This window comes from Halochromatium salexigens (assembly GCF_016653295.1).
In the GTDB taxonomy this organism is placed as follows: domain Bacteria; phylum Pseudomonadota; class Gammaproteobacteria; order Chromatiales; family Chromatiaceae; genus Lamprobacter; species Lamprobacter salexigens.
The window spans coordinates 7,096-64,766 of the sequence record NZ_NHSF01000045.1 but is presented as its reverse complement, the minus strand read 5'-3'; the positions used below and the strand labels follow the sequence as shown (position 1 = coordinate 64,766).

Annotated in this window: 45 protein-coding genes, 1 tRNA gene, 4 pseudogenes and 1 riboswitch (1 of these 51 running past the window's edge); of the genes and pseudogenes, 20 read left to right on the top strand and 30 right to left on the bottom strand. The window is 63.9% G+C overall.

The annotated features are described in order from the left end of the window. Positions 1-59, bottom strand: the 5' end (the start) of a protein-coding gene (moaA, locus tag CCR82_RS06745; protein ID WP_201244633.1) for a GTP 3',8-cyclase MoaA. The gene continues 943 nt to the left of window position 1, outside the view; the window shows 59 of its 1,002 coding nt (coding positions 1-59); it begins with the start codon at positions 57-59; its stop codon lies beyond the left edge, outside the window. Positions 60-146: 87 nt separating this feature from the next. Here moaA and CCR82_RS06740 point away from each other — a divergent pair, with 87 nt between their 5' ends. Further along, positions 147-1,712 (top strand): mechanosensitive ion channel family protein, encoded by a 1,566-nt coding sequence (locus tag CCR82_RS06740; RefSeq protein ID WP_338073117.1) that lies wholly within the window; start codon positions 147-149, stop codon positions 1,710-1,712. A 48-nt stretch (positions 1,713-1,760) separates the two neighbouring features. Here the strand turns inward: CCR82_RS06740 and CCR82_RS06735 are convergent, their stop codons facing one another. Continuing rightward, entirely contained in the window at positions 1,761-2,231 is a 471-nt protein-coding gene (locus CCR82_RS06735) for a hypothetical protein (protein ID WP_201244632.1), read from the bottom strand. Between the two features lie 476 nt (positions 2,232-2,707). Continuing rightward, a riboswitch (TPP riboswitch) is annotated at positions 2,708-2,805 on the top strand. A 64-nt stretch (positions 2,806-2,869) separates the two neighbouring features. On the opposite strand from CCR82_RS06735, the gene thiC reads away from it, so the two are divergent. Further along, positions 2,870-4,762 carry a phosphomethylpyrimidine synthase ThiC gene (gene thiC, locus CCR82_RS06730; RefSeq protein WP_201244631.1) on the top strand — a complete coding sequence of 631 codons (1,893 nt, stop codon included), beginning with the start codon at positions 2,870-2,872 and terminating at the stop codon, positions 4,760-4,762. Positions 4,763-4,785: 23 nt separating this feature from the next. Here thiC and relB read toward each other — a convergent pair whose 3' ends face one another. Then, on the bottom strand, positions 4,786-5,058 hold the full coding sequence (gene relB, locus CCR82_RS18565) for a type II toxin-antitoxin system RelB family anti-toxin transcriptional regulator (protein ID WP_242513309.1): 273 nt from the start codon (positions 5,056-5,058) through the stop codon (positions 4,786-4,788). A gap of 105 nt (positions 5,059-5,163) precedes the next feature. Next, positions 5,164-5,256 carry a type II toxin-antitoxin system RelE/ParE family toxin gene (locus tag CCR82_RS06720; RefSeq protein ID WP_201244630.1) on the bottom strand — a complete coding sequence of 31 codons (93 nt, stop codon included), beginning with the start codon at positions 5,254-5,256 and terminating at the stop codon, positions 5,164-5,166. Between the two features lie 430 nt (positions 5,257-5,686). On the opposite strand from CCR82_RS06720, the gene CCR82_RS06715 reads away from it, so the two are divergent. The 4 genes from CCR82_RS06715 to CCR82_RS06700 all read left to right on the top strand — a co-directional run bounded on the left by CCR82_RS06715 (position 5,687) and on the right by CCR82_RS06700 (position 11,195). Continuing rightward, positions 5,687-5,965, top strand: coding sequence for a UPF0175 family protein (locus CCR82_RS06715; RefSeq protein ID WP_201244629.1), 279 nt, complete (start codon positions 5,687-5,689; stop codon positions 5,963-5,965). After that, positions 5,904-6,443: a PIN domain-containing protein gene (locus CCR82_RS19480; RefSeq protein WP_476702788.1), complete on the top strand. Its 540-nt coding sequence runs from the start codon at positions 5,904-5,906 to the stop codon at positions 6,441-6,443. The genes CCR82_RS06715 and CCR82_RS19480 overlap by 62 nt, the downstream gene beginning before the upstream one ends. Before the next feature lie 151 nt (positions 6,444-6,594). Continuing rightward, positions 6,595-8,091 carry an efflux RND transporter periplasmic adaptor subunit gene (locus CCR82_RS06705; protein WP_201244627.1) on the top strand — a complete coding sequence of 499 codons (1,497 nt, stop codon included), beginning with the start codon at positions 6,595-6,597 and terminating at the stop codon, positions 8,089-8,091. Further along, positions 8,088-11,195 carry an efflux RND transporter permease subunit gene (locus CCR82_RS06700; RefSeq protein WP_201244626.1) on the top strand — a complete coding sequence of 1,036 codons (3,108 nt, stop codon included), beginning with the start codon at positions 8,088-8,090 and terminating at the stop codon, positions 11,193-11,195. Before CCR82_RS06705 ends, CCR82_RS06700 begins: the two co-directional genes overlap by 4 nt. Positions 11,196-11,339: 144 nt before the next feature. Here CCR82_RS06700 and CCR82_RS06695 read toward each other — a convergent pair whose 3' ends face one another. Beyond that, positions 11,340-11,729 (bottom strand): hypothetical protein, encoded by a 390-nt coding sequence (locus tag CCR82_RS06695; protein WP_207190934.1) that lies wholly within the window; start codon positions 11,727-11,729, stop codon positions 11,340-11,342. Positions 11,730-11,858: 129 nt separating this feature from the next. On the opposite strand from CCR82_RS06695, the gene CCR82_RS06690 reads away from it, so the two are divergent. After that, on the top strand, positions 11,859-13,142 hold the full coding sequence (locus tag CCR82_RS06690; RefSeq protein WP_201244624.1) for an MgtC/SapB family protein: 1,284 nt from the start codon (positions 11,859-11,861) through the stop codon (positions 13,140-13,142). Positions 13,143-13,144: 2 nt separating this feature from the next. Here the strand turns inward: CCR82_RS06690 and CCR82_RS06685 are convergent, their stop codons facing one another. Beyond that, positions 13,145-13,621, bottom strand: coding sequence for a bacteriohemerythrin (locus CCR82_RS06685; protein ID WP_201244623.1), 477 nt, complete (start codon positions 13,619-13,621; stop codon positions 13,145-13,147). A gap of 603 nt (positions 13,622-14,224) precedes the next feature. On the opposite strand from CCR82_RS06685, the gene CCR82_RS06680 reads away from it, so the two are divergent. Next, entirely contained in the window at positions 14,225-16,150 is a 1,926-nt protein-coding gene (locus tag CCR82_RS06680) for a putative bifunctional diguanylate cyclase/phosphodiesterase (protein ID WP_201244622.1), read from the top strand. Here CCR82_RS06680 and CCR82_RS06675 read toward each other — a convergent pair. The 3 genes from CCR82_RS06675 to kaiC form a co-directional block, all read right to left on the bottom strand. Further along, on the bottom strand, positions 16,081-18,336 hold the full coding sequence (locus CCR82_RS06675; RefSeq protein WP_201244621.1) for a putative bifunctional diguanylate cyclase/phosphodiesterase: 2,256 nt from the start codon (positions 18,334-18,336) through the stop codon (positions 16,081-16,083). The two genes, CCR82_RS06680 and CCR82_RS06675, sit on opposite strands and share 70 nt — an antisense overlap. A 74-nt stretch (positions 18,337-18,410) precedes the next feature. Continuing rightward, entirely contained in the window at positions 18,411-18,725 is a 315-nt protein-coding gene (locus CCR82_RS06670) for a circadian clock KaiB family protein (RefSeq protein WP_201244620.1), read from the bottom strand. After that, positions 18,725-20,437: a circadian clock protein KaiC gene (gene kaiC, locus CCR82_RS06665; RefSeq protein WP_201244619.1), complete on the bottom strand. Its 1,713-nt coding sequence runs from the start codon at positions 20,435-20,437 to the stop codon at positions 18,725-18,727. The genes CCR82_RS06670 and kaiC overlap by 1 nt, the downstream gene beginning before the upstream one ends. A gap of 301 nt (positions 20,438-20,738) precedes the next feature. Between kaiC and CCR82_RS06660 the strand changes: the two genes are divergently transcribed. From CCR82_RS06660 to pstB, 7 genes and pseudogenes are all read left to right on the top strand, one after another. Further along, complete coding sequence (locus CCR82_RS06660) at positions 20,739-22,118, top strand: hypothetical protein (protein ID WP_201244618.1); 1,380 nt, start codon at positions 20,739-20,741, stop codon at positions 22,116-22,118. Beyond that, positions 22,108-23,337, top strand: a complete 1,230-nt coding sequence (locus tag CCR82_RS06655) for a geranylgeranyl reductase family protein (RefSeq protein ID WP_201244617.1) — start codon at positions 22,108-22,110, stop codon at positions 23,335-23,337. Before CCR82_RS06660 ends, CCR82_RS06655 begins: the two co-directional genes overlap by 11 nt. Positions 23,338-23,552: 215 nt before the next feature. Further along, positions 23,553-24,596: a substrate-binding domain-containing protein gene (locus CCR82_RS06650; RefSeq protein WP_201244616.1), complete on the top strand. Its 1,044-nt coding sequence runs from the start codon at positions 23,553-23,555 to the stop codon at positions 24,594-24,596. Between the two features lie 127 nt (positions 24,597-24,723). After that, complete coding sequence (gene pstC / locus CCR82_RS06645; RefSeq protein WP_201244615.1) at positions 24,724-26,115, top strand: phosphate ABC transporter permease subunit PstC; 1,392 nt, start codon at positions 24,724-24,726, stop codon at positions 26,113-26,115. Next, positions 26,066-26,614: pseudogene (locus tag CCR82_RS18560) on the top strand (DUF3333 domain-containing protein); the annotation flags it as partial. The gene pstC and the pseudogene CCR82_RS18560, both read left to right, overlap by 50 nt. 513 nt (positions 26,615-27,127) lie before the next feature. Beyond that, positions 27,128-27,934, top strand: a pseudogene (pstA, locus tag CCR82_RS18555) (phosphate ABC transporter permease PstA); the annotation flags it as partial. Positions 27,935-28,070: 136 nt separating this feature from the next. Then, the gene (gene pstB, locus CCR82_RS06635) at positions 28,071-28,934 is read left to right on the top strand and encodes a phosphate ABC transporter ATP-binding protein PstB (protein WP_201244613.1); all 864 of its coding nucleotides are present in this window, start codon (positions 28,071-28,073) and stop codon (positions 28,932-28,934) included. A 72-nt stretch (positions 28,935-29,006) separates the two neighbouring features. On the opposite strand, the gene phoU is transcribed toward pstB, so the two are convergent. The 11 genes and pseudogenes from phoU to rapA form a co-directional block, all read right to left on the bottom strand. Beyond that, positions 29,007-29,738, bottom strand: coding sequence for a phosphate signaling complex protein PhoU (gene phoU, locus CCR82_RS06630; RefSeq protein ID WP_201244612.1), 732 nt, complete (start codon positions 29,736-29,738; stop codon positions 29,007-29,009). A 130-nt stretch (positions 29,739-29,868) separates the two neighbouring features. Further along, positions 29,869-32,586 (bottom strand): UPF0182 family protein, encoded by a 2,718-nt coding sequence (locus CCR82_RS06625; RefSeq protein WP_201244611.1) that lies wholly within the window; start codon positions 32,584-32,586, stop codon positions 29,869-29,871. Between the two features lie 163 nt (positions 32,587-32,749). After that, on the bottom strand, positions 32,750-32,995 hold the full coding sequence (locus CCR82_RS06620; protein ID WP_201244610.1) for a thioredoxin family protein: 246 nt from the start codon (positions 32,993-32,995) through the stop codon (positions 32,750-32,752). 160 nt (positions 32,996-33,155) lie between these two features. Continuing rightward, positions 33,156-33,383 carry a hypothetical protein gene (locus CCR82_RS06615; RefSeq protein WP_201244609.1) on the bottom strand — a complete coding sequence of 76 codons (228 nt, stop codon included), beginning with the start codon at positions 33,381-33,383 and terminating at the stop codon, positions 33,156-33,158. A gap of 55 nt (positions 33,384-33,438) precedes the next feature. Then, a complete protein-coding gene (locus tag CCR82_RS06610; RefSeq protein WP_201244608.1) occupies positions 33,439-34,401 on the bottom strand; it encodes a permease in 963 nt (320 codons plus the stop codon). A 719-nt stretch (positions 34,402-35,120) separates the two neighbouring features. Further along, positions 35,121-36,413 (bottom strand): annotated as a pseudogene (gene arsJ, locus CCR82_RS06605) (organoarsenical effux MFS transporter ArsJ); the annotation flags it as partial. Between the two features lie 13 nt (positions 36,414-36,426). Further along, on the bottom strand, positions 36,427-37,470 hold the full coding sequence (locus CCR82_RS06600) for an ArsJ-associated glyceraldehyde-3-phosphate dehydrogenase (RefSeq protein WP_201244606.1): 1,044 nt from the start codon (positions 37,468-37,470) through the stop codon (positions 36,427-36,429). Between the two features lie 124 nt (positions 37,471-37,594). Next, a complete protein-coding gene (locus CCR82_RS06595; RefSeq protein ID WP_201244605.1) occupies positions 37,595-37,948 on the bottom strand; it encodes an ArsR/SmtB family transcription factor in 354 nt (117 codons plus the stop codon). 39 nt (positions 37,949-37,987) lie between these two features. After that, positions 37,988-39,154 carry a LysM peptidoglycan-binding domain-containing protein gene (locus tag CCR82_RS06590; protein ID WP_201244604.1) on the bottom strand — a complete coding sequence of 389 codons (1,167 nt, stop codon included), beginning with the start codon at positions 39,152-39,154 and terminating at the stop codon, positions 37,988-37,990. 58 nt (positions 39,155-39,212) lie between these two features. Next, on the bottom strand, positions 39,213-40,574 hold the full coding sequence (locus tag CCR82_RS06585; protein WP_201244603.1) for a TrpB-like pyridoxal phosphate-dependent enzyme: 1,362 nt from the start codon (positions 40,572-40,574) through the stop codon (positions 39,213-39,215). Between the two features lie 271 nt (positions 40,575-40,845). Continuing rightward, a complete protein-coding gene (gene rapA, locus CCR82_RS06580) occupies positions 40,846-43,785 on the bottom strand; it encodes an RNA polymerase-associated protein RapA (protein WP_201244602.1) in 2,940 nt (979 codons plus the stop codon). 90 nt (positions 43,786-43,875) lie between these two features. Between rapA and CCR82_RS06575 the strand changes: the two genes are divergently transcribed. Continuing rightward, on the top strand, positions 43,876-45,030 hold the full coding sequence (locus tag CCR82_RS06575; RefSeq protein WP_201244601.1) for a glycerate kinase: 1,155 nt from the start codon (positions 43,876-43,878) through the stop codon (positions 45,028-45,030). On the opposite strand, the gene mutM is transcribed toward CCR82_RS06575, so the two are convergent. Beyond that, positions 45,027-45,842 carry a bifunctional DNA-formamidopyrimidine glycosylase/DNA-(apurinic or apyrimidinic site) lyase gene (gene mutM / locus CCR82_RS06570; protein ID WP_201244600.1) on the bottom strand — a complete coding sequence of 272 codons (816 nt, stop codon included), beginning with the start codon at positions 45,840-45,842 and terminating at the stop codon, positions 45,027-45,029. The genes CCR82_RS06575 and mutM overlap by 4 nt on opposite strands. A gap of 31 nt (positions 45,843-45,873) precedes the next feature. Continuing rightward, positions 45,874-46,797, bottom strand: a complete 924-nt coding sequence (locus CCR82_RS06565; RefSeq protein ID WP_242513307.1) for a class I SAM-dependent methyltransferase — start codon at positions 46,795-46,797, stop codon at positions 45,874-45,876. A 183-nt stretch (positions 46,798-46,980) separates the two neighbouring features. Here CCR82_RS06565 and CCR82_RS06560 point away from each other — a divergent pair. Next, a tRNA-Ser gene (locus CCR82_RS06560) sits at positions 46,981-47,071 on the top strand. A 118-nt stretch (positions 47,072-47,189) separates the two neighbouring features. Here the strand turns inward: CCR82_RS06560 and CCR82_RS06555 are convergent. Next, entirely contained in the window at positions 47,190-49,487 is a 2,298-nt protein-coding gene (locus CCR82_RS06555; RefSeq protein WP_201244599.1) for an EAL domain-containing protein, read from the bottom strand. 26 nt (positions 49,488-49,513) lie between these two features. Next, positions 49,514-51,454 carry a GGDEF domain-containing protein gene (locus CCR82_RS06550; RefSeq protein WP_201244598.1) on the bottom strand — a complete coding sequence of 647 codons (1,941 nt, stop codon included), beginning with the start codon at positions 51,452-51,454 and terminating at the stop codon, positions 49,514-49,516. Positions 51,455-51,581: 127 nt separating this feature from the next. Here CCR82_RS06550 and CCR82_RS06545 point away from each other — a divergent pair, with 127 nt between their 5' ends. Continuing rightward, the gene (locus CCR82_RS06545) at positions 51,582-52,820 is read left to right on the top strand and encodes an FIST signal transduction protein (protein WP_201244597.1); all 1,239 of its coding nucleotides are present in this window, start codon (positions 51,582-51,584) and stop codon (positions 52,818-52,820) included. A gap of 195 nt (positions 52,821-53,015) precedes the next feature. Continuing rightward, positions 53,016-53,930 (top strand): GGDEF domain-containing protein, encoded by a 915-nt coding sequence (locus CCR82_RS06540; protein WP_201244596.1) that lies wholly within the window; start codon positions 53,016-53,018, stop codon positions 53,928-53,930. Positions 53,931-53,948: 18 nt separating this feature from the next. Here the strand turns inward: CCR82_RS06540 and CCR82_RS06535 are convergent, their stop codons facing one another. The 5 genes and pseudogenes from CCR82_RS06535 to CCR82_RS06515 form a co-directional block, all read right to left on the bottom strand. Further along, positions 53,949-54,209 carry a universal stress protein gene (locus CCR82_RS06535; RefSeq protein WP_242513311.1) on the bottom strand — a complete coding sequence of 87 codons (261 nt, stop codon included), beginning with the start codon at positions 54,207-54,209 and terminating at the stop codon, positions 53,949-53,951. 114 nt (positions 54,210-54,323) lie between these two features. Next, a pseudogene (locus CCR82_RS06530) lies at positions 54,324-54,656 on the bottom strand (SulP family inorganic anion transporter); the annotation flags it as partial. A gap of 67 nt (positions 54,657-54,723) precedes the next feature. Then, a complete protein-coding gene (locus CCR82_RS06525) occupies positions 54,724-55,905 on the bottom strand; it encodes a PAS domain-containing protein (protein WP_201244595.1) in 1,182 nt (393 codons plus the stop codon). A 484-nt stretch (positions 55,906-56,389) separates the two neighbouring features. After that, positions 56,390-56,770, bottom strand: a complete 381-nt coding sequence (locus CCR82_RS06520) for a DUF5615 family PIN-like protein (protein ID WP_201244594.1) — start codon at positions 56,768-56,770, stop codon at positions 56,390-56,392. Beyond that, complete coding sequence (locus CCR82_RS06515; RefSeq protein WP_201244593.1) at positions 56,767-57,015, bottom strand: DUF433 domain-containing protein; 249 nt, start codon at positions 57,013-57,015, stop codon at positions 56,767-56,769. Before CCR82_RS06515 ends, CCR82_RS06520 begins: the two co-directional genes overlap by 4 nt. A 100-nt stretch (positions 57,016-57,115) precedes the next feature. Between CCR82_RS06515 and CCR82_RS06510 the strand changes: the two genes are divergently transcribed. Beyond that, positions 57,116-57,397 (top strand): hypothetical protein, encoded by a 282-nt coding sequence (locus tag CCR82_RS06510; RefSeq protein WP_201244592.1) that lies wholly within the window; start codon positions 57,116-57,118, stop codon positions 57,395-57,397. A 20-nt stretch (positions 57,398-57,417) separates the two neighbouring features. Here the strand turns inward: CCR82_RS06510 and CCR82_RS06505 are convergent. Beyond that, positions 57,418-57,671 (bottom strand): universal stress protein (locus tag CCR82_RS06505; protein ID WP_201244591.1); only part of this gene is annotated, 254 nt, incomplete at its 5' end.

Below are 57,671 nucleotides of genomic sequence, written 5' to 3'. Positions count from 1 at the left end.
CGCACATAGGTCACATGGCGACCGAAGCGGTCGATCAGGGCAGGGCGTTCGGTGGACATGGCAAAGGGGCCTCAAGGCAAGCAGGCGCAAGGGTCTGTGGCGGATAATGGGGTCGTGAAGCGAGCTTTGAAAAGGGGCGTGCGCTCGTGAATGGACTGCAAGACTTTATCGATCAATTGACCGCAAGCTACTGGGAGTTGCTGCTCGGGCTGCTGTTGCTGGTCGTGCTCTGGCGGATCGGCTGTCAGGTCGTCGGCAAGCGGCCACTGACGAAGCACTTCCCGCTGGTCACCGCGTTGCTGGACGTGGTCGTTTTACCGATGTGGGTGATCATTATCGCCGGCCTGTTGCGCCATGGGTTACGGATGCTGGAGCTGCCGAGCTTGCTCGGTCCGGTGGCGTGGTGGACGGACCTCTTCGTGAATCTGTCAGTAGCCTGGGCCATCGGACGCGTGGTTACTGTCATCGCCAAGCAGCGCCGCCGCCGCAGGAACCGCGGTGAGCATATCCCGAAGCTGATCGAGGCACTGCTGTCGGTGTCGGTGCTGATGATTGCGCTCGGATCGTTCATGTGGCAACAGGGCTATTCGTTTACTGGCGTCTGGGTCTCGACCGGCGTGGCCGCGGGCGTGATTGGTCTCGCCTTGCAGCGGACCCTAAGCGACCTGCTCGCCGGTGTGTCGCTCGGCATCGAGCGACCGTTTCGCATCGGCGATTGGCTCGAGCTACCCGAGGAGCAACTGATCGGCCAGGTGGTGGATCTGAACTGGCGCGCGACCCGGCTGCGTGGCTGGGACAATGCAACGGTGGTGATTCCGAACGCGCGCATGGCCAACGCCGCGCTCAAAAACTACTACAGCGATCACCACCTCTATGCGCCCTGGTACTTCGTCAGGATTCCGGGCGAGGTTTCGCCGCGCTTCGCGTCCGCGCTGCTGTTGGATGCGGCGATGCGCTGCGACAGCGTGCTCCACTTCCCGAACCCGGTGGTGCGCCTCGCGGACGCCTCCAAGGTGCCTTACAGCTATATGGTCTGGGTCCACCTGAGGAACTATCCTTCCATGTTTCGCGCGCGCGAGGAACTCTATCGCGAGATTCACCTGGGCCTGCAGGAAGCGGGCATTGAGGTGGCGCCCGAGATCACCGAAATGCGCACGCGCCGCGCGCATGTGAATCGCGCCGAGCCGCCGACGGTGGCGTTGGCATTGCGCAGCCTGGATGTCGCCGGTGTGCTCAGCGATGACGAGCTGAACCAGCTCGCGGCGCGCAGTGAGTATCGCTATTTCGATCTCGGTGATCAGATCCTGGCCGAGGGTGGGATCAGCGATGCCTTCTATGTGATCATCGGCGGCCTGGTCGATAGCAGCATCCGCTTGCCGGATGGGTCCTCGAAGGTGATTGAGACGCTGGGGCCGGGCAAGCATTTCGGCATCTCCGAGATGCTGACCACGCAGGTCAACTTTCTTGAGTTTACCGCCAATACCGATGTGACCCTGATTCGAATCGATCTCGAGGCAGTGCGGGCGCTGATCACGCAGCGTCCGGAATTGGGCGAATACCTCGCCGAGATCGTCAAGACGCGGCTCGATGCCGCCGATGCGGCCCGTGTCGCGAGCCGGCGCCCTGTGCGCCGGCTCTCATTGCGCGATGTGCGCGAGGGGATCGAGCGCCGACTGCGCTCGCGCGGGTCGCGCGGCGGCCCTAGAGGCTGATGCATGCCGCCGTCAGAGGCCGCTGATCAGCGCGCGCGCCAGCGGGACTCAGTTGTCTTCCTGTTCGCGCAGGGTGTCGACCTGCTCCTCGAGCTGATCGATCTCGGTGCGCAGGGTGTCCGAGGCCGAGTCCTTGAGCGCATTGAGTTGCTCCATGACGCCTTCCGCCGAATCGAGATTATTCTCCTCGAGGTAGGTTTGGGCGCGCTCGATCAGCGTCTGTGCCTCGGCCTTGGCGCTGTCGGTCAAGGTTGCGCCTTGATCTTGCGCGATGCCGGCCGCCTCGGAGATCGCGTCCATTGCTTGGCTGCCGGCTTCGGAGGCGCTGTCCATGGCCGCTTGGGTCTTTTCCTTCACCGAGTCCAACGCCGCGCTGCCGCCGGCCTCGCCCTCGGCTTGGCTCGGGGCTTGGTCCTCGGTGTCGCTCGGGCTAGGGCCCAAGCTCTGCTCGCCATCGCCACAGCCGGCGAGAGACAGAAGGGCTGCCGCAGAGAGGGATAGCATGACGCGAGTGTGCATCGGATGACTCCTAATGGTTGCGTAGAGAGGGTTGAGTCGATCAGAAGGGGCGGGCGCCTCGGTGGCCGCTGGGTCGAGCGACGCGGCGTCGGCACAACAGTAACGCAGTCGCCGCCGCGATGCACCAGCCTGCGACGTTAGATCGATCAAGATCGGCCATCTTCAAGCAGCTTCAGCTCTATACGCCGGCGCTCAAATACCCGCCACTGCTGATCGTCTCGGACGTGCACACGATCGCCTACCGCTGGAGCCGCCCGATGTCGCCCTGCTGCTCGAACTCGCCCGGCTCGACTGGTCGGCGATCGACTAAAAAAATTAACCCTGTGACTGATCAGGCATCTCATCGTAGAGTCATGATGTTTGAAGTGGTCAGCGACTCCGGTAGATAGATCGTCGATCTGCTTGGCGATGCTTGGACCGGTTTCAGGACAAGCCGTGTGCTTGAAATCCCGAGTCGCTTTCGATAGCGTTCAGCGCTGTCCTGCTGGGGGTGCCCACGCGCGCGTGGGCTGAGAGAGTCCCCTAACGACCTGATCCGGTTCGTACCGGCGGAGGGAAGCCAGGACGAGCCGTGCTGTCGTTGCCTGCTCGTTTCGGTTCCTTGCACGCTGGTTCGCCATCGTTCCCAAGGAGCCGCTATGAGTGCCATCCCTGAAGCTTTCCTCGCAACCACCGCCCGGTTGTCCGATGAGGTGACCCGTCCATTTCCCGCCTCGCGCAAGTGCTATGTGACCGGCTCCCGGCCCGACCTACGCGTGCCCATGCGCGAGGTCGCGCAGACGCCGACGCTGACCAGCGCGGGCCGCGAGGAGAATCCGCCGATCTATGTCTACGACACCTCCGGCCCGTACTCCGACCCGGAGGCGCGCATCGATCTGATGGCCGGGCTGCCGGAGGTGCGCGGCGCCTGGATCGAGGAGCGCGGCGATACCGAGCTGCTCGACGGTCCCACCTCGGGCTTCGGTCGGCGCCGCCAGCGCGACCCGGGCTTGGCGCATCTGCGCTTTGAGCATCTGCGCACCCCGCGCCGTGCCAAGCCCGGCCACAACGTCACCCAGATGCACTACGCGCGCCGGGGCGAGATCACCCCGGAGATGGAATACGTCGCCATCCGCGAGAACCTGCGCCTCGACGAGCTGCACGCCGATCCGCGCTACGCGAAGCTGCTGCGCCAGCATCCCGGCCAGGCGTTTGGCGCCCACCTGCCGGAGCGGATCACGCCCGAGTTCGTGCGCGATGAGATCGCCGCCGGGCGTGCCATCATCCCGGCCAACATCAACCATCCCGAACTCGAGCCGATGATCATCGGCCGCAACTTCCGGGTGAAGATCAACACCAACATCGGCAACTCCGAGACCACCTCGAGCATCGAGGACGAGGTCGAGAAGATGGTCTGGTCGGCGCGCTGGGGCGGCGACACGCTGATGGACCTCTCGACCGGCCAGCACATCCACGAGACGCGCGAGTGGCTCTTGCGCAACGCGCCGATGCCGATCGGCACCGTGCCCATCTATCAGGCGCTGGAGAAGGTCGAGGGCAAGCCCGAGGAGCTGACCTGGGAACTGTTCCGCGACACCCTGATCGAGCAGGCCGAGCAGGGCGTTGATTACTTCACCATCCACGCCGGAGTGTTGCTGCGCTACATCCCGCTGACCGCCGATCGGCTCACCGGCATCGTCTCGCGCGGCGGCTCGATCCTGGCCAAGTGGTGCCTGGCCCATCACCAGGAGAATTTCCTCTACACCCACTTCGCCGAGATCTGCGAGATCATGCAGGCCTATGATGTCGCCTTCAGCCTTGGCGACGGGCTGCGTCCGGGCAGCCTGGCCGATGCCAACGACCGCGCCCAGTTCGCCGAACTCGAGACCCTCGGCGAGCTGACCCAGTTCGCCTGGGAGCAGGATGTGCAGGTGATGATCGAAGGGCCGGGCCATGTGCCGCTGCAGATGATCGAGGAGAACGTCACCAAGGAGCTGAAGGACTGCTTCGAGGCGCCGTTCTACACCCTGGGGCCCCTGATCACCGACATCGCGCCGGCCTATGACCACATCACCTCCGGTATCGGCGCGGCCAATATCGGCTGGTATGGCACCGCGATGCTCTGCTATGTGACGCCCAAGGAGCATCTGGGTCTGCCGAACAAGCAGGATGTGCGCGACGGCATCATCACCTACAAGATCGCCGCCCATGGCGCCGATCTGGCCAAGGGGCTACCGGGGGCTCAGATCCAGGACAATGCGCTGAGCAAGGCGCGCTTCGAGTTCCGCTGGGAGGATCAGTTCAACCTGTCGCTGGACCCGGATCGGGCACGCGACTTCCACGATCAGACCCTGCCGCATCAGTCGCACAAGGTCGCGCACTTCTGCTCGATGTGCGGCCCGCACTTCTGCTCGATGAAGATCACCCAGGATGTGCGCGACTATGCCAAGGCGCATCAGCTCGACGACGTCGAGCAGGCCATCGAGGTCGGCATGCAGGAGAAGGCCGAGGAGTTTCTGACGCAGGGGGCTTCGATCTATCGGGAGGTGTGACCGGCGGGCTGCGTTCCTGCCTATCATTCGTCCTTCTGCCTGATCAGAGAGGGATCACCGCCTCGGGCTTCCTTTCGACTGGGGCGGACGTTCAGGTGATTGACTGAATCCCCTTCTTCTCGATGACGGTCAGCAGCCGAAGCTGCTGGCCCGCCGGGACGCTTGACGCCTCGTTCCCAGTCGGAGACCAAGTTCTTGCTGACATTGAGGTAACGCGCAAAAACGGGCTGAGAAAGATGCTCGCGCTCACGCAGGGCACGGATGGCTTCGGGAGAGAGGGGCTCAACCGGCGTCAACAAGCCTCATCGAACGCGCGCATGGTCTGCTTGTCGATGGCGCCCACCTCTTGGAGGGCTTCCATGGTTTCATGGATCGAGGCCATCGCGTCGCTACGATACTGTTTAGCCATCGTGCTCAACCTCCGAGAATTGCCCGTCCTGGATCTTCTGCTTGCGCGCGAAGCGCTTGAACCAAGCGTTCTTGAAGATCCTCACGTGCTCTCGCACTCCGCTTCTATGTCATACCAAGTGTTATACCAAAAAGTCGGCGGAATCAGATACGCCAAGACTTAGGTGTTCGTCAGTGCGACGGCAGGATGATTGACAGGGAATCGGGTCTATTGCTAGAGAATATCCAGCGTCCGGTTCCCAGCCCATTTCAGCCGCCGAAGCAGTCGGCACTCAGCGGCAGAAAAGGGTCGGGTCCGGAAGTTGATCGACGGCCAAGTCTCAGCCGAGCGCCCGCTGTCGGCCAATTCCGGATATTGGCGTATTGTTGCCCTGGTTCTGTAGTCGCGAGGACAGCAGACACTCGCCAGAACCAGCGATGACATCGACTGTCCTACGAAGTCCTCGCGCCTCTGGCTTCGCCCGGTCGATTCGGCGAAGATGAGCGATACGCCTGCGCACCCAAGAGCACTTGGCCATGAGCAATACCTTGTCCGTCGATTACCCGGAAACCTTCCCCGATGCGCTGCATATGTCCCGAGCGGAGTTTGAGCGTGAGGCAAGTCTGGCCATGGCCGCCAAATTGTTCGAGATTGGCAGGCTCAGCTCAGGGCAGGCCGCCGGCCTGATCGGAATGGGGCGAGTAGCGTTTCTCGCCGAGCTTGGCCGCCTTGGGGTATCCACCATCCAGGTGGGTGCTGAGGAGTTGGAGGGGGATCTCGCTGCTGCCGAGGCCGCCAGTGATCATCCTCAATAGCAGCCCGGTCATACACCTGAGCGTTGCCTTGGGTGGGCTCGATGCCCTACCGGCGCTATACGGCCGGGTCTTGGTGCCGGAGCCTGTGCTTCGGGAGTTGGAGGCAGGTGCCCAGCTGGACGACACCGCCCGGAGGCTTCGAATGGTACCCGATATCGAAGTATACGCTCTGGCGAACGGGATTTCGCCGCTTCTAGCGGGCGAGTTGGATCTCGGCGAGGCGGCGGTGATCCAGCTCGCCCTGGATCTTCCGGGCGCCACCGTGGTGCTGGACGATCTCAAGGCGAGGCGGGTTGCCCGCCGTAGCTCCATCCCGATGACGGGCTCCCTCGGCGTGCTTCTGCACGCCAAACGGCGCGGCAAGCTGGACTCCGTGGCCCAAGGTGTCGAGCGTATCCGCCATCATGGAGGTTGGCTCGCCAACGACGTCGTCGAGCGCGTACTGGCCCTGGCCGGGGAGTCACCCTTCGGCCCTTAAGCGCCGGCGCGCGAGCTCCGCGAGCTCCGCAAGCTCCGCAAGCTCCGCGAGCGCCTGATTGAACGTCCGTCCGTTGCGGGCATGTGCTGTTTTTCGCTAAGATGGCGTCCCCCGACCGATCCTCTCGGTCTTTCTGCAGCGGATTCCGGTTATGCCCGATGCCAAGGGCCAGCGCTGGAGACGCTGGCTGATCCTTCCGCCGATCCTGCTCGGAGCCGCGGTGCTGGTCTGGATGGTGCGCAGCCAGGAGGCACCCGAGACCGCTGAGCGCGACGAGCCTGCGCAAACGGTGCGGGTTGTGGAGGCGCGCGAGATCGCGCTGATGCCCAAGGCGGTGGGCTACGGACCGGTCGAGCCTGCGCGGATCTGGGACGCGGTGGCCCAGGTCGCCGGTCGCCTGGTCTCGGTGCATCCGCAGCTGCACGATGGTGAGATCCTGGAGGCCGGCACCGAGCTGCTGCGGATCGATCCGGCGGACTATGAGCTTGCGCTGGCCGAGGCCCGCGCCCAGCTCGCCGAGCTGGCGGTCGAGCAGTCGAATGCCGAGGCCTCGCTGGCCATCGAGGAGCGCGGTCTGAAGCTGGCCGAAGAGGAGCTGCAGCGCCTGCGCACGCTGGCCGAGCGCGGCACCGCCTCGCAGAGCGATGTCGACCAGGCCGAGCGCACGGCGCTGAATCTGCGCACCGCGGTGCAGAACCTGCGCAATTCACTGACATTGATCCCGGCGCAACGGGAGGTCCTGCAGTCGCGGGTCGAGCGTGCCGAGCTCGACCTGGAGCGGACCCGGATCACGGCGCCGTTCGATCTGCGTGTCGCCAACCTGACGATTGAGGCCGATCAGTACGTCGGCGTCGGTCAGACGCTGTTCGAGGGCGACTCGGTCGACCGTGTCGAGATCCAGGCACAGGTGCCGATGGCCTCGCTGCGGCGGTTGTTCATCGAGCGCGGGCCGATCGAGCTCGACCCGGCGCGCCTCACCGCCGAGCTTCCGCGTCGGATCGGGCTTGCGGCGACGGTACGGCTTGACCTTGGCGATCATATCGCCGAGTGGTCGGCCGAGTTCGTGCGCTTCGACGACGCGATTGACCCCGATACCCGCACCATGGGCGTCGTGGTTGCGGTTGAGCGGCCCTTCGACAAGGTCATACCCGGCGAGCGCCCGCCGCTGTCGAAGGGAATGTTCGTCCAGGTCGAGCTGCGCGCGAGCAGTCAGCGGCCGATGATCGTACTGCCGCGCTCAGCGCTCCGCGACGGACTGGTGTTCGTCGTCGATTCCGAGCAGCGCCTCGAGCGCCGCCCGCTTGAGATCGCGTTTGCCCAGGGGGCCTTCGTCGCCATTGCCGATGGCTTGGAGGTCGGCGAGCAGATCGTGCTCAGCGATCTGGTGCCGGCCGTCAGCGGGATGCGCTTGCGAGCCGAGACCGATGTCGAGATGGCCGAGCGGCTCGCCGCGCTCGATGCATCGAGCGCCAAGGGTGCCGAGACAATGCGCAGCGGCGAAGCGGCCTCGGAGCATGCTGAATCCGGTCGCGACTCGGCCGCCGAAGCGCCCGCGCCAGCCGCTGATAGCGCCGCGAGCAGCGAGGATCGGGCAGCGGAAGACACTGAACCGCCGCAGGTCAAGGCGGCTTCGCCGAGCAGCCCATGATCGCCTGGTTCGTCCGTCATCCAACCGCGGCCAATCTGCTCATGGCCGCGATCATGATCCTGGGCCTGGTCTCGCTGCCCGGTCTACAGCGGGAAACCTTCCCCGAGATCCAGCCTGACGAGGTCCAGGTCCGGGTCGTCTACCGCGGCGCGACCCCGGCCGAGGTCGAGGACGCGATCTGCCGGCGCTTGGAAGAGGCGTTGGATGGCATCACCGATCTCGAGGAGATCCGCTGCGAGGCGCGCGAGGGCGTCGGCACCGCGGTCGCGCAGATGCGCGAGGGCGCCGACATGATGCGCTTCCTCAACGATGTGAAATCCGATGTCGATGCCATCGATGAGTTTCCGGATCAGGCCGAGCCGCCAGTGGTGACCGAGCTCGGGCGCACCGAGCAGGTGATCTCGATCGCGGTGACCGGCCCGGAAGATCCGGTCGTGCTCAAGGCCTATGCCGAGACCCTCAAGGACCGATTGAAGCGATTGTCGGGCGTCGCCGAGGTCGGCATCAACGGCTTCTCGGATCATCAGCTGCGCATCGAGATACCGGCCTGGCGGCTGCGCCAATATGATCTCTCGGCGCAAGACATCGCCGATGCCGTAGGCCGGCGCAGCATCAGCACCCCGGCCGGGCGATTAGAGGGCGCGGAAGAGGACCTGCTGCTGCGCTTCGACGACGAGCGCCAGAGCGTGGCCGAGCTGCGCGATCTGGTGGTGATCTCGGGGGCGAGCGGTGCCGCGATCAGGCTCGGCGAGATCGCCACCATCAGCAACCGCTTCGAGGACCCGGAGGCGCGGGTGCGCTTCAATGGCGAGCGCGCCGCGATCCTCGATGTCGCCAAGACCCGTGACCAGGACATCCTCGAGGTGCTGGCCGCGGTCGAGTCCTTCGTCGCCACGGAGCGAGCGAGCACGCCCGAGGGTGTCCGGCTCACCCTGACCCAAGACCGGGCCTCGATCGTCGCCGACCGCCTCAACATGGTGGTGCGCAATGGCGCGCAGGGGCTGCTGCTGGTGTTCCTGGTGCTCTGGCTGTTCTTCGGCTGGCGTTACAGTTTTTGGGTCACCTTGGGGCTGCCGGTGGCCTTTCTCGGGGCGCTGTTCGTACTGCCGGCAGTCGGCATCACCATCAATATGATCTCGATGGTCGGCCTGCTGATCGGCGTCGGCCTGCTGATGGATGACGCCATCGTCATCGCCGAGAACATCGCCGCCCGCCTGGCCAAGGGCGACGGTCCTGCCGATGCGGCGATCAATGGCGCGCGTGAGGTGTTGCCGGGCGTGCTCTCATCGTTCGCGACCACGCTGATGGTGTTCGGCTCGCTGGCGTTCATCAGCGGTGATATCGGCCAGATCCTGAGGGTGATGCCGATCGTGCTGATCCTGGTGATCTCGGTCAGCCTGATCGAGGCGTTCTGGATCTTGCCGCACCATCTCAGTCATGCACTGGCGCAGCAGGTCGCACGCCCGCCGTCGTGCTTCCGCCAGCGCTTCGAGCGCGGCTTCGATCGGCTGCGTGAGCGGGCGTTCGGGCCGGTGCTCGACCGTGCGATCGGCTATCGCTATCTCACGCTCGGGCTGGTCCTGATGCTGATCATCCTGGCGATCGCAATGCCGGTCGGCGGCAAGCTCAAGTTCGTCGGCTTTCCGGAGCTCGACGGCGATGTGCTGGAGGCGCGGCTGCTGCTGCCCCAGGGCACCCCGCTCGAGCGCACCGAGGCCGTGGTCGAGCGGATCATCGCCGGTCTCGATGAGGTCAATGCTGAATTCAAGCCGCGTCAGCCGGATCAGCAGGATCTGGTGCAGAACGTGACCCTGCTGTTCGGCGAGAATCCGGACGCCTATGAGAGTGGCGCGCATGTGGCGCGGGTGGTCGCCGATCTGCTCAGCGCCGAGACGCGCGATGCCCCGCTCGACGCCGTGCGCAACCGTTGGCGCGATGCGGTGGGCGAGCCGGCCGATGTGATCTCGATCAAGTACACCGAGCCCGCGATCGGCCCCGGCGGCCGGGCTATCGATCTGCGCCTGCTCGGCCCCGATCTCGATCAGCTCAAGGCCGCCTCGCGCGAGCTGCAGGCCTATCTCGGCGGCTATGTCGGGGTCCAGGACCTGAGCGACGATCTGCGGCCCGGCAAGCGCGAGCTGCGCCTGCGACTGAAGCCGGATGCCGGCACCCTGGGCATCGATGCCCGCATGGTCGCCGATCAGCTGCGCGGCGCCTTCCAGGGCGTCGAGATCGATGAATTCGCGCTCGGTGACGAGATCTACGAGGTCGACCTGCGCCTCGAGCCCGACGACCGGGCCGGCCCGGCCGATCTCGAGCGCTTCACCGTCACCGGTCCTAACGGTGCCCAGGTGCCCCTGTCGATCGTCGCCGAGATTGACGAGGTGCGCGGTTGGGCGCGGATCAATCGGGTCGACGGTCAGCGCGCGGTCAGTATCGAGGGCGACGTCGATCGCGCCCAGGCCAACGCCCGCGAGCTGGTGACCCTGACCCAACGCGAATTCATCCCGGAGCTGCTCGAGCGCTATCCGCAGCTGCGCTTCGAGATGGAGGGCGAGACCAGCGAATCGGCCGAGACCGGCCGGTCGATCGTGCGCAACGTGCTGCTCGGGATGATTGGCGTCTACATGCTGCTAGCGCTGCAGTTCCGTGGCTACCTGGCGCCGGTGACGGTGATGCTGGTGATCCCGACCGCGCTGATCGGGGTGATCTTCGGCCACATGGCGCTCGGGCTCGATCTGACCATGCCGAGCATCATCGGCATGGCGTCGCTGTTTGGTGTCGTCGTCAATGATTCGATCTTGCTCGTCGTCTTCATCCGCGAGGCACAGCGCGCCGGCGCCGCGACCGTCGATGCAGCTCGACAGGCCGGGCGGGCGCGCTTTCGGCCGATCCTGCTGACCTCGATCACCACCGTTGCCGGGCTGACGCCGCTGCTGCTCGAGAAGAGTCTGCAGGCGCAGATCCTGATCCCGCTCGCGGCCAGCCTCGCGTTCGGCCTGGCCAGCGCGACCATCGCGGCGCTATTCCTGGTGCCAGCGATCTACGTGATCCTCGATGATTTTGGTCTGATCGGCGGTCTGCGGCCGGAGCCGACCGCCTAGCGGTGGAGGACGTTTTCCGACCAGCCGAATGGAAGAGGGCGCGCGCATCTATCGCGAGGTGTGAGGGGTTATTGCAGCGCCGTCACCATGGATCGCTCGGCGTGGTGACGGCCGCTTGCATTCAGACGAATGCCATTCGCCTGATCAGTTGCATTCGCAAATCATGCCGTGCGTTTTGTCGTTTAGCCCTGCTGAAAACTTGGCGGTCGTCTCACGGACCACCTGATGACCTTGAAGGGGGCCGCCATTGTTCGGTGACATGAAGAAAACCGCGATGCAGTCGTCGGAAAGCTTCACGGAGGAAATCTTGTTGAGCCAACTCGGATCGTTGAACGTCCTGTTGCTCTTAGCGGGTAGGCCGCCCGACTGGCCTTCGGGGTAAAACCTCAGGTAGTCGTCGTTCTGCACGGTTCCGGTTTGACCACCAAAGTCGAAATCCTCTGAAATCGTGCACGCAGCGCCTGCAACGCCAGTAAAAAGTAGGCCTGCCGACATTGTGGTCATGATTGCTGGAATCATCGTCTTTCCACTCATTTTTCTACCGCCTTTGATATAGGGTCATTATCGACACAGCGTGCACGCTGCTCGAATCTACGTCGCTTTTTTTCCTGCCGCAAGCGTTTATTATCGAAACCCAAACAGACCAGCGATGATGCTCGAGCGATGAACGCGGTTGAACTCGCGAACGGTGACGCGTTGGAGCTGCAATGGGCCTGGCGCCTGGCCGTGGCCTTGGCGATCGGCTTGCTGGTCGGCCTGGAGCGCGGCTGGCAGAGCCGCGATCAGGAGGAAGGCGAACGCGGACTGGGCCTGCGCAGCATGGCGCTGGTCGGGCTGATCGGCGGCTTGGCCGGCCTGCTCGTCGAGCCCGTCGGCGGCGTCTTGGTGGGTTTCGTCGTCCTCGGCCTGGGGTTGCTGCTGAGCGCGGCGCATGTCGCCTCGGTCCACCGCTGTGACGATCTCGGCTTGACCACCGAGGTGGCCGCCCTGGCGACCTTGTTATTGGCGGTCATGGCGGGCCTGGGACAACTGGTGATCGCTGCGGCGGGGGCGGTCATCATGGTGCTCCTGCTGGGCTACAAGACCGAACTGCACGGTTGGCTCAAGACCCTGAAACGCCCTGAGCTGCATGCCGCGTTTAAGCTGTTGTTGATCTCGGTGGTGGTGCTGCCGCTGCTGCCGAATCGCGGCTTTGGTCCCTGGCAGGTGCTCAATCCCTATGAGATCTGGTGGATGGTGGTGCTGATCGCGACGATCTCGTTCGTCGGCTACTTCGCCATCCGCATCGCTGGCGCGCGCAAAGGCATGCTGTTCATCGGTCTCTTCGGCGGACTGGCGTCGTCGACCGCGACCACGCTGAACCTCGCGCGCCTGCATCGGGATGGCGCGGGCGGCCAAGCCGCGATTGCCGCCGCTGGCATCCTGCTGGCCTGCGCGACCATGTTTCCGCGCATGCTGCTGGTCGCCTCGTTGCTGCATCCGCCCCTGTTTTGGCCCTTGTTGTGGCCGGTGGTGGCGATGTCAGTGCTGCTGTACCTGCCGGCTGTCGTCTACGTCTGGCGTTCAGGGAGCAGCGAGATCGCGGCGGATTTGCTGCCGCGCAATCCGCTGGAGCTGAAAGCGGCGCTGTTCTTCGGCGCCCTGCTGGCGTTGGTGATGCTGCTCGGTCAGGCGCTGACCGACTGGTTCGGCGATGCCGGCATCTATGCGCTGGCCGCCGCCTCGGGCATTGCCGATGTCGATGCGATCACCTTGTCGCTGGCGCGCATGGCGGGGGACGAACTGCTGCTGTTGACCGCTGGGATCGGCATCTTGATCGCCTCGCTCGCCAATTCCCTGCTCAAGGCCGGCATGGCCTGGATCGTGGGCGGCCATGCGCTGGGCCTGCGCGTGTTCCTGCCGATGGGCGCTGCCGTGCTGGCCGGCCCGATCATCCTGTTGCGCTGAGGTCAGAAAATTCCGTTCGCGTTGAAGCTCTGCGTATATTGCTTATCGGAGCCTTTGATGTGGCGATTGAGCCAGTCACGGATGAAAGCGAGTGTCTCGACGCTCAAGAAGGCCTTGCCCGAGTGATACTTATCCTGCAGCTCGGCGAGCCTGTTGACGAAGGCATGATGCTCCATGGTGTGGCGTTGCGTGTCGGGGTAGTCGATAGCATGAAAATAGCTTTCCTCGTCCTTGAAGTGCGTTTCCGTGTACTCGACCAGTTCATCGAAGACCAGCTCCAGGACATCATTGCCTTTGCCGCGTGACATCGCCTCGTGCAGCTTGTTGTAGAGCGCGATCAAGTGGCGATGCTGGCGGTCGATCTCTGCGACATTGACGCTGTAGCTGTCGTCCCATTCGATGAGCTCTCCTGAGCTGTTGCCACTGGGCGTTATTTCAGCGGCGACTCCGGTGGTTGGCGCAAGGTGTGTCTTCTGCATGTGGATCGTGCGAACTTCTTAGGTGGGCGATAGATCGCGGTCTCGGGGTGAAACGCATACCAAGTAAACCAGAGACCGGAGGGTTTACCCAGTGACGAGCGCGAGCACCTGATCGCGCAGCGGCGGTTGGTCCCACTGCGCGGGGCGCGCGGGTCAGTGGTTACTGTACCTCGCCACTGAACTGGAACCAACCTTCGCCGTAGACATAGTCATGCATATCCTCATGCGCCTGTTGGCTCCAGACCGACAAGAGTGAGCAGGTCGGCAGTGTCGCTGGACTTGACTTGCGCCCCGTCACTCATGGAGACCGGGTCATGGATCTGACTGTTTCACGAAGTGCTCGAAAAAGGCCCTCTGGATCAGTATTGTTCAGGCGCGGGGCTGTTTCGAAGCCACTGCGCAGCGGAAGTTGAGCGGCGGATCGGCTCGGAAATGAAACAACCAGTGCAGAGGTCTAGTGCATCGTGAGCGATGCGTAAGGGGGAATTGATGACCAAAACCGAACCACGAACGCCGATCGAGGCGCGACAGAACCCGGCAGGCCGACCACGACACCTGTTTCGAGCCCTCCTGAGCGCCCTGCGACCACGTTTGATGTGCCGGTTGTGCTGGCGCCTTACCGGGGTAATCTTCCTGCTTGCCACCCTGATCCTGGCGCCGTTCTATTTCAGCGCCCAAGCGCCCAGCCTGGCGCTGTTCGCCTCGCTGATCCTGCTGCTGACGGTGGTGATCATGCTCAGTTTGCAACTGGTGTTGCTCGAGCCGGTGTTGGTGTTGCGCAAACGGGTTCATCGCGCGATCGCCGATCCCAAGCCGATCCCGGATCGGGTGCGCGCCGGGCATTGGCCGCATGAGCTGGGGGATCTTGCCACCGATCTCGATCAACTGCTGGAGGCGGTGAGTGGGCATCTGACGTCGCTCGCCCGGTTCCCGGATGAGAACAGCCAGCCGGTGTTGCGCGTCGATGCCGAGGGGCGCCTGCTCTATGCCAACAAGGCGAGCGCGCCCCTGCTCGGCTTTTGGCACATTGCCATCGGCGATGTCCTGCCGCAGTCCTGGCCCGATGTGATCCGCCGGGTGCGCGCCGAGCACAAGACCCAGTCGGTGGATCTGAAACTGCCCTCGAGCTGGCTGAATCTGACCCTGGTGCCGCTGCCCGAGGCTGAGGTGGTGAATCTCTACGCGATCGATATCACCGAGCGCAAGGCCTACGAGGAGACGCTGCGCCATCAGCGCAACTATGATCAGCTCACCGAACTGCCCAACCTGGCGCTGTTCCAGGATCGTCTCCAGCAAAGCCTGGTCGAGGCCGACAAGGATCAGCAGCGTTTGGCGGTGATGATCCTGGGCTTGCGCGATTTCTCCACCATCAATGGGCTCGCCGGGCACGAGGCCGGTGATCAGGTGCTGTGCGAGGTCGGCAAGCGTCTACAGGCGCGGCTGTCGCCAAGCATGACCCTGGCGCGCATCGGTGGCGATCTCTTCGGCATCCTGGTCCCAGACTGCACGAGCGTCAGCCAGGTTGCCGAGTTTGCCGACGCCCTGCTCGCCACGCTGTCGCCGCCGTTCCTGGTCGGTGATCAGGTCTTGCATTGCGGGGCCCGCATCGGCATCGCGCTCTATCCAGAGGATGGCGCTGATTATTCGGTTCTGCTCTCGCATGCCGATCTCGCCTTGAACAGCGCCGGGCGTGGCACTGATCAATGCGTGCATTTCTTCGTCGCCGGTCTCAACCAGAAAGTCCAACAGCGCACGCAGCGCATTCGCCAGCTCGACGAGGCGATCACGGATGGGCAGTTGGAAGTCTGGTACCAACCGCAGATCAGTGCCACCTCTGGCGAGATCGAGGGCGCCGAGGCGCTGGTGCGTTGGCGCCATCCGCGCGAAGGGTTGATCTCGCCGGCGGAATTCATCCCCCTGGCCGAGGAAACCGGGCTGGTGTTGCCCCTGGGCGAAACGGTGTTGGAGCAGGCGTGTCAGCAGGTCGCCGATTGGCGCTCGGCTGGGCGCGGGCAGTTGCGTATGGCGGTCAATCTCTCGGCGCGGCAGTTGACCGATCCACAGTTGTTGGACAAGGTCATCGCGGTCCTGGAACGCCATCGATTGCCGGCGGCGGCCTTGGAGCTGGAGATCACCGAAAGCGCCGTGATGGCCGATACCGCGCAGGCAATCGCGGTGATGCGCCGATTCGTCGACTTGGGGGTGCGTCTGGCCCTGGATGATTTCGGCACCGGCTATTCGTCGCTGTCCTATCTCAAGCAATTGCCGCTGCATAAGATCAAGATCGATCGTGCTTTTGTTCGCGCCTTGCCCGATGACGCGCAAGACTTGGCGCTGTGCCGGGCGGTTGTGCAGATCGGCTCGAGCATGGGCATGCGCGTCCTCGCCGAGGGCTGCGAGACTCAGGCCCATGTCGACTGCTTGGTTGACTTGGGCGTCGATGCCCTGCAGGGCTATTACTACGGTAAGCCGGTGCCGGCCCAAGACTTCCCGGCCGCCGTGGCCGGCGCCGGTTTGCCGAAGAGATAGCCTTGAAAGGCGCGGCATCCATGCTCGATCAGGAACCGGTGTTGGGCTTCGGTTTCGACGCCTTCGGCAATCACCGATAGCCCTAGCTTCGGAGCTAACGCGAGGATGGCCCGCACGATCGCGGCATCGTTGACGTCCGTGGTCACGTCGGCGACGAAGGAGCGGTCGATTTTCAGTTCGTCGAGTGGCAGGCGCTTGAGGTAGGCCAGCGAGGAGTAACCGGTGCCGAAGTCGTCCAAGGCGAAGCGCAGCCCCAGCGCGCGTAGTGCCGCCATCTTGGTGATGGTTTCCTCGACATCCTGCAGTAGTAGGCTTTCGGTCAGCTCCAGTTTGAGCCGATGTGGATCAACAGCGTAACGCTGCAATGCGGTTTGAACCCGCTCGACAAATCGCGGGTCGAGAAACTGGCGCGCGCTGATGTTGATCGCGATCGAAGTGGCGGGCACCTGTTTGTGGGCCGGCCAGTGGGCGAGCTGAGCGCAGGCCGTTTCGAGCACCCAGGCGCCGAGATCGAGGATCAAGCCCGAGGTCTCGGCGAGATGAATGAACACGTCCGGCGTTAATAGGCCGCGTTGCGGATGATGCCAGCGCAGCAGCGCTTCGGCGCCGAGCACGCGGCCGGTCTCGTCGACCTGGGGCTGATAGTAGAGCAGCAGCTGTCCGTGACGCAGTCCCTCATGCAACTGCCCTTCCAGACTGGTGCGCAGCTCCAAGGCGGTCTGCATCTCCGGGTCGAAGAAGCGCAGCTGGTTGCGGCCGGCATTCTTGGATTGGTACATAGCCAAGTCGGCACGTTTCAGCAGTTCTTCGACGCTCGACTGGGGTGCATCGATCAGGGTGGCGCCGATACTGGGGGTGCTGTGGTGGAGGTGTGTCCCAAGCTGATAGGGTTGGCTCAGGGTCTGCCACACCTTGAGGCCGATTTGGCGTGCTTGCGCGACAGCCTGAGCGGACTCGCGACTCAGGTCATCGAGAACGATGACGAATTCATCGCCACCGAGTCGGGCAACCGTATCGCTGGCGCGCATGCAGGTCTGCAAGCGCTGCGCGACCTCGATGAGCAGAAGGTCGCCGACATCATGCCCAAGGCTGTCATTGAGGTCCTTGAAGTGGTCGAGGTCGATGAACAGGAGCGCGCCGTAGCTGCCATTGCGCTTGATGGTTGCCAGAACCTGTCCGAGGCGGTCCAACAACAGCCGGCGATTCGGCAGACCGGTCAGGGCATCGTAGAACGCGAGCTGCTCGATCCGGTCCTCGAAGGCCTTGCGCTCGGTGATGTCCTGATTGAGCACCACTGCCCCCGCGATCTGTCCATTGCCGTCGTGGATCGGTACCGCTGAGTTGAGGATGATCTTGCGCGTGCCGTCGAGGCATTCGATCTCGAGCTCTTCGTTGAGCTGGGTCTCGCCGTGCGTGATGGCGCGCATTGCCGAGCGTTCTTGCGCGACCAAGGCGCGGTGATGCTTGTGCGGGTGCGGGGCATAGGCCTTATGGTCGTCGAACTGCTCCGGGCCGGCGAACTTGGCTTCGCTCCAAATGCGCTGGGCCCTCGCATTACGAAAGGTCATCTTGCCGGCGGCGTCAAGGAACCAGACACCAATGGGCAGATTCTCGACGATGGTTTTGAGCCGCTGTTCACTGACGCGCAGGGCCTCCTCGGCTTGCTTCCGGGCGCTCAGATCGGTGGCGACGACGCAGAAAGCGCCTTGCTTCTCGGCGACTGGGAGTTCGGTGAACGAGAGATGGCAGGGCAAAGTGGTGCCCCGCGCGTCAATCAATGCCATTTCCAAGCGTTGCTGCGGACGTGGCGAGCGGGTGTGCAGCCAGTCTTGATAGCGTGGTCGATCAGCCGCCGCGATGTGTTCGGCGAGTGCGCTGCCGATTAGGTTCTCACGAGCGATGCCCAGCATTGCCGCCAGGCGCCGATTGGCGAAGTAGATACGTCCGTTGGCGGTCAGGGTCATGGCGCCTTCCCCCATCTCTTCGACCAGGAGCCGATAGTCGTGCTCGGCGCGTTTGAGTGTAAACACCTGCTCGCCGCGCTTGTCGGAGACCAGCAAGGCATCGATCTGCCCACCGCGGATGGCCTCGAGCACCGCCTCGGCCTCGGCGAGGCGCGCGCGCAGGATCTCGATCTCGGTGGTTGGATCGATGGATGGATCAGTCGGGGTGGCGGTCGGACTCATGGGCACATGATCGGGCAGCCCGGAGGCCGTGGCTGCGCCTAGGCCTCGAGCTGGAGGAGAGAGGGTGTCGGCCGCTAACTGTCGCCAAGGGGAGGCGCTGGACGCAGGTCGAGTCCGATGAGCGCGCGTTCGGTATCGGAGAGGTCTCCGATGAGCTTGCGGATCGGCAATGGCAGCCGGCGGACCACGGTTGGAATGGCCAGTATCTGGTCACCCTGGGCTAGTTGCGGCTGTTCGAGCAGATCGATGACTTCAATCTGATAACGGCCAGCCAAGTGGGCCTCGCATAGGGCCTGCAGATTGGCGAACGCGGCGATGGATTTGGGCGTCTGGCCGGCAATGTAGAGGCGCAGGATCCATTGCTCCTCGGAGTCGGATGACGCATTCATCAGGATGGGGACTCCTTCGATGGGACCGCGTCGGCTTGCCGTGACGACGCCATCGATGCCTGGACCTCGTGTGATTGGGCCTCGCGTCGCTGTTCGCGCTCGATCAAGGCGAGTGTCTCTGCCTCGTGGGCCTGAAATTCCTGTTGCAGAGAGGCGATCTGCGCCTCGAGCAAGGCGCGGCGTTGTTCGAGCTGGCGTTGGCGGCGCTCGATTTCCTGCTGTCGTTCCAGGCGCTCGGCCTGTTCGGCGGATTCTTGCGCGATGCGTGCCGAGCCAGTCAGCACTCCGCTCGGACCGACGTAGACATCGCGCAGCTTAATGCCCTGTCCGGTGATCAAGAACTCTCGGGTCTGGTTGGAATGCGCCATGCCGCGCGATTTCAGAATGCTGAGGATGCGGTTACGCTCGCCGCCCGTATCAACGGCCATGAGCAACAGCCAGGTGTCGATGAGGGAGGAAATCGCCGAATCGGTGGCATCGACGGAGGCGCCACCCGAGGTCAGATTGGTGAACAGCCCGGTGATCTGGCGATGCTTGAGGAAGTCGATCAAGCGCGTCAGCATCGCCTTGACCTCGAGTTGATTGCTGCCGGCGATGAAGCTGTTGATCGGATCCAGGATCACCACCGAGGGTTGAAACCGCTCGACGGCGCGATGGATCATCGTCAGATGCATCTCCAGGCCGGCCAAGGTGGGGCGCGCGGCCTGAAAGCGCAGCCGATCCTGTTCCACCCATTGGCCTAGATCGAGGCCGACGGAACCGATGTTACGGATGATCTGCGATTGCGACTCCTCGAACGCGAAATACAGCACGCGCTCGCCTCGACGACAGGTGGCATCGGCAAAATGTCCCGACAGGCTCGACTTGCCGGTGCCGGCGGTACCGGAGACGAGCACGCTGCTGCCGCGATAATAGCCCGCGTCCCCGAGCATGGTGTCGAGTCGGGGGATGCCGCTGGAGATGCGCTCGCAGCTGACGGCCTGATCCAATCCGACCGAGGTGATGGGCAGCACCGAGATGCCGTCTTCGTCGATCAGGAAGGGATAATCATTGGTGCCGTGGCTGGAGCCGCGGTATTTCAACACCCGCAAGCGCCGTGTCCAGACCAGGTCGCGCTCCTGGTGATCGAGCGTGAGGACGCAGTCCGAGACATACTCTTCAAGACCTTGGCGCGTGAGCTGACCGTCTCCGCGCTCCGCAGTGATGATCGCGGTGACGCCCTTCTCCTTGAGCCAGCGGAACAGGCGCCGCAGCTCCGCGCGCAAGATGGAAGGGTTGGACAGCCCGGTGAATAGGGTCTCGATGGTGTCGAGCACCACGCGTTTGGCGCCGATGGCATCGATGGCGTAGCCAAGCCGGATGAACAGGCCGCTGAGATCAAAATCGCCGGTCTCACCGAGGTCGCTGCGCTCGATGGCGACGAAATCGAGCGCGAGTAGCCCCTGGGCGCTGAGGTCGTCGAGGTCGAAGCCCAGGGAGGCGACGTTCTGGGTCAGTTCGGTGGCCGTCTCCTCGAAGGCAATGAAGACGCCTGGCTCCTCGAACTCGGTGGCGCCCCGGACCAGGAACTCCATCGAAAAGAGAGTTTTGCCGCAGCCTGCTCCGCCGCAGATCAGGGTGGGTCTGCCGCGGGGGAGACCCCCCAGGGTGATCTCGTCGAGTCCCGGGATGCCGGTTGGGGCTTTGGGAAGGGTTGGTTGTACTGTGCTCACGCGCGCTTTATATTCAATGTTGCTTGATCAGTATTGCTTGCTCTAAAGCCCATCTCCCATCATTTTAACGGAAGTGCGGTTTCCAGGTGTCGTGAACGTGGTCGTTGCAGGACAGCAAAGGCTTTTGCTGGGCGCGCCGCGCTGGCTCAACGCAGCGAGGCCGCGAGCTTGAGGATGCCAGGGGCGTCGATGTGGCCCTGGTGGCCATAGCCTAAGGCGCAAGCGGACGACAGGTGTCAGGTTGCCGACGATGCGGTATGGCCAGGTCATCATAGGTCATTGGGCAGTTGACGGGGGCTCTATGTTCCATTGGCGTTGGCCGTATTATCGGGCGGGTTTGCTCGCGGATGTTGGCGCCCGTGCGAGCGCCGATGCGAACGCTCACGCGCAGGCCGATGCCGGGGCAGCGGATGGCGAAGCGGCGCGCCACTTCCCGATCGCGCCGCCGTCGCTGCTTGGACTGGCGCGCGCGTCCTTCGTCGAATGGCGCTATTTTTCGGTGCTCTCGCAGGCCTTTCACGGCATCGTCGGTCTTGCCCTGGTCAATCCCGATCGTCGCTTTGCGCGCATCGCCGAAGGTGGGCTGCTGCTGATCGTCGCCGGGGTGATCGATCGCCGGCCCTTGCCGAGAACGGCGGCCGCTGGCGCCGAGGCGGATGCCGGCTCTCGGGCTGGCGCTCACGCCGATACCGGGACTGACGCCGGCACTGGCCCGCCCTTCGCGGACGATGTCGCCGAGCTGTGCTGGATGCATCTGATCGCACCCGCGTCCTGCCAGTTCGACCAGCCCGGCGGGTCGTCATTGACGACGGCTAACCTGCGCGCTGGCGACGCGCATTGCCACCTCGAGCTGGCGCAGGCGGATGCGGCTCGGGCCGAGCTTCACATCGAGGCCGGCGCCGGGCTCAAGGTGCATCTGTCGCATGTCGGTCTGCCGGACACCGTCTTGCCCAGCGCGCTCGATGCCGGCCTCGACGGCTGGCTCGGACGCGCGCTCGGCGCGCATTGGCAGGTCCAATGCGCCTCACCGGTGGCGCGCGCGGACGGCGAGCTGATACTTCAGCCCGGCCTGCTGAGCGGGCTCGCACACGGGCCCGGGGGTGATCAGCCCTCCTATGCCTCGGCGGCCTTGCGCGCGCGTCTTCGAGCGGGCGATGTGCGCGTCGCCTGGCAGGGGGCCGATGGTTACGCGGAACATAGCTTCGGGATTCGCCCGCTGCCGTTGCAGGGCTGGGAGTTTCTCTTCGTGCCCAAGGCCGAGACCGGCGAGGCGCTGGTGCTGCAGACCTATCCGGGCAGTCAAGCATTGCGCTATCTCGAGGTCTGCTGGCAACAGGATGGCAAGGCCCGCAAGCATCGCTTCGGGGCCGAGGCGCTGCGGTTGGAGTGGGTGGAGCAGGTGTTCGATCCGGTCTTGGGCGTGCGCCGGCCACTGCGACGGCGCATCGAAGCCGAAGCCGATGGGCTGCGGTTGACCTTGGAGAATCGCGTGCTGCACCACATTGCGCTGCTGCGTCGCGAGCGCTTCGCGGTGCGGCATTTCTTCATCAGCGAGGAGATCGGGGTCGCCGATTGGCGCCTGAGCGATGACTCCGGTCGGGTGCTCGCCGAGGTGCACGGACAGCCCTGTGGCGGCGAGCTGGCTCATCGGCGCTGGCGGGTGCCGCGCTGTGCGTGCTGATCGACCTGATCAGCGCCAGCAGGTCATCGTCGTCGGCGCCGGTCCCGCCGGCAGTGCGACGGCCTATCATCTCGCGCGCGCCGGCGTTTCGACCCTGTTGATCGACAAATCGGCGTTTCCGCGCGACAAGGTCTGCGGCGATTGCCTGAGTCCGCGCGCTCAGCAGGCGCTCGCGGAGCTGGAATGCTTGGACGCAGTGGTCGCCGAGGCCCATCAGGCGACCCGGATTCACTTTCGCGCGCCCGGTGGTGCCGAGGCCGAGACGGCGATCAGCGGCGAGGGCGCGCTGCCAAACCGAACCCTGGTGTTGCCGCGCCGGCGCTTCGATCATCTGCTCCAGCAGCAGGCGCTCGCGGCCGGGGCGCGGTTCCGCGTCGGGCATGTGCGTGCCCTGTGCCCGAGCGGCGGTGTCGAACTCGAGGGCGAGAGGCTGTCGGCGCGGCTCGTGGTCATCGCGACCGGCGCCGCGCTGTCGCTGATCAAGCACACGCCGCTGGCGCCGAGCGGCCCGGTGCACAGCATCGCGGCACGCTGTTACTTGCCGGCGATGCCGCCGCCGGGGCCGGATCTGCGCTTTTTCTTCGATCATCTGCCCTTGCCCGGGTATGCCTGGCTGTTCCCGACCGGGCCGAACAGCGCCAATCTCGGCTACTGGTATAGCGGCGCTGAGGGCGTGAGTGCGACCGCGCAGTTGTCACGACTCTTGGCTGAACATCCCACGCTGTCCCAGCTCAGCGCCAATGGCCAGGCGGCGAGCGCCATCGCCGGCTATCCGATCCGCAGTGATTTCCTGCGCGCCCCGACGCGCGCCGATGGCCTGCTCGCGGTGGGCGAGGCGGCCGGCTTGGTCAATCCGTTCACCGGCGAGGGCATCGACTACGCGCTGGAATCGGCGCCACTGGCGGCCGCCTCGATCCTCGGCGCGCTGCGCCAGGCACCGGCCGAGGGACCGCTGCTAGCGGCGGCACTCGCCGGCTATTCAGGCAGCCTGCGAGAGCGCTTTCGATCGTTGTTCCTGCTCATGCAGTTGGCTCAGCGCCATGCCTTCACGCCCTGGGTGTTCGATCGGCTGTTCGGACGCGGCGCCCAGGGGCAGCGCTTGGTCGATACCCTGATCCAGGTCTGTTTTGGCGCCGCGCCGCCACGGCGGGTACTGGCTCCGGTCGAATGGCTCCGGCTCCTGACCTCGCGGCCGGCGTCAGTGCGGCGCGATGGCTGACAGGATGGTGAAGATACCCGAGGGTTCAGGTAGCCTTTGAGGCTCAAAAGCTTACGCGAGATTCTTAGTCATTATGGCGATTGATCAAGGCGCGCGACTATAAAGCGCGGGTGGCGCTTGGGCGGTGTCATAAAATCGTCATGAGATTGTCACTATACAACAACACTTCAGGTTGAAAATACGAGGCTCGATTCACCCGCTGATGGAGTCTCTCCATGAAGAAATCTGTACTTGCCGTTGCTGTTTTAGGTGCGCTCTCTATGTCGTCGCAAGCGATGGCCCGCGACACCATCTACATTGTCGGCTCTTCGACCGTGTTCCCGTTTGCGACCACCGTCGCGGAGCGGTTCGGCAACACTACCGAATTCCCGACGCCAAAGATCGAGTCGACCGGCTCGGGCGGTGGCATGAAGCTGTTCTGCGCGGGCGTCGGCGTTCAGCAACCCGACATCACCAATGCCTCGCGTCGGATGAAGGTCTCGGAGTTCGAAAAGTGCCAGGAGAACGGCGTCGAGGAGATCACCGAGGTCACGATCGGCTACGACGGCATCGCCATCGCCAACTCGAAGAAGGCACCGCAGCTGGAGCTGTCGCTGCGCGACGTCTGGCTGGCGCTGGCCAAGGATGTGCCGAACCCAGAGGGCGGCGAGGAGCTGGTCCCGAACCCCTATGAGACCTGGAAGGAGGTCAATCCTGAGCTGCCCGATGTTGCCATCGAGGTGCTCGGCCCACCGCCGACCTCTGGCACCCGTGACGCCTTCGCCGAGATCGCGATGGAAGGGGGCTGCAAGACCTTCGATTGGATCGCCGACATCAAGGGCGAGGACAAGTCGAAGTACAAGTCGATCTGCCGCACCGTGCGCGAAGATGGCGCCTATGTTGAGGCCGGCGAGAACGATAATCTGATCGTGCAGAAGCTCGACCGGAACGCCGATGCACTCGGCATCTTCGGCTTCAGCTTCCTGGATCAGAACACCGACAAGCTGCAGGGCACCATCATCGATGGTGTCGAGCCGACCTTCGACAACATCGCCAGTGGCGACTATCCGGTGTCGCGCTCGCTCTTCTTCTATGTCAAGAACGCCCATGTCGGTACCATTCCTGGCATTCTAGAGTATGTGACCGCCTTTACCAGCGAGAACGCTTGGGGACCGGATGGCTACCTGGTTGATAAGGGTCTGATCCCGCTGCCGGAAGACATGCGTGAGAAGGTTGCCAAGTCTGCGCAGGCCTTGGAGCCGATGTCGAGCCCTAAGTAAAGGTTGGCTCGATGCCCTGATGTCGTCTCCAGGCGGCATCGCAGCTGATGAACGCCGGTGGCCCGCAAGGGCTGCCGGCGTCTTGCTTGATCCTAGTTTTGTCTTTTGTTAAAGAACACTCGCCGCTATGAGCCCCACGCTGTTGTTGTTCGTTGTCCTGGCCGCCATGGCGCTGGCCTATCACCTCGGGCGTAAACGCGCCATTCGCGTGGTTGGCGGCGTTTCCCAGATCAATCGCCTGCATTCTCTGCCCGCCTATTACGGTTACTACGCGGCGCTTTGGGCCGGTCTGCCGGCGCTGCTGCTGCTGTTGTTCTGGATCGGGCTGCAGGAGCAGATCCTGACCGCGCTGACCGTCGCCGAGCTGCCGCCGGAGGTGACCGCAGACCTCTCGGAGGGTCGGCTCAGCCTGCTGATCAGCGACATCCGCAGTGTCGCCACCGGCAATATCTCCTCGGGCGAGATCAGCCCCGAGGTCGCCGCCGCCGCCGAGCACTATCACCGTCTCGAAGGCATCGCCGACCTCGCGCTCTGGGGGCTGATCGCGGCCTTGGTCCTGGCCGGCACGGCCTGGGGCTGGCAACACGCCAAACCCAGCTTTCGCGCCCGCAATCGGGTCGAGTCGATCATGATGCTGGTGCTGATCCTGTTCTCATCGATCGCGATCCTGACCACGCTCGGCATCGTCCTGTCGGTGCTGTTCGAGTCGATCCGTTTCTTCCAGAAGGTGCCTTGGACCGAGTTCCTGTTCGGCACCAAATGGAGCCCGCAGATCGCGCTGCGTGCCGAGCAGGTTGGCGCCTCGGGGGCCTTCGGCGCCATCCCGCTGTTCACCGGCACCTTGTTGATCTCCTTTATCGCCATGCTGCTGGCGGTGCCGATTGGGCTGCTCTCGGCGGTCTATCTGGCCGAGTACGCGCCGCGCAAGGTGCGTTCTTGGGCCAAGCCGGTGCTCGAGATCCTGGCCGGCATCCCGACCGTGGTCTATGGCTTCTTCGCCGCGCTGACCGTGGCGCCCTTCTTGCGCGGATTCGGCGAGAGCGTCGGACTCGATATCGCCTCCCAGAGCGCGCTCGCGGCGGGTCTGGTAATGGGCATCATGATCATCCCGTTCGTCTCCTCGCTCTCCGAAGACGTGATCAATTCCGTGCCCCAGGCGATGCGCGACGGCTCTTATGCACTCGGCGCCACGCAGTCCGAGACCATCCGCCGGGTGATCTTCCCGGCCGCGCTGCCGGGCATCGTCGGCGGCGTGCTGCTGGCGGTCTCGCGCGCCATCGGCGAGACCATGATCGTGGTGATGGCCGCTGGCCTGGCCGCGAATCTGACCGCGAACCCTTTAGAGAGCGTCACCACCGTGACGGTGCAGATCGTCACCCTGCTCACCGGGGATCAGGAGTTCGACAGCGCCAAGACCCTGGCCGCCTTCGCGCTCGGGCTCACGCTCTTTGTTGTCACGCTCATTCTCAATGTCATCGCACTGCACATCGTGCGTAAATACCGTGAACAGTATGACTAATCCAACCACTGCCAGCGGCCCCGCCCGCAGCCCGAAAGAGATCGTCGAGGCCAGCCTCAAGCGTCGCTATGCCGCCGAGCGCCGCTTCCGGCTGCTTGGCGCCAGCGGCGTGGTGCTGGGGCTCAGCTTCGTGCTGATCCTCTTCGTGAGCATCATCAGCGAGGGCTACACCGCCTTCTTTCAGTCCTATGTCGAGCTGCCGGTGGCCTTCGAGGCCGAGGCGATCGATCCGAATGGGACGCTGCGTGACGGAGTGCTCGATGAGACCGAGGTCGCGCGTCAGCTCAGAGCCGTGAACTTCAGGAAGCTCGCCCGTGATGCCTTGCGCGCCGAGTTTCCGCAGGTCACCGGTCGCACCGAGCGGCGCAACCTGGATGCGCTGTTGAGTCCGGGCGCGCCGCTGCAACTGCGGCGCATGGTGACCGATGATCCGAGCGTGATCGGCACCGAGCAGTCGGTGCGTCTGCTCGTCGATGACGATGTCGACATGTTCATGAAAGGCCGCTCGACGCCGATCGTGCGCTCGCAGGGCGCTGGTACGCTGAAGCTCGAAGGCCGCATGGGCGAGCGCGGTGACGAGGTGAGGATCGAGGGCAGTGACAGCGCCCTGCTGCCCATCCTTGAGCAGGCACGCCAGCGTCTCAACGACGTGGCCGATGAGCTCGAGCGCCAGCAAGGACTGGCGCGGAGTGATCGCGACCTGCGGGCCACTCAGCTCGAGCGATCCGATCTCCTGGCAGAGCAGGCCGACGAGTTCGCGCGTGAGATCGCCCGCAACGAGCGCGATATCGAGCGCTTGGAGACTCGGATCCAGGCCCTGCGCGAGGAGGCCACGGGCAGCGATGAGCTGGTGCTGAGTGCCGATGCGCCGAGCTTCCTGCTGCGCATCAACGACGGCCTGATCAAGCTGGTGGCCCTGGAGGCGGATCGCGCCCGCGGTAAGGTGCTGGTGCCACCGGCCTCAGAGGCGCCGGCCGAGTCGGGCACCTGGCACATCATCGAGCTGACCACCCCCGAGGATGCGCGCCGTCTCAGTGATCAGCAGCTCGCCTGGGTGCTGCAGTTGCAGCACGACGGGCTGCTCAGCAAGCGCTTCAATCTGCTCTTCTTCAGCAACGGGACCTCGCGCGAGCCCGAACTCGCCGGTATCGGCGGCGCCGTGGTGGGCTCATTCTACACCTTGGTGCTGACACTGCTGTTCTCGTTCCCGATCGCGGTGGGCGCGGCGCTGTACCTGGAGGAGTTCGCGCCGAAGAATCGCATCACCGACCTGATCGAGGTGAATATCAACAACCTCGCCGCCGTGCCCTCGATCGTCTTCGGTCTGCTGGGACTGGCGGTCTTCATCAACTTCTTCGGGGTGCCGCGCTCGACACCACTAGTGGCGGCGATGGTACTGACCTTGATGACGCTGCCGACCATCATCATCGCCAGCCGCGCGGCGCTGAAATCGGTGCCGCCCTCGATCCGCGAGGCCGCGCTCGGGGTCGGCGCCTCGCCCTTGCAGACCAGGATGCACCATGTGCTGCCCCTGGCGCTGCCGGGGATGATGACCGGCACCATTATCGGCATGGCGCAGGCCCTTGGGGAGAGCGCGCCCTTGTTGATGATCGGCATGATCGCCTTCATCGTCGACGTGCCGCAAGGATTCACTGATGCGGCGACGGTCCTGCCGGTGCAGATCTTCCTCTGGGCCGATAGTCCCGAGCGTGGCTTCGTCGAACGCACTTCGGCCGCGATCATGGTGCTGCTGGCCTTCCTGATCCTGATGAACCTGACCGCCGTGCTGCTGCGCCGGCGCTTCGAGCGGCGTTGGTAATGATCATTGCCCGGCACAGTATCCGCCTGCTCCGCGACAGTTGCTATGTCCCTGCAGTGCGCTGCGGGCAGAGAGCACCCTATGACGAACCAGAGTGATGATTCAAAAATCTCATCGACCATCTTCAGAGTATCCAATGAACGCGAGCGCCGAAGCCATAGCAGCGAAACCCAGTACAGTGACTGCCGATAAACTGGGCCAAGATCAGTCCACCGCAACCACTGTCGGTGAGATTACCTCGGCGAATCCCCGCATGCGGTGTCGGGAGGTCAATGTCTGGTACGACGACAATCACGCGATCAAGGACGTCAGCCTCGATATCGGGCAGAACGAGGTCATCTCGATGATCGGCCCCTCGGGGTGTGGCAAGTCGACCTTTCTGCGCTGCCTGAACCGGATGAACGACACCATCTCGACAGCGCGGGTGGAGGGCTCGATCCAGCTCGACGACCAAGAGATCCAGGACAAAAGCATCGATGTGGTGCCGCTTCGTGCTCGGGTCGGCATGGTATTCCAGAAGCCAAATCCGTTCCCGAAGTCGATCTACGAGAACATCGCCTACGGCCCCCGTATCCATGGTCTGACCAACAGTCGCGCCGAGCTTGATGAGCTGGTCGAGACCAGCCTGCAACGCGCGGGCCTGTGGAAAGAGGTCAAGGATCGGCTCGATGCGTCCGGTACCAGTCTCTCCGGCGGTCAGCAGCAGCGCCTCTGTATCGCTCGCACCCTCTCGGTCTCACCCGAGGTGATCCTGATGGACGAGCCCTGCTCGGCCCTAGACCCGATCGCGACCGCGATCATCGAGGAGCTGATCGATGAGCTGCGCGCGCAGTACACGATTGCCATCGTCACGCACTCGATGCAGCAAGCGGCGCGTGTCTCTCAACGCACCGCCTACTTCCATCTCGGCGATCTCGTCGAGGTCGGCACCACCGATGACATCTTCAATCAGCCGCAGCACAAGCTGACCGAGGACTACATTACTGGTCGCTTCGGCTAAGGTGTCGAAGCCCCGGCATGGCCGGGGCCATCGGTTTCAGCTCTGGATAAGAGCGGTGAGTCGCGGTGGTGATTAGGCGCGTCGCCAGTTGCTCAGGCTATCGATGAGCAGCTCGCGGTTGCGGAAACGCACATCCTCACCCGTGATCACATAGGCCACCTGCTCGGCGATATTGTTGGCGTGATTGCCCGTTCGCTCGAGCGCATGGGTAATCGTCAGCAGGCCGGCGAAGTGGTCGCCACTCAGTCCTGCGGCGGGATCGAAGAGGGCGGTGCGCAACTGTTCGCTGGCGTCATTGAGCCGTGAGTCGGCTTGGAAGACGGCGATCGCCTTGTCGAGATCAGCCTCGACGAGACCGGCAACGGCCCCCTGTAGCAGTTCACAGTCAATATCCATCAGCCTGCGCATGGGTTCGAGGGCCTGCTCGGGCACAAGGGGTGTCCTCTCGGCCTCGAGCAGCTTCAGGGTGTGCTTGGCGATGCGCTTGGCCTTGTCGCCCGCGCGTTCTAGATCGCCGACGATGCGAGCCGTTGCCAAGACCAGCCGCAGGTCGATTGCTGTTGGCTGGCGCTTGGCGATGACCCGAAACACCTCTTCATCGGCGGCGAGGCTCTGGGCGTCGATCTCCGGGTCGCGGTTGATGACGGCACTTGCGTTGCTATGACTGCTCTGTGTGAGTGCTTCGGCCGCGGTACGCGTTTGTTGCACCACCGAGGCGCCCATCTCGACAACCAAGCTGCGAAGATGGGCCAATTCGAGGTCGTAGGCACTTACGATGTGATGGTGATCGTCATGCGGCTGCATCGCTTCTAGTCTCTGGTGTCGGGCAAGGGTGAGTGATTGAATTTTCGCATAGAAGCGCTTGGTTGGGGGGCTTCTCTCTGCCCCGGCGCTGCCGATTGGCCGGCAGCCAGGGCGCGCTGGAGCGCTCGACTCACTCGTCCTCAGTCGGCGCCGACGGGAGCAGTTGGTTATCGTTCGGATCGGTAACCAGCGGTGCGACCGGGGGTGAAACCGGAGGCTCGATCTGGGACGGGTCCTCCTCGTGCAGTACCGTCCGGTTGAGGGCATTGAAGGCCCCGTCCAATGAAGGCTCCATCGAAACCCGATAGCCAACGTTGGTAATGAAGCGCACCAGTTGCGGGATGTTCGCGCCAGTCTGAGCCTTCAGGAAGACACCTTGGATATAGGTGATCACGCCATCGATCGGCATCACGATGAGACGGCCCCGCTGTGCTTGCGCGCCGCGCCGGTTCCAGAGTGCGAATTCCTGGGTGACGACCGGATCCTGCTTCAAGAAGCCATCCGCCTGCGCGGGACCATAGACGAGTGAGCCGCGGGGGAAGCTGTAGGCCATGATGCGGCCATAGTTTTCACCGTCGTTTCCGACCACCAACAGGGCGCGCATGTTGTTCTTGTCCTTGGGGGTCATCGGGGCGAGCAGGCTGAACTCGAACCGGTCCGGATCGAGAAGATTGATCGTCACATAGTAGGGCGTCATGACATGGAGTTCGTGCTCCCATTGCACCTCGGAAAACTCCCAGAGATCTTCCTGTTTGAAGAAGATGCCGGGGTTGGTCTGGTGATACCGGCTGTAGACATCGAGCTGGATTTTGAACAGGCGTTTCGGATAACGCACATGCTGCTTTAGCTCCTCCGGCATCTCGTCGAAATCCTTGAGCAAGCCGGGATAGGCGCGGGCATAGGCGCGAATGATCGGATCATCGGGCTCGGTGATGTAGTAGTTGACACTGCCGTCATAGGCGTCGACCACCACCTTGGCCGCATTGCGGATGTAATTGAAGTGGCGGCTTTTGCCATCGACGTCGGCGGTCGTCGAGAATGCATAGGGGAACCAAGAGGACAGGGTGTAGGTATCCTGAATCCAGTACACCCGCTCGGAGGTCACGACCGGATAGGGGTGGGGGTCGAGATGCAGAAAGGGCGTCAAGCGCGCGATCCGCTCGGTAATATTGCGCCGAAATAGGAGGCGGCTGTCCTCGTTGGTTTGGTTGGTGAGGAGCAGGTTCACCTCGCGAAAATAGAGCGCGAAGATGGCGCGTCGGAACAAGCTCGAAAAACCAACGCCGCCCTTGCCCTCATAGTCCGACAAGACCAGTTCGTCATCGCTGGCGTAATCGATCTCGCCGCTCTCGTTCGGCGCGATCACTGGCGAGGCGTGTCCAGTGCCGTAATAGATGCCCGGCTGCTCGATGGCGAGATCAGAATTTGAGCGCGGCGGGATGCCTTGCATCAGCCAGTCGATCGGGCCGGCCTGGATTTGCGTCGTGGGCGCAATCACGGCCCCGTAACCGTGGGTATATTTCATCCATTCATTGACCCAATTACGGGATTCGGCCGGTAGTTTGTCGAGATCGATCTCGCGTGCGGCGACCGCGACCTGCTGGTAATGGTCGTTCACCGTATAGCGGTCAACGTCCACCGTGTTGAAGATGTAGTAAGCGCGAATCTCCTGGAGTTCTTTGAAGACCTGGCGCAGCAGGGCTTCATCCCAGATCGGGATATTGACCAGGGTCTTCGTGAAGTCGGTGGCGCCGGTATCCCAGGGGATGTCCTGCACCGGGTATTGCCGGGTTTCGACATCTTGTAGGTCGTAGGCCGCGAGTGTCGCTTGGATATTCTGCTTGATATAGGGTGCCTGCAGATCGAGTTCGTTGGGCTTGACGACGTATTTCTGGAGCTGTTCCGGGACGTACGACGAATAACGGAAGGATAGGGTGCCCACGAACAGGATCGCGATGGCAAACAGTGCGAGCAGGCCCTTGCGCGTTTCGAGATACAGGATGGCCAAGGCGCCCAGGATCAGGAACAGGATCAAACAGGCCCAGATCAGCGCTAGGATGAAGGTCATCTCCACATGGCCAGGGCCGGAAAAGATCGGCACATGCGCATCGCTGTAGAGCAGCATCTGGCGATCCATGACGAAATACCAGGCGCCGACCAGGACCACGAAACCCATGGCGAGCCCTAGGTGAATGCGTGCGCCAATGCGCATCCTTCGGCGGTTTCCCGCCACCATCTGCTGTTCAAGCCAATAGAGGGAGGCCAGGCCGACGAGCAAGATCAGCGAGGCCGCGAGCAGCTCATGCCAGATCAAGGAGAACAGCGGCAGCGAGAACAGGTAGTAGCTGATGTCCTTGCCAAAAGCGGGGTCGGTCAGACCGCTGTTGGGCGCGAAGAAGAACAGCAGCGCCTGCTCCCAGTGCGAGAACACCGGCAGCGCGACCAAGAGGGCGAGGCCCAGGCACAGCGGCAGGTAGAACCACAGCGAACCGCGCTGGAACTGATCATACAACCGTTGGTACTTGGACCTGGGTCTTGCGCCCGCGCCGAGCGCCGTTGGATCATCGGGCGTTGAGCCATGTTCGAGGTCGTGATGGGCTGGGGTTTCCGCGCCCAAATAGCGTGATCCGATCCAGAAGTTGAGGAAGAACAGTAGGAAGAAGAACAGGGTGAAGACCAGGAAGATGAGCGATTGGTAGAGCACCCGCGCCCAGAAGTACAGGCCATAGTCGAGGGCGTTAAACCACCAGAGGTCAACGACGAAGGCGTTGAAATAGAAGACGGCGAAGAGGAGTCCGGCGGCGGCGAGAACGACGCCCAAGATGATCAGTAGAGGTTTCCAGGACATCGACGGTTGTCTCCGTATGCTGAGGGCCCCGCGTGGGGTGAGCGATGCCAACCTGCGCCTTCCAGCCTGCTGATGGGGCTCGAACCAGCGGGCTCCATGTTGAGCATGATACGCGTCGCGATTCTCGCCTGTCAGGCGCCTCTGGCAGGGCGCGAGCGCTCGATTAGCCGGGGCTTTCGCGGACCCAGTCACGCGCCTGAGCTGGCCCCGGCACCCCACCGGAGTGCACGACGACGCCATCGACGACGACGCCAGGCGTGGATATCACACCATAGCCCATGATCGCGGCGATATCGGTGACCTTCTCCAGCTCGATCTCGACACCGGCCTCCGCCGCAGCTTGGTTGATGACCTTGGCGGTGATCTCGCAATTGCGGCAGCCGGAGCCCAGGACTTTAATCTGTTTCATGATGGGTTTACCTCGTTGGCGGGTTGGGACACGAGCGTAAGGATACGGTCACACACTTCCTGCGTCTGCAGCGTGCCGGCGTTCCGTTCTATTGGATTGTCTCACCCGAGAGGGTGCGGCATCGGCGGCGGCGTCGGTGAATGAACCGTCGTCATTCGGGTTATTCCGGCTCCAGCCCCTGGGACTGCTCCAAATAGCGGAAGAAGTCGGAGTCTGCTCGCAGCATCAAGGTGCTGTTGGCGCCGAGGGCCTGGTAGCTCTCCAGGGTGCGGAAGAAGGAGAAGAACTCGGGGTCGGCATTGAAGGCGACACCATAAATGCGCGTCGCCTCGGCATCCGCGTTACCGCGGATCTCCTCGGCCTCGGCGGCATTTACTTGATCCATCATAACGAAGAACTGCGGCATTCAGGTGACCACACACTGATGCCTAGGATTCAGGATCTTAAGTGATCACATTGAAGGTCCAACCGACCATTACGAAGGACACCCCGAGCACGCCGGCGAACAGCGCTAGCGCATGCCAACGGATGACCTTGCGCAGGATCAGCATCTCCGGCACCGAGAGCGCGGCGATGCTCATCATCAACGCCAGCACGGTACCGACCGCGACACCTTTGCCGAGCATGGCCTCGGCCACTGGAATCACGCCAGTCGCGTTGGAATACAGCGGGATGCCGACTAGCACCGCACCGGGCACCGCCAGCCACTGACCATCACCCAGGTTCTCGACCACCCATTGCTCCGGCACGAAGCCGTGGAAGAGGGCGCCGACGCCGATGCCGATGAACACCCACATCCAGATCCGGCGCAGGATCTCACGCACCTCGGCGACGGCGAAGCGATGCCGACCCCGCAGGCTGGTATCCGGGCGCTGAGCCGCGGCATCGCCCATGTGGATCTTCCAGACGTAGTCCTCGACCCAGCGCTCGGGCTTGAAGCCCTGCATGATGATGCCGCCGAACCAGGCGACGATCAGCCCGGCGGCGATGTAGAGCAGCGCCAGCTTCCAGCCGAGGATGCCGATCAGCAGCACCGCCGCTACCTCATTGATCATCGGCGAGGCGATCAGGAACGAGAAGGTCACCCCAAGCGGGATGCCGGCCTCGACGAAGCCGATGAACAGCGGCACCGAGGAGCAGGAGCAGAACGGCGTCATCGCCCCCAGACCGACAGCCATGCCGCGCGCCTGCCAGTCCGGCCGCCCGCGCACGAACTCGCGTACCCGCTCCGGCGAGACCAACGCGCGCAGCAGGCCCATGAGATAGATGATGATGACCAAGAGCGCGAAGATCTTCGCCACGTCCATGACGAAGAACTGTAGCGCCGTACCGGCGGCGGAATCGGGTCTCAGGCCGATGAGCGAATAGGCGATCAGGTCGCCGAGCCAAGCGAAGGGATCAGGCATGGAGGGGTTCCAGAAAGGGTGGTGTCGCCTACCACAATGCGTGGCGACATGACATCTGACGCCAAGACTAACAGATATGGAATTCCATATGCTTGAGTCGGACTCTCTTTCAAACGCCCCCAGGCCTAGGTAGACATGGCTTCCATGAGCGGTGTCGAAGCGGCCAGTTGCCCGACGATGGCGGGCTCAGCGCGCACCCGAGCCACCATGCCGATGGCAACGTCAGTCTGCGCGGGAAGGCCTGCCTCGAACACGCGCCGACCCGTCTCCGGGTCGAGGGCCGGCCAGGCGCGCGTCAGCCTGAGTTCGAGGGGGCTACCCGAGACGCCGTCGAAGCGGGCCTGCAGCCTTTGGCCGAGGACTAGGGCCTGTGCCTGCGATCCGTCGACGGAGAAGCGCAGCACCAGGCTGTTCGGATCGAAGAGTTCGAACAATAGCGTCCGCGCCGCGACCTCGCGTCCTTCGACGCGGGCATGCGCGCGCGCGATCGAGCCATCCCAAGGCGCCTGGATGCTGTGCTCGGCGGTGTCGGCCTGGGTCGGCACGATGCGCAGCAGGACCTGTCCGGCGCTGACCGCGTCGCCCTCACGCGCCGAGCAGCCCTGAACCCGACCGGAGATCGGCGCATAGAGTTCAGCCAGCCGCGTCGGCTCGACGACGCCATCGGCGTCGACCAGGTTGGGTTGGTGCGGCAGTGCCGCTGGACGGGCGGCTGCCTGCGCAGCTTGGGAACCGCGCGGCAGCCAGAGCGAGAGCAGGGCGGCGGCGAGCACGAAGCCGGTCGACCACCAGAGGCAGCCCGCGAGCCCCTGGGTCTGGTAGATCAGGCCCGAGAGCACGGTGCCGGCGAGCCGACCACCGGCATTGGCCATGTAATAGAAGCCAACGTTGAGCGCGACCTTGTCGGCATCGGCATAGGCCAGGATCAGGTAGGAGTGCACGGCGGAGTTGATGGCGAAGACGATGCCGAACAGCATCAGTCCGCCGATCAACACAGCGCCCTGAATCTCGGCCGGCGTGGCCGCCGCGAGCCAGCCGAAGTCCGCGCCGGTGACATCGGTCAGCGTCGTCACCAATGCCGGCGCGAGCCCTGGCCCCTGTGTCATGCCCAGCGCGATGCCGGCCGGGATCAGCGCTAGCACCAGCGCACCGAGCAGGGCCGTGCGCCCGCCGGGGCCCTGTCCATGCGTGTTCGAGCGGATCAGGGCCGGGGCGCCCGCCTGGACGACGCCGTAGCCGATGACCCAGAGCGCGAGGAAGGCGCCGACAGCGGTGTACTCCCAGCCGAGTACGTCGTAGAGGAAGACCGGCAGCGCGACCACGAACCAGATATCGCGGGCACCGAACAGGAAGAAGCGCGCCCCCGAGAGCCAGTTGATCGCCGGGGTATTGGAGAACACCTGGGTGAACTTGGCTTTCTCCTTGAGCTTGCCGACCCCGGAGGGCAGCAGAGCGATGGTGATGACCATCACCAGGAACAGCGCGCCAGCGAGGATGAAGAGTGCGTTGCGGAAGCCGAACGCCTGCAGCAGCGCGGCGCCGACGAAGAACCCGGCGCCCTTGAGCGCATTCTTGGAGCCAGTGAGCACGGCGACGTACTTGAACAGCTTCGACTCGCCGGCCGCACCGTCACCGGTCAGGGTCTTGACCGTGGCCTTGGCCGACATCTTGTTCAAATCCTTGGCGATGCCGGACAGCGCCTGGGCGGCCATCACATAGACGACGCCGAGCCAGGCATCCGGCACGGTGAGCATCATCAGCGCGAACACCTGCAGGCCCATGCCGATGTGCATGGTGAGATTGAGCCCGATGCGCGCACCGAGCCAGCCGCCGACCAGGTTGGTGATGACGCCGAAGACCTCGTAGAAGAGGAACAGCATCGCCACCTCGAACGGCGAGTAGCCGAGCTGGTGGAAGTAGAGCACCACGAGCATGCGGATGGCGCCATCGGTGATGGTGAAGGCCCAGTAGCCGGCGGTGACCGTCAGATAGTTGCGGGTGTTCTTGTCCATGCGCGTGCGGCCGCTAGAGCGCGTCGGCGACCATCTCGGCGATGTCGATCATCCGATTCACATAGCCCCATTCGTTGTCGTACCAGGCGTAGAGCTTCACCTGGGTGTCGTCGATGACCATGGTCGAGAGGGCGTCGATGATCGAGGAGCGCGGGTCGTTGAGGTAATCGACCGAGACGAGTGGGCGCTCTTCATAGCCGAGGATGCCGGCCAGCTCGCCCTCGGCGGCGGTCTTGAGCAGGGCGTTGATCTCCTCGGCGGTGACCTTGCGCGCGGCCTCGAAGACGAAATCGGTGAGCGAGGCGTTGAGCAGCGGCACGCGCACGGCGTGACCGTTGAGCTTGCCGGTCAGCTCGGGGAAGATCTTGGTGATCGCTTTGGCGCTGCCGGTGGTGGTCGGGATCAGCGATTCGCCGCAGGCGCGGGCACGGCGCAGGTCTTTGTGGCCGAGGTCGACGATGCGCTGGGTATTGGTGATGTTGTGGATGGTGGTCATGCAGCCGTGATCGATGCCGACCTGCTCGTGCATGACCTTGACCACCGGCGCCAGGCAGTTGGTGGTGCAGGAGGCGGCGGTGAGCAGGCGATGCTCGGCCGGATCATAGCGGTCGTGATTGACACCGTAGACGATGTCGAGCGCGCCTTGGGTCGGCGCGGCGACGATCACGGTCTTGACGCCCTGGTCGAAGTAGCCGGCGAGCCGTTCGGGCTGTTTGTGGTGCTTGCCGGTGGCCTCGAAGACGATGTCGCAGTCGGACCAGTCGCCCTCGGCGATGGTCTTGTGCTGGCTGTAGGCGAGCGTTTGCTCGTCGATGACAAGCTGCTCGCCCGTGCCACCAGTGCTCGCCGTCGTGCCGTTGCAGGCGTGGTCCCAGCGCCCGTGCACCGAGTCGAACTGCAGCAAGTGGGCCGAGCCTGCGGCGTCGCAGGCGATCTCGTTGATGCGGGTGAAGGTCAGGTCCGAGCCAGTGCCTGGACCGGCTGCGCGATTCATGGCGGCGCGCAGGGCGAGCCTGCCCATGCGACCAAAGCCGTTGATGCCGATGCGGATGCTCAAGGGGCCCCTCCGAGGGTCGTGGTCTGTGATGCGAAGGCTAGTTCAACATATATGGATTACCAGATGTTTACGAAAGGATGACCGCTGATTGACGCCAGGACAACAGACTCGGCTTGGGAGCCTGCTAGGCGCAGCGCGGGGCGTCGGGGCGGTTGGGCATGGCACTTAATCTGTGAGCGTCGTCGATGAAAGGAGGCGCGCTGCGCAGACCGCGTTCGGTCTCGCGCAGCACCGCCTTGGCCCAGTCGGGCAACGCCGGATTGATGCGGTAATAGATCCAGGTGCTGGCGCGTCGATCCCTCACCAATCCCTGCTCGCGCAGTTGCGCCAGGTGGCGAGAGAGATGTGGCTGACTCACGCCGATCGCCTCGGTGAGTTCGCACACACAGAGTTCACCATGCTGGGCCAACAGCACCAGGGTTCGCAATCGCGTGTCATGGGCAAGGGCGCCAAACAGGGCGCTGGGAGCGAGGGACATGGACACAGGCGTCTTGGGTGCGCGCGCGAGCGCATGTCGTCAGGGGATGACCAGGGTAAAACCAGGCAGCACCTGGTCGGGATCATCGAGCAGGTGACGGTTGGCCTCGAAGATGCGCTGCCACCCCTGGGCGTCGCCATAGACGATCGCGCTGATGCGCCCGATCGTATCCCCTGGGCGCACACGATAGACGGTTCGGCTGCCCTGCGTGCGGGCGAGCAGAGACTGACTGTCATGCAGCTCATGTTCGGCTGCGCGGATGCGCGCTCGCAGTTGTGGATTGTTGATGCCCTGTCCCCCGCGTATGAGCCGCTCGAGGGTCTCGGCCTGCTGCTGGGCTTGGTCGCGAACCTGTTCTGCGGTGATGGTGCCGCCTTCCGGGACCGGCAAGCGTGCGCGCAGCTCGTCGAGCCGGGTCTCGAGCCGCTGTTTTGTCTCCGTGTGGCGCTCATCGGCGGTTCGCAGTCGTTCGATGTGGGCCTCACGCTGGGCGAGCTGCTGCTCCAGGTGCTGGATCCGGGCCTCGACACCTCCGAGCCGATCCTTGTGCTCGCGCAGTCGCAGCTCGGCGGCGGTCAGTTGCGCGCTGTGTTCCTGCGCCGCGCTATCGCGTTGTTGTTTGAGCTGCTCGATCTCCTTGCGCAGCGCCTCGGCGTGGGCCTCGGCGCGTTCGGCGGCGGTTTGGCTGGCGTTCAGTTGGCGCTCGAGCGGGGCCACTCGTGCCGCTCGCTCCTGAAGCTCGGCGTGTTTGCGGTCGAGTTTATCGAGCTGCGTGCGCAACGCCGTCTTCTCGCGTTCGACGTCCTCGAGCCTTGTCCGCAAGGATGAGACCTGATCCTTGGTGTCATCGGTGGCTTCCCGCGCTTGCTCGAGCTGAGTCTCGAGCTTGGCCTTTTCCTCCTCGAGTGAGGCTCTGTCCGCCTCGAGTGAGGCTCTGTCCGCCTCGAGTGATGTCTTGTCCGCCTCGAGCGTGGCTTTTTCTTCCTCGAGCGTGGCTTTCTCTGCATCGAACTCATCTGAGCGTTCAGCATCCGTGATGCTCACCGGTTCCGGGTCGCTCGACGCGGAAGGGGCTTCATCGGCCAATAGGGTCACGCTACAGAGCGCGATCGCGCAGGCACCCGAGGTTGGCCAGAGGCCGGCGAGGAAAGGCCGGCGAGGCGGCCCGTTTCGATTCGCCTGGGTGTTTGCAGAGGGTGTGAACATAGCAAATCTCCTTGGTGAGGGTCGCAACGGGCGTGCGTTCAACGCTGTGAAGGCTTGTCTAGCAGCCGCTCGGCAGTCCAGCGAGGGCCATTGCCATCTCGCCTTCGTCGTAGCTCAGATCATCGAGTTTACCTTCCTTGTAGTCCATGTAGGCCTGCATATCGAAGTGACCGTGGCCGCAGAGATTGAACAGGATCGCCTTGGACTCACCGGACTCGCGGCACTTTTCGGCCTCATGGATCGCCGCGCGCACGGCATGATTGGCCTCGGGGGCTGGCAGGATGCCCTCGGCCTTGGCGAAGCGGATGCCGGCGTCGAAGCACTCGAGCTGGTGGTAGGAGCGCGGCTTGAGCAGCCCGAGCCTGGCCAGATGGCTGATCTGCGGCGCCATGCCGTGGTAACGCAGGCCGCCGGCGTGGAAGCCGGGGGGCACGAAGCCGGAACCGAGGGTGTACATCTTCACCAAGGGGGTCAGATGCGCGGTGTCGCCATAATCGTAGGCGAAGCGGCCCTTGGTCAGCGTCGGGCAAGCCGAGGGCTCGACGGCGATGAATTCGGTCTTGAGATCATCGCGCAGGGCCTGATACAGGAACGGAAACGCGATGCCGGCGAAGTTGCTGCCGCCGCCGGTGCAGCCGATCACCAGGTCGGGATAATCGTCGGCCATCTGCATCTGCTCGATCGACTCCAGGCCGGTGACGGTCTGATGCAGCAGCACATGGTTGAGCACGCTGCCGAGCGCATAGCGCGTGTCATCGCGCTGCACCGCGAGTTCGACCGCCTCGCTGATGGCGATACCGAGGCTGCCGGTGCTGTCCGGATGCTCGGCGAGAATGGCGCGGCCGGATTCGGTACGCTCGCTCGGGCTGGCGATGCACTCGGCGCCCAGCGTTTCCATGTAGGCACGCCGATACGGCTTGTGGTTGAAGCTGACCTTGACCATGAAGACCTGGATCTCGAGGTCGAAGAAGGTCCCGGCCAGTGCCAGCGACGAGCCCCATTGGCCGGCGCCGGTCTCGGTGGTGATGCGTTTGACGCCCTCGGCCTTGTTGTAGAAGGCCTGCGCGATGGCGGTGTTCGGTTTGTGCGAGCCGGCGGGGCTGACGCCCTCGTACTTGTAGTAGATGCGCGCTGGGGTATCCAGCGCCTGCTCCAGGCGCCGGGCGCGGAACAGCGGCGCCGGGCGCCACTGGCGGTAGACCTCGCGCACCGGCCGCGGAATCTCGATCTCGCGCTCGGTGCTCATCTCCTGCTCGATCACGGCGCGCGGGAAGATCGGCGCGAGATCATCGGGCGTGATCGGCTGTTTCGTCCCTGGGTGGAGGACCGGTGCCATCGGCTCGGGTAGGTCGGCGTTGATGTTGTACCAGAACTTCGGCAGGTGCTCTTCGTCGAGCAGGTACTTGACGCTATCGCTCATGATCGTTCTTTCGGTGTCCCCAGGGGTTGATGCGGTGTGTTATACACGAGCCGCCGGTTCGCTAGCGTTGCTGCAACAGGGGCTCGGGCCTACTTCGGCGTGGGTGATGCACGCCGAGAGCACCGGCAAGTGTGCCAGGTTCTTGGTGTTGGCTGAAGAGCCTCACCGGGTAATCGCCCTCCATGATCCTGATGGCAACCGATTGGTGATGGGCGTGCAATGAGCGCAGGCTCGATGGCCTCGGCGCCCATGCTTCGGAGCTGATTCGAGTTCAAGCAAAGGCGATTAAGCGCAGGGCGTCGAGGCGCAAGCGGCTGTTGGCAAGCGTCTCGGCGAGCGCATCCCGCTCGGCCTCCAGCGCCGCGATCTCTTCGGCCCGCACCGCTGGATTGCGGCGGGCGAGGTCACGCAGCCGGTCCAGCTCGGCATCGAGCTGCGCGCGCATCTGCGCGCCTGCCTGCTCGCGTAGCGCTCGCGTCTCGCGCGCGGCCTCCTGCTCGGCCAGCGTCACCATCGCCTCGATCACCTTGCTCTTCGCCTGCAGCAGCGCGCGCGCGAGCGGGCGCCGGGGACGCAGACATTTGCCGCCGAGCGCGTCCGGGTCGATCTCGACGCTGCGCTCCTGGCCCTGTTCGTCGATCAGCATGCGCCGCGCGGTCGGCGGCAGGAAGCGCTGCGCATTGAGGGCGGGCGGCGCTGGGCATTCGGCGACATAAACCGCTTCCAGCAGCAAGGCACTGGAGGGGAAGCGCTTGTCCTGCGTCAGCACCAGCGCGCTGGTGCCCAGATGCGAGCCGGTGACCAACTCGAGCGCGGCTCGGGTCAGCGGATGCTCGCGGGTCAGGAACCGCCGCTCCTCGTGGGCGAGCGCGTGCTGGCGATTGAAGGTCGCGGTCAAGCCCTCGTCTGGCAGTCCGGGGAAGCGCTCTTGCAGCATGTGGGCACCGGGACGCACGACGAGACTGCCGCCGGGCCCGGGCTCGCGCTCGACCCCGAAGGCATCCCAGAGTCCGGTCAGGAAGATCTCGATGGTGGGGTCACGGTCCTCCTCCTCGAGCGCCTGCACCAGGGCACCGCCGCGCGCCGGGCGATGCGAGCTGAGTTCGAGGAGTCGATCGCGGCCGGCGGCGAGTTCGGTATCCAGGCGTGCGCGCAACGCCTGGGCCTCGCCGATCAGCGCCTCGATCTCGGCCGGCTCCGGCGCTGGGTCGGAAAGCAATGCCTGCAGCGTCTCGCGCTGTTCCCAGAACACCGCCGGCGCCGCGGGCTGGTGCGCGGAGAAGGCATCCAGCCCCTCGTGATACCAGCGGAATAGCAGCTCATCGGGCGTGCCGGCCCGATAGGGGACATGGATGCGGATGGTCTCGGTCTGGCCGATGCGATCGAGCCGGCCGATGCGCTGCTCGAGCAGTTCCGGATCGGCGGGCAGGTCGAACAGCACCAGGTGATGGGCGAACTGGAAGTTGCGCCCCTCGCTGCCGATCTCCGAGCAGAGCAGGATCTGGGTGCCTTCCTCGGGGTCGGCGAAGAAGGCGGCGGCGCGGTCGCGCTCAACGATCGGCATCTCCTCATGGAAGATCGCGGCCTGGATGCCGGCGCGTTCGAGCAGCGCGCGGCGCAGATCGAGCACGGTCTCGGCGGTCGTGGTGATCAGCAGCACCTTGGCGGGCGCGAGTTCACGCAGTCGTGCGATCAACCACTCGAGGCGCGGATCCTGCTCCAGCCCCTGCGGATCATCGATCGCCGCCCAGAGTGCATCGAGCGGATCGACTTCGTTGTCAGCGCCCGCATCGTCGGCGTCAGCGCCCGCCTCGAGCCGCGCCGGATGCAGCACGCGCTCGGGAAAACCGCTGATGGCGGCGCGGGTATTGCGAAACAGCACCCGGCCGGTGCCATGCCGGTCGAGCAATTGATCGATGAGCGCCTGGCGTTCGCGCGTGGCTGCGCTGGTTGCCCCGCACTGTTCTGTTGCGGGGGGCTTGCCTGCTGCCTCGAGTTCGCCCGCGGCCTCGTCGGTGTCGGCAGCGCGTGCCGGTTCGGCGCTTGATCCGTCTGCGTCCGCGTCTCCATCGAGCAGCGTGTCGAGCCGTGCCTGTTCGTCCGCGCTCAAAGGCGTCTCGTCCAGCAGTCGCGTTACCAGCTCGGCGACTGGCGCGTACCCTTCCTCTTCGGCGAGAAAGGCCGCGTAGTCGCCGAAGCGCTCCGGGTCCAGCAGCCGTAAGCGGCCGAAGTGTCCGGCGCGACCCAGTTGCTCCGGGGTGGCGGTGAGCAGCAGCACCGCCGGTATCTTGGCGGCGAGGCCGGCGACCAGTTCATAGCCGGGACTGCTCGCCTCGGGCGACCATTCCAGGTGGTGGGCCTCGTCGCAGATCAGCAGATCCCAATCGGCGTGCAGCACGGCATCGGCCAGACCGACATCCTCGGTGAGCAGATCCAGGCTGCAGAGGATGCGTTGCTCAGACTCGAACGGATTGGCGCCTTGCCGCACCAGCGCCTGTACTCGCTTGCGATCGAACAGGGCGACGCTCAGATTGAAGCGGCGCAGCAACTCGACCAACCATTGATGCAAGAGCGGCTCGGGCACCAGGATCAGCACCCGATGCACGCGCCCGGCCAGCAACAGCCGATGCAGGATCAAGCCGGCCTCGATGGTCTTGCCAAGCCCGACCTCATCGGCCAGCAGCACGCGCGGATGGTGACGATCGGCGACCTCGGCGGCGATGTGCAATTGGTGCGGGATCGGGCTGATGCGGGCGCCGAGCAGCCCGCGCGTGGGGGCCGTGGCCAGGCGCGCGGTCTGCTCCAGCGCCTGCACCCGCAGCCGGAACCAGGTGTCGCTGTCCAGGCGCCCGGCGCGCAGGCGCTGCTGCGGGCGGCTCAGGCGCAGCCGTGGATCGATGCGAGTCTCGGGCAGGGGCTCTTCGTGGCCAGCGCTATCGCGCACCAGATAGGTGACGAAGCCATTGTGCTCGAGCAGGTCGACCACGGTCAGGTCACGGCCTTCGAGATCGCGCAGCAACTCACCGGCGGCGAGCTGCGCGCGCCACAGCGGTGTATTGTCGGCGGCATAGGTGCGGCGCTCGCCGGTGGCCGGAAACAGCAGGGTGACGCGGCGATGCTCGACCGCTTCGACCATGCCGAGGCCAAGCTCGGGCTGTGTCTCGGAGAGCCAACGTTGGCCAACGGCAAAGGCAGGGACGGGCTCGGACATAGGGCAGCTCGGTCAACAGTCAAACAAGACCCCCGAATTATCCCGACTTTTGCCTCACTTCGCACGACGACATTGCTGAAATTCTCCATCATGCCCCCGAGATCGCCGCTGACACTGGTCATCGCGCCCAACGCCCTCAAGGGCAGTTGTTCGGCGCGTGCGGCCGCTGGCGCGCTCGCCGCCGGTGTGCGCCGTGCCGCGCCCGAGGCCGAGATCCGGCAGGTGCCGGTCGCCGATGGCGGCGATGGCCTGCTCGAGATCGCCTGCACGAGCCTCGGCGCCGAGCACTGCGAGCGGCGCGTCACCGGGCCGGATTTTATCCCGGTGGAGGCGGCCTTCGCCTGGTTGCCGGGGGAGCGCACCGCGCTCATCGAGATGGCGCTCGCCAGTGGGCTTGCGCTGCTCGCTCCTGCGGAGCGTGATCCGAGTGCGACCACCACCCTCGGCACCGGTGAGCTGATGCGCGAGGCGCTGGCGCTCGGTGCCGAGACCCTGTTCATCGGGCTCGGCGGCAGTGCCACCAACGACGGCGGCATCGGCATGGCGAGCGCGCTCGGCTATCGCTTTCTCGATGCGCAGGGGCGGGCACTGCGGCCGGTCGGCGCCGCGCTCGCGCACATCGCGCGGATCGATAGCACCGGTGTCGATCCGCGGCTGTCAGGGGTGAGGATCGAGGCGATGTGCGATGTCGAGAATCCGCTGACGGGCGCCACGGGGGCTGCCGCGACCTACGCACCACAGAAAGGCGCCACCCCCGAGACCGTCGCCGTGTTGGAGGCCGGTCTGCGGCAGTTGGCCGAGCGCCTGCGCCAAGACCTCGGCTGCGAGGTCGACGCGGTGCCGGGCGCGGGTGCCGCTGGTGGTCTGGGCGCCGGACTCATGGCCTTCTGCGCGGCTGCGCTACGTCCCGGCGCCGAGTTGGTGCTCGATCTGGTCGGGCTGGAAGGCGCGCTCGAGGGGGCGGATCTGGTGTTGACCGCCGAGGGCCGAATCGATGCGCAGAGCGCTTCCGGCAAGGCGCCCGCCGCCGTTGCCGCGCGCGCGCGCCGACATGGCATCCCGTGCATCGGGGTTGGGGGGAGCGTCGGCGATGAGATCGGCGCGCTGCATGGGCTGGGCCTGGATGCGGTCTTCTCGCTCTGTCCCGGCCCCATGGAGCTGGCCGAGGCCGAACGGCGGGTCGAGGAGTTGCTGGCCAAGACCGCCGAGCAGGTGGTGCGCGCCTTCTTGGCTGGGCCCGGCTAACGCTGACAGGCCGCGCAATAGAAGCTCGAGCGCTGGCCGATGCGCCGCTGACGGATGCGAGCGCCGCAGTTCGGGCAGGGCTGCTCAGCGCGCCCGTAGACGCGCAGTGACTGGGCGAAGTAGCCCGGCTTGCCGTCCTCTTGCACGAAGTCGCGCAGGCTGGTGCCGCCCTGGGCGATGGCGGCGGCGAGCACCTCGCGAATCGCACCCGCCAGCACCTCCAGGCGCGCTCGGCTGATGCGCCCGGCGGCGCGGCTCGGATGGATGCGGGCCAGATGCAAGGCTTCGTTGGCGTAGATGTTGCCGACGCCGACGACCACCTGGCTGTCCATGATGAAGGTCTTGATCGCGGCCCGCCGTCCCCGCGCGCGCCGGTGGAGGTAGGCGCCGCTGAAGGCCGGTTCGAGCGGTTCCGGTCCCAGGTCGCGCAGCAGGGGATGCGCCTCGGCCGGCGCCGCCGTCCATTGCAGCATGCCGAAGCGGCGTGGATCGCGAAAGCGCAGGCACGGCCCCTCGTCGAGACAGAGATCGACATGGTCGTGCGGACCCGGCGGCGTGCTCGCTGGCAGCACCCGCAGGCTGCCAGACATGCCCAGGTGCAGCATCAACACGCCCTGTTCGAGGTCGAGCAGCAGATATTTGCCGCGCCGGCGCAGCGCGAGGATGTGCTGGCCGGCAACGCGCTCGCCGGTGTCGGGCGGGATCGGCCAGCGCAGACGCGGCTCGCGCACCTCGAGGCGATCGATCAGATGCCCGCGCAGATGCGGCTCGATGCCGCGCAGGCTGGTCTCGACCTCGGGCAGTTCGGGCATGTCGGTGTTGTCTCCAAAAATCTCACCATCTTCAGGGCTCCGCGCTCAGGTAGCAGATCCAGCCAGCATCGGGCTCTGCCCGCGTGACCGGTTTGAAGAGCCCGTCCGGCTCGCCGTGCTCATCCCAGCCCTGCCAGTAGATGCGCGGCGGGCGAAAGCCCGCCTCGATGAGCAACTCGCGCAGCTCGGGCAGGGTCCAGAGCCGCCAGCGATAGGAAAATGCCTGATCCAGGCGTGAGCCGTCCGGGAAGGCGAAGTGGATCGCGCACTGCATGAGCCCGCTGATCGGGTCGTAATCGGTCTGGTCCCAGGCATAGGTGAAGGGCGGGCCCGCGTCGTCCTCGATCTCGCGCTCCTCGGTGATGACGCGATGGGCGTCGTAGCCGCCGTAGCTGTCGAGGATGAACAGCCCATCGGCGACCAGGCGCTCGCGCACGCGCTGGAAGTAGCGTCGCAAGGCCGCGCGCTCGGTGATCAACCACCAACTGAAGTTCATCGCCAGCACCAGATCGACCGGCTCGCAGCGCACCTTGGCGGCGGGTTCCGGGCCAAGGTCCAATACATCCGCCTCGATCAACCGCAGGCGCGCGCGCTGCTCCGGGGACAGCGCGGGCAGCCGTTCCTCGCGCGTCCATTGCAGCACGGCGGGGTCATTGTCGATCCCGACCGCCCGATGATTCGCATCGCGGTTGACCCATTCGCAGCACACGGCGGCCGTGCCACAGAAGTCCTCGGCGAGCAGGCGGGCAGGGCGCCCGCGCAGAGCGTGAAAGGTTTGCTGGATAAAATCGACCTCCGCTTGCGGGCATTGCACCGCGCGTTCGTAGAGCGCGTGGCGATCGGCTTGATCGGCTTGGCAGGTGCTGGCGGGGGTGTTGGAACCCGTGCTAGGGCGGATGTTGGCGCTGGGCGCGACCGAGAAGGAGCGGGTTTGGGTCCTGTGATCTGGACTCATCGGTGAATACTGGGCCATGGGTATTTGCAAGAGAACAGGGATTTCGCTTAAGCTGTACGGCTTGATGCGTTGCGATGCAACTGTCGGATTCCGGGCATGGTCGCCTGAATGACCCGCGAAGCGGCACCGCAGGCGGCTCCCCCGGAGAACGCTAGGCGCGGCCCAGCATCAACCTGCATTACTGGAGAGGTGTCCGAGTGGCTTAAGGAGCACGCCTGGAAAGTGTGTATAGGTTAACAGCCTATCGTGGGTTCGAATCCCACCCTCTCCGCCATCTGAAAACGGATAACGCCTTTATAATAACGCCTTTATAAACAGAGTGACCGCGTATTTCCGCGCGTCTTGCGTGTCGAGACCCAACTGACGCGCGTGCTTGCGGTGCCTCGATTCGCTTATTGATTGGCGGAATCCCACCAGGGCGCGTCTTGGAAGAGCCGCAGGGCGCTCGGGGCATCGACAGGCCGTGAAAACAGGTAGCCTTGACCGCCGCCGCAGCCAAGCCGCTTCAAGGTTGCGTGCTGCTCGGGCGTCTCGATACCTTCGGCGATGACCTGTTTGTCTAAAGTTTCCGCGAGCCGGAGGATGGCGGTGACGATGGCCTCTGTGCGTACATCCTCGGTGAGCGAGTTGATGAAGCTGCGGTCGATCTTGATGTAATCGAACGGGAATTGGTGGATGTAGCTGAGCGAGGAGTAACCGGTGCCGAAGTCGTCCATGCTCAGCTTGAAGCCGCGCGCATGCAGCGCCTGCATCCCGGCCAGGGCCATGTCCTTGTCGGCGAGGATGGCGCTCTCGGTGATCTCGAGATTGATCAGCGAGGGCGGGCAGCCGTATTGGGCGCTCAGGTCGCTGACCTCGTCGGCGATCTGGCTGCTGATGAACTGCCGGCCAGAGAGGTTGACGCTCACCACCGGCGGCTCGGCGAAATGCGCCGCCCAGGCCACCGCCTGGCGGCAGGCCTCAGCGAGCACGAAGCGGCTGAGGTCGAGGATCAACAGCGTCTCCTCGGCTAGCGGGATGAAGCGATCCGGCGGCACCAACCCGTGCTCGGGGTGCTGCCAACGCACCAGCGCCTCGAAGCCCTTGACCCGCCCCGTGTCGAGCCTGACGATCGGTTGATACTGGAGCACGAATTCATCGCGCTCCAGCGCCCGCCTGAGATCGCGCTCCATTTCCATATCCGCCAAGGCGCGCGCGTGCATGGCCGGGTTGAACAATGCATAGCGGTGCTCACGGCCCTCGCGACGCTTGGCCTGATACATGGCGATATCGGCATCGCGCAGCAGCGCCTCCGGTTGATCATAACGCCCGTCGGCGAGCACGATGCCGATGCTGGCGCTGGTGAAGATCTCCTGGCCGCTGACGGTGAAGGGGGTTTTTAACGCCTGCTCCAGGCGTTGCGCCATGGCTTCAGCGGCATCGGGGCTGGCGATGTGGTTGCTCAGGATCAGGAATTCGTCGCCGCCAAGCCGGGCGATGCTGTTGTCCTGCTCGAGGCAGGCATTCAGGCGTTGGCCAATGACGATCAGGAGCCGGTCACCGAGGCTGTGTCCGAGGCTCTCGTTGACGGTCTTGAAGCGGTCGAGATCCAGAAAGAAGAGCGCGAACCGATAGCCAGGCTCTTGGCGCTGGCGCTTGATGGCGGCTTCCATGTGCCGATACATCAGGGCGCGATTCGGCAACTGCGTGAGTTCATCGCGGAAGGCGTAATGACGCAGGCGCTCCTCGGCCTCTTTGCGCTTGCTGATATCACGCGCGATCAGCAGCAAGCGTGCGCGCTTGGCCGCGCCGATCCTGATCAGGCTCAGCTCGGCCCAGAACGGCTGCCCGGCGGCGTTGCGCAGGCGGCATTCGACCTGCTCGCTACGGCCGGTCAAGGCACGGCGCCAGCGCCGGCGCCAAGTGATGGGGTCCGGTGTCTCTAGCCAGCTCAGGAGTGGCCGTTGCCGCAGCTCGGCGAAGTTGGCACCAAGCAAGCGTTGCGCTTGGCGGTTGGCATCGATCAACTGAGTGTTGCGCCCGTCGATGACTAGAAAGGCATCCTGCGCGCTCTCAAACAGGATGCGGTAGTCAATCTTGGCGCTCTGCAATGCCCGTTTCGCATGACGTTGCTCGGTCAGCGCGAGATAGAAACCGAGCACCGCCTCGGCGATCGCCTGATCGCCGTCGTCGAAGGTGAGCGGCGTTTCCAGCGTCTGTTGGTGCCGGTGGGCGAGCAGCAGCGCCATGCCACTCGGCGCGGACACGGCCAAGAGCCAGTGCTGTAAGCCTTGCGCCCGCAGCGCCGTGTTCAACTCGGACGATACCTGCTCCGTCAACTTGTTGGCGAGTTGCTCCGAGAGCGGCGCCGAGGACGACAGTTCAAAGGTCGCCTTCAGGCCCAGCGCATGCTTTATGACCAGTGTGCCGGTGCGGGTCTGAGTCAGCAGCGCCGCGCAGTCGATTTGCAGGATCTCAACCAGCAGTGCCACCAGATGCTCGCCGAGGTGCTGGTCTACCCGCTGATCGCCCGTCTCTTGGCCGTCGAGCGCGAACAGGCGTTGAATAATGCGCGCGATGAGGCGCTGGCGGGACGCATCGCGGCGCGCCGCCCGCAGTTCGTTACGCGCGCGTAGCAGACGTGAGCCGAGTTCGTCATATTGCTGGCGATAGAAGTCGATGGCCTGTTGACTTGTCTGTGTCTCTCCCACGGAGCGGCTCCTCGGCAAGTCTGTATTCAACCCTGGGCGCTCGGGTTGATGGTGTGGATGCGGTCGTTGTGGTAAAAACAAACACGATTGCGGCCCCCGTCCTTGGCGGCATAGAGCGCTTTATCGGCGGCGCTCAATAAGGCATCAAAATGGTCATGCTCTGCCCCTCGCTGCGCGACGCCTAGGCTGATGGAGAGCTGGATTTCATGCTCGCCATAGTCGATGCGGAGAGCGGCGATGCGCCGTCTCAGGCGTTCGGCGACGACGATGAGTTGCTTGATGTCCGACAACGAACTCAGCAACAGAAACTCCTCGCCTCCCATGCGGTAGATCCCTTCACCTTGGCGAATATCGGCCTTTAAGGCCTTGGCGACATCGGTCAGCACCTGATCGCCCGCCGCATGCCCGAAGTGATCGTTAATGTGTTTGAAATGGTCGATATCGATCATGATGACCGACATTGGCTGATCGGTGCGCTCGCTCATGCTCCAGGCCTGGCCGAGGGCCTCGATGGCCGATCGGCGGTTGGGCAAGCTGGTGAGCTGATCCGTCAGGGACAGGACCTCCATGCGTCTGTGACTCAGCGCCAGTTCATTGGCGATCCGGCGTAGCTCGGCGCGATCATGCTCCCATTTCGCTTGCAGATCGAAGAATCGCTGCACAACAAGCAGATGGGCCTCGAGTTCTTGCGTGCCGATGTCCTGGCGAACGCAGATATCGGCTCCAGAGGACAGGGCTTGTGTGGTCTGCTCGCTATCGCAGCAGTCGAGTATCGACATGATGTAGACCTTTTTGCCCCATTCAGTCGAGCGGATCAGTCGGCAGAGCCGGTCTTTTTCGACCGCCGCGTCCTCTCCGATCATGATGAGTTGGGGCTGGATTTGAAGTGCAAGCCTCAGGAATTCGTTCTGCTCATGACAAGCGTGTACATGGATGGATCTCGTCTCCAGGAGCTGTTGGAGCGCATGGTCGCTGCCCACAGCATGGATCAACAGCGCCTGCAGTTTTTTGCTCTTGGAATCGGGAGTGGCCGCGTCGGGGTCATCCGCTGCGCCCGGGGTACCAGCCGGTGGCAGTGGAGCCTCGGGGAGTTCCAAAACCTTCGACCATTCCTGCCATTGCTTGAGACTCTGCCTCAGCAGCGGCGAGATTTGCTCGACGGGCAGGCCGAGTCGTCTGGCTAAGGTCTTGGTTCGATTCGCCTGGCTCGCCTCGCTGATACTCGTTTCTAGACAGGATTCCGCGAGCTGATGGCCGAGGTGGAAAAGCGTCGCTAGCTTCGCGCCGCGCGAATGCTCGGCGAAGTCCGCCTTGCCTGAGTTCTCATGGAATTTGGCCGGCTCCACCAAGGCTTCGGGAAGACCGAAATCCTCTAGCATCTCCGCGGATAATTCATTGTGGTCGAAGCCAAACCGCTGGCGTTCCGCGGCAGCGAGATCGGAAGGCTTGGCGTCGAGTAGATCGGAAAACGCCTGCGGATAGATCGTGGCGAACGCCAGTAGCCCGATGCGCGCCATCAGCGCGCATGTAAAAAGCTCCTCGGGTGGGGCGAGGTAGGTGACGCGTCCGAGTTCCCTGCAAATCAAGGCCATCAGCAGACATTGCGACCAAAACCCGAGATAGTCGAAAGATTGGCAGCGCTCATCGTAATTGTTGACATCGATCAGCGAAAAGGCGACGGCCAACTCCCCAACGGTCTTCAAGCCGATTCTGACGATGGCCTCGGGGATGGAGGTGACGGGTCTGAGGCCGGTGCTGGCGGAGTTCGCGAGCTTGAGGAGACGGCCGCAAAGCGCAGGGTCGGTCTGGGCGAGATGCGCAAGCTGATTGACGGTTGCATGCTCATCCTCCCAGAGTTCCATAATGGCGAGCGCGACTCCGTTAGGACTGGGTAGTTTCTCGGCTGCGTTGTCGAGCAGTGTTCTCGCTGTGCTCAAGGGGGGATCTCCACTGACTACCAGCATCATGCGTTGCCCACCTGCATAGTACCCCGTGGCTGCGGCATGATAAAAGCGAGATGCGCCAGCATGGGAACTGGCAAACCAACGTAACAAACCTTTAAACTAGGTCATTGATCATTGGTAGGGGTGCTGGATGTCTTGGAGTACCACGAACCCGGCCCTGGGTGAGGCGCGCCATAATGACGCCTTCACCGCGGCCCAGAGCGCCGCGCGCCAAGCCCGCGAGCGCCTTGGCGCGACGCCGAGCTGGGCCTTGGCCTTCGGCGGTGGTCGGCTTGACCCGACCGCGTTGCTGACCGGTCTGCGCAGCGTGCTTGGTGAGATCCCGATCGTCGGTGGCAGCGCCGCCGGCCTGATCACCGCCCAGGGCGCAAAGCTGACTGGGTTCGAATGTGGCCTGCTGTTGTTTGCCGAGCCGCTGGTGCCAGGCGCGATCCTGAGCGAGACTCAGGCCGGACGCTGTGACGCCCGGGCTACCGGGCAACGCCTCGGCGCCGCGCTGCGCGCGACCGACGCCGAGGCCTCAACGATTTTGCTGCTCTACGACTCAGTGCATGCAACCTCCCCGTTGCAACTGCATATTGGCAGTTACCTGGTCAACGGTTTCCGCGAAGGGCTCAACGGGCTCGAGGCACAACTGATCGGTGCTGGAACCCTGGGGGAGCTGGGAATGGAAACCAGCGTCGTCTTCGATGGTCGCGAGGCGCGACGTCATAGCGTTGTCGCGGTGTCGATGCCGAAGGGGCTGCGCAGTCATCTTCGCATCACCCATGGCTGTTACCCGGTCAGCGATTTCATGACCATCACCCGTGTCGAGGAAGAACGCATCCTCGAACTCGACGGTCGGCCGGCCTTGTCGGTGGTGGCCGAACGTTTGGCGATTTCCGAGGCCGAGCTGGCGCGCATGGTGCCCCCAGTGCTCGCGTTGGCCCTGGGCGAAAAGCAAGGCGATCCCTTCGCCCCCTTTGCCGACGCGAACTATAATAACCGTTTGGTGTTCGCCGCAGATGCCGAGGACGGGGCGTTGATACTCTGCGAGGCCGATTTCGCCGTTGGCAGCCGCGTCCAGCTGATGGATATCGAACCGCAGAGTATGCTTGATTCGGTGCGAGAACAGACCGACTCCTTGCTCGTCGAGCTGGGCGAGGCCAGGCCCTTGTTCGGGCTCTACATCGACTGCGCGGGTCGCTCGATGGCGTTCAGCGGCACGGACGAGGACGAGTCCGCGCCCGTGCGTACCCTGATCGGCGAGCGTTGTCCGCTACTCGGGTTCTTCTCCGGTGTCGAGATCGCTCCGGTGCGGGATTGCGCCCGGCCGCTGGATTGGACAGGGGTCATGGCGGTCTTCACCATGGCCGCGGACTCGGACTGAGTCTCCCGCCCCGATTGAGTGCTGTTGTTATGGAGCCGTATTATGGATGATCCGCACGCAAGCCAGCAGGCGATCGACTTCTACCGCCAGCAGTACGACGAACTCGGGGCACGTCTGCTACAAGCGCGCCACGAGCTGCGGGCGGCGCGCCGCGATGCGTATCGTCAGCGGGCCATCGCGCGTATTATTCAGCGCTTGTCCCTGCTCGCCGGTCGCGAGCTGAGCAATCGGCAGGCGGACGAGCGCCTCGGCGAGCATCTCGTGGCGCTGCTGGTCGAATCCCTACAAATCGACTGTGCCGCGGTGCTCACCCAGACCAACGTCGATCCCCCCGGCGCCGATACCCTGGTCGTTGCGCATGCGCTTGGCCTAGATATGACCTTTCAAGTGACCCTGTCGGTACCGCTTTCGGAACAGCCACTCAACATGGTTACGGAGCAGGTGCCGCCCGAGGCGCGCGCGGCGCTGCGAGGCCAAGGCTTGCGGCACTGGCTTTGGACGGCGTCTCCCCGCAGCGGGATAGTGCTGCTGCTCGGCCAGCGGCGCGAACAAGTGCAGGGGTTACCACTATGCTTCGAGGAAGACGATCTGGCGATTGCCGAAGCCGGCTTGTGCTTCTTCGAGGCGACCAGGCTCTCGGTGACTGATCATTTGACCGAGCTGGTTAATCGCACCCGCCTGGATCAGGTGATGGAAGAAAACCTGATGCGATCAAGGCGTTATGCAACGCCGTTTTCAGTGATCATGGTGGATATGGATCACTTCAAATTGGTGAACGACCAACATGGTCATCAGGTCGGGGATGAGGTGCTGGTGTGCCTGGCCAAGGTACTGATGAACAACACGCGGGCGGTGGATGTGGTTGGGCGCTGGGGTGGCGAGGAGTTCATGGTCGTGGCGCCGTCCACGGACCTTGCGCAGGCCGTCCATCTGGCGGAAAAACTGCGCATGGCGATTGCCAACAGCGAGCTTCCCGCGGTGGGATTCAAGACCGCGAGCATTGGCGTGGCCAGTTACCACGCCGGGGATGATCGTGAATCGATGATCGGGCGCAGCGATGCCGCCTTGTACAAGGCGAAAAGGAACGGTCGCAATCAGGTTTGGTATTGAGCCCTGCGCCGCACCAACCTAGCGCAGCAACAACGTTGGCACCTTCGCCGAGCGCAGCAGGTCGGTGGTCTTGCTGCCCAAGAACAGGCTGCGCAGCGGTGAATGGCCGTAGGCCCCCATCAGCAGCATGTCGATCGACTGCTCATGCACGTATTGGGCGATGACCCGCTCGGTGTCGCCGTGGATGAGCGCCAGACTCACCTCGAAGCCGGTCTCTTCCAGCGTGCTGCGCGCCCAGTCGAGCTGCTTCTCGCTGTCGCGGCGCGGCTTACCGCTCATCAGCACATGCACCGATAGACCCCGGAACAAGGGACTTGCCGCCACCATTTCGACCCCGCGGCGGGTCATGCTGCCGCCGTCGAAGGCGATCAGCACCCGTTTGGGCTCGGTGAGGGTGAACACGGTGACCGCCACGGTAGCGATCATGACGATATTGGCGTCCAGCGAATGCTCGCGCAGATTCTTGAACGAGGCCCAGTTGAAGGTGCCGATCGAGACCATGATCATCACCGCCACCAGCGCTGCCATCGGGATCTTCGCCACCCATTCGTTGGCGAACACCACCATCAGCAGCAGGAACACACCGCTGGCCAGGGTCGAGAGCCGCCCACGACCGCCGGATTTCACGTTGATCACGGTCTGGCCGATCATCGCGCAGCCGGCCATGCCGCCGAAGAAGTCGGTGATGACATTCACCGTGCCCTGGCCGATGCATTCGCGGTTCTGATGCGGCGTCCGAAGGGCGAGCGGCCATAGCCGGTGTCTGTCAAATCCGGCACCATTGGGCCCAAAATTATCCAGCAATCGTCGCAATCGACCAACGCTTGGGCAAGAACGACATTAGCTTTCGGGTCTTGGCAAGTCCTGGTTCTGTTGGCGAAGTCGGATTGCACGCACAGCTGCCACGCCCTGATGGATCGCGCTCGCAGATGCGGCCATGATCTTCGATCCAGACCCAATGGCCGTTGCGATGCCGCATCCGGTATTCGCCCTGAAAGTCATCCTGATCGCCGCGGATCGCGCGTTCAAGCGCGTCTAGCGTGGCTACGGCATCGTCCGGGTGCAGTTGGGCCCGCCACCAGTCGATCGTGGGGACGATCTCATCGGGGGCATACCCAAGCATGGCAAAGTATCTGGCATCCGCGCCGGCTTTGCCGGTCTGGATGTTGGCCCAGTAGACTCCAGTCCCGCTCGCATCCAGGGCGATATCCAGGCGTTGTTGGGTTCTGATGAGGTGCTTTTCGGTCTCGGCCTGCTCACTGATGTCGAGGACAAAGCCCACCAGATCAGCGCTGTTTGAATCCTGCCTTGGTAATGCCGATCCGTAAACGCGGGCGGTGCCTGAGCTGCCGTCCTCGCGTCGAATGCCGACGGTGATGGCATAGGCCGTGCCTTGCTCGCTGCAGCGGGTTACTGCGTCGCGCAGCCTGGGCCAGTCTTCGCTTGCGACATAGTGCTCATGCTGATCAAAGCTGGGCTCGCCGAGGGCGGGATCACGTTGGAAGATCGCAAATACCTGGCTCGACCATTGCGGGCGCCCCGTTGCAACATTCAGCCGCCAATGCCCGATCCGCGAGATCGATTCCGCGACATTCAGTAGCTCCCGCAAGTGCCGCAGCTCGTCAATTTCATCCACTTGCGACGCAGCCTCTCGGGCATAGAGGACGACTTCGGATGCCTCACCGAGCGAAAACAGGCGGATACTGAGGTCGACCTCGAGCCTGCTGCCATCACGGTGGCTGAATGCTTCGACGGCACGGACAAGCGACAGCTCATTGAGCCGCTGCCAGAGGCCGTTCCAGCGCTTGCTGGACCAGTTGGGATTGATCTGCCAGATCGAGCGGGTAAGCAGCTCGTCACGGGGATAGCCGAGCCATAGGCAGGCGCTGCTGTTTGCGTCGAGGATGCGACCCTGGGCATCGATCCGGAGGATTGAATCGGGTGCTTGCTCGAAAACGAAACGATCGACGATCATGGCTGCCTCCTGCCAAGCGTGCTACGGATGTCGCTGGTGGGGGCAGCGACACGCCTTGCCTATTCCATACACTCAATCAAAGATTAGCACAGGATGCGACAGCCGTTGTTTGGCCAGCTTGAGGCTCCTAACTTGGGGGGCTAGCGCCTTTTTCCTAGTGGGATTACGATGGGCGAGCAGACTTGAGCTAAAACAGCATCGGCTTTTCAGAGTCCTCGGCTTCGCCAAGCTCTCTCCAGCTGAAGCTGGTGCGCAATTCGGGATGACGTTGATAGCCCCGCTTTTCCCAGAAGCGGTCTAGGGGCACATAGGCTGGCGGTTGGCGTGGGTCAGTCGCGTCACGCTGCACGGCGCAGAAGGTGTACCCGTAGCTCGGCCAGTGCGGGGATATGACGCTCGAGCTCGGCGCCGGTGGCGGTGAGGATCTGAAGATTGTCGGTCATCGGGGCGTTAGCGTTCTTGGAGTAAGCGGCTATTTGCAACGCTAGGCTCGATCATCCCCTGCGTCCATTTGAGTATCGCCAGGACGGATGCGGATGCGCTCGGCGGTCGCCGTCAGAATGGCACCCTCGGACAACTCGGCACCATAGCGGGCAAGAATCGTGGCACAGTGAATGCCCTGCCGACGTCCCGGCAGGCCAACCAATCGTATGATGCCTCGGTGGGGCCGGCCATAGACGATCGCTAATTCGCCGAAGTCCTTGTCCAAGGTGACGAGTACCCGATTCTCCTCGAAGGCTTGCTGCATGATCGCCGTATCGCCAGGATCGGGCTCCGTCTCGCCCATCCAACGCACGTCATGGCCAGCCTCGCTGAGATCGCGCGCAGCGCCACCCCAGACGCAGCTGTCCAGCAGCACCTTCATGCGGCATCGACCATCAGCGGCTCGACACGCTCGTGCTCGACCAGACGATGGGCATAGGCGAGACAGGCCAGCACGTCCTCGCGCTCCAGCCATGGATAGCCTTCTAGCAGGGTGTCGATGTCGTCGCCGGCGGCCAGCATGCCCAGTACGTGCTCAACGGCCAAGCGACGACCGCGAACAATGGGTTTGCCACCGAAGATGGCGGGGTTGATGGTGATGCGTTTCAGGGTCTGATCTTCTTGCATGGTTTTTTCCTCTCAAAGACTTTTCCAATTTGGGCAGCCGATGAGGCGTTTCGTTTGGGCTGTGTTTGCATTAGCGGCCAGGGGCTGGCCTCGCAGGTCGATGGGTGAAGGTCAAGATACCATTCGGCTGGCAGAGTGGGCAGATCCCGTGCAGACTGAGTTGAAGAATCAGGTATGCTCGCGCCCGGTCCCGAGCCTGATCCTTCATGCATCGGTTGGTTTGGTTAACAGCCGGAAATTCCGTTTGCGGAGTAAAAGCTCGGTGGGCTATGTCTATCTTGCAATCGCGATCGCCTTCTATCTGTTTGGCATTATCGGCATGGCGCTGATCGTCGCGGTGGTGGTGATAATCAGCGCCCTCTCGAGGACGACTGGACATTGACTTGACCTGACTTGACCAGCTCAGCGCAGCAACAACGTTGGCACCTTTGCCGAGCGCAGCAGGTCGGTGGTCTTGCTGCCCAAGAACAGGCTGCGCAGCGGTGAATGGCCGTAGGCGCCCATCAGCAGCATGTCGATCGACTGCTCATGCACGTATTGGGCGATGACCCGCTCGGTGTCGCCGTGGATGAGCGCCAGACTCACCTCGAAGCCGGTCTCTTCCAGCGTGCTGCGCGCCCAGTCGAGCTGCTTCTCGCTGTCGCGGCGCGGCTTGC

Excerpts from the sequence above, each read along its gene's own strand:
- CCR82_RS06700 (WP_201244626.1), top strand. The coding sequence starts at position 8,088 with ATGATCGCCTGGTTCGTCCGTCATCCAACCGCGGCCAATCTGCTCATG.
- CCR82_RS06615 (WP_201244609.1), bottom strand. The coding sequence starts at position 33,383 with ATGATGGATCAAGTAAATGCCGCCGAGGCCGAGGAGATCCGCGGTAAC.
- CCR82_RS06735 (WP_201244632.1), bottom strand. The coding sequence starts at position 2,231 with ATGCACACTCGCGTCATGCTATCCCTCTCTGCGGCAGCCCTTCTGTCT.
- CCR82_RS06695 (WP_207190934.1), bottom strand. The coding sequence starts at position 11,729 with ATGAGTGGAAAGACGATGATTCCAGCAATCATGACCACAATGTCGGCA.
- CCR82_RS06525 (WP_201244595.1), bottom strand. The coding sequence starts at position 55,905 with ATGATCGTCGATCGTTTCGTTTTCGAGCAAGCACCCGATTCAATCCTC.
- CCR82_RS06585 (WP_201244603.1), bottom strand. The coding sequence starts at position 40,574 with ATGAGCGATAGCGTCAAGTACCTGCTCGACGAAGAGCACCTGCCGAAG.
- CCR82_RS06550 (WP_201244598.1), bottom strand. The coding sequence starts at position 51,454 with ATGATGCTGGTAGTCAGTGGAGATCCCCCCTTGAGCACAGCGAGAACA.
- CCR82_RS06650 (WP_201244616.1), top strand. The coding sequence starts at position 23,553 with ATGAAGAAATCTGTACTTGCCGTTGCTGTTTTAGGTGCGCTCTCTATG.
- CCR82_RS06590 (WP_201244604.1), bottom strand. The coding sequence starts at position 39,154 with ATGTTCACACCCTCTGCAAACACCCAGGCGAATCGAAACGGGCCGCCT.
- thiC (WP_201244631.1), top strand. The coding sequence starts at position 2,870 with ATGAGTGCCATCCCTGAAGCTTTCCTCGCAACCACCGCCCGGTTGTCC.
- CCR82_RS06670 (WP_201244620.1), bottom strand. The coding sequence starts at position 18,725 with ATGAATGCGTCATCCGACTCCGAGGAGCAATGGATCCTGCGCCTCTAC.
- CCR82_RS06510 (WP_201244592.1), top strand. The coding sequence starts at position 57,116 with ATGGGTGAAGGTCAAGATACCATTCGGCTGGCAGAGTGGGCAGATCCC.
- CCR82_RS06515 (WP_201244593.1), bottom strand. The coding sequence starts at position 57,015 with ATGCAAGAAGATCAGACCCTGAAACGCATCACCATCAACCCCGCCATC.
- CCR82_RS06705 (WP_201244627.1), top strand. The coding sequence starts at position 6,595 with ATGCCCGATGCCAAGGGCCAGCGCTGGAGACGCTGGCTGATCCTTCCG.
- CCR82_RS06575 (WP_201244601.1), top strand. The coding sequence starts at position 43,876 with ATGCCCCCGAGATCGCCGCTGACACTGGTCATCGCGCCCAACGCCCTC.
- CCR82_RS06690 (WP_201244624.1), top strand. The coding sequence starts at position 11,859 with ATGAACGCGGTTGAACTCGCGAACGGTGACGCGTTGGAGCTGCAATGG.
- CCR82_RS06660 (WP_201244618.1), top strand. The coding sequence starts at position 20,739 with ATGTTCCATTGGCGTTGGCCGTATTATCGGGCGGGTTTGCTCGCGGAT.
- pstC (WP_201244615.1), top strand. The coding sequence starts at position 24,724 with ATGAGCCCCACGCTGTTGTTGTTCGTTGTCCTGGCCGCCATGGCGCTG.
- CCR82_RS06620 (WP_201244610.1), bottom strand. The coding sequence starts at position 32,995 with ATGAAACAGATTAAAGTCCTGGGCTCCGGCTGCCGCAATTGCGAGATC.
- CCR82_RS06715 (WP_201244629.1), top strand. The coding sequence starts at position 5,687 with ATGAGCAATACCTTGTCCGTCGATTACCCGGAAACCTTCCCCGATGCG.
- CCR82_RS06545 (WP_201244597.1), top strand. The coding sequence starts at position 51,582 with ATGTCTTGGAGTACCACGAACCCGGCCCTGGGTGAGGCGCGCCATAAT.
- CCR82_RS06595 (WP_201244605.1), bottom strand. The coding sequence starts at position 37,948 with ATGTCCCTCGCTCCCAGCGCCCTGTTTGGCGCCCTTGCCCATGACACG.
- phoU (WP_201244612.1), bottom strand. The coding sequence starts at position 29,738 with ATGCAGCCGCATGACGATCACCATCACATCGTAAGTGCCTACGACCTC.
- CCR82_RS06625 (WP_201244611.1), bottom strand. The coding sequence starts at position 32,586 with ATGTCCTGGAAACCTCTACTGATCATCTTGGGCGTCGTTCTCGCCGCC.
- rapA (WP_201244602.1), bottom strand. The coding sequence starts at position 43,785 with ATGTCCGAGCCCGTCCCTGCCTTTGCCGTTGGCCAACGTTGGCTCTCC.
- mutM (WP_201244600.1), bottom strand. The coding sequence starts at position 45,842 with ATGCCCGAACTGCCCGAGGTCGAGACCAGCCTGCGCGGCATCGAGCCG.
- CCR82_RS06685 (WP_201244623.1), bottom strand. The coding sequence starts at position 13,621 with ATGCAGAAGACACACCTTGCGCCAACCACCGGAGTCGCCGCTGAAATA.
- CCR82_RS06675 (WP_201244621.1), bottom strand. The coding sequence starts at position 18,336 with ATGAGTCCGACCGCCACCCCGACTGATCCATCCATCGATCCAACCACC.
- CCR82_RS06610 (WP_201244608.1), bottom strand. The coding sequence starts at position 34,401 with ATGCCTGATCCCTTCGCTTGGCTCGGCGACCTGATCGCCTATTCGCTC.
- CCR82_RS06565 (WP_242513307.1), bottom strand. The coding sequence starts at position 46,797 with ATGAGTCCAGATCACAGGACCCAAACCCGCTCCTTCTCGGTCGCGCCC.
- pstB (WP_201244613.1), top strand. The coding sequence starts at position 28,071 with ATGAACGCGAGCGCCGAAGCCATAGCAGCGAAACCCAGTACAGTGACT.
- CCR82_RS06520 (WP_201244594.1), bottom strand. The coding sequence starts at position 56,770 with ATGAAGGTGCTGCTGGACAGCTGCGTCTGGGGTGGCGCTGCGCGCGAT.
- CCR82_RS06535 (WP_242513311.1), bottom strand. The coding sequence starts at position 54,209 with ATGAGCGGTAAGCCGCGCCGCGACAGCGAGAAGCAGCTCGACTGGGCG.